The organism is Paenibacillus sp. G2S3 (genome assembly GCF_030123105.1).
Lineage (GTDB): Bacteria > Bacillota > Bacilli > Paenibacillales > Paenibacillaceae > Paenibacillus_AQ.
Map to the genome: position 1 here is coordinate 865,070 of NZ_CP126095.1, position 57,671 is coordinate 922,740.

At 45.4% G+C, this 57,671-nt stretch carries 43 protein-coding genes and 1 riboswitch (2 of these 44 running past the window's edge); of the genes, 37 read left to right on the plus strand and 6 right to left on the minus strand.

Translation table 11 applies throughout. From position 1 onward, the window contains the following. From QNH28_RS03825 to QNH28_RS03945, 25 genes are all read left to right on the plus strand, one after another. Positions 1-842: the 3' portion of a hydantoinase/oxoprolinase N-terminal domain-containing protein gene (locus QNH28_RS03825; protein ID WP_283910238.1), read on the plus strand. It extends 739 nt beyond the left edge of the window; the window shows 842 of its 1,581 coding nt (coding positions 740-1,581); the start codon falls outside the window, past its left edge; it ends in the stop codon at positions 840-842. Positions 843-1,082: 240 nt separating this feature from the next. Then, entirely contained in the window at positions 1,083-1,928 is an 846-nt protein-coding gene (locus tag QNH28_RS03830) for a TolB family protein (RefSeq protein ID WP_283910239.1), read from the plus strand. Between the two features lie 61 nt (positions 1,929-1,989). After that, positions 1,990-3,687 carry a hypothetical protein gene (locus QNH28_RS03835; protein WP_283910240.1) on the plus strand — a complete coding sequence of 566 codons (1,698 nt, stop codon included), beginning with the start codon at positions 1,990-1,992 and terminating at the stop codon, positions 3,685-3,687. A gap of 323 nt (positions 3,688-4,010) precedes the next feature. Next, positions 4,011-5,717, plus strand: a complete 1,707-nt coding sequence (locus tag QNH28_RS03840; RefSeq protein ID WP_283910241.1) for an amylo-alpha-1,6-glucosidase — start codon at positions 4,011-4,013, stop codon at positions 5,715-5,717. A gap of 139 nt (positions 5,718-5,856) precedes the next feature. Next, positions 5,857-7,605, plus strand: coding sequence for a cache domain-containing sensor histidine kinase (locus tag QNH28_RS03845; RefSeq protein WP_283910242.1), 1,749 nt, complete (start codon positions 5,857-5,859; stop codon positions 7,603-7,605). Then, positions 7,583-8,803 (plus strand): response regulator transcription factor, encoded by a 1,221-nt coding sequence (locus tag QNH28_RS03850; protein WP_283910243.1) that lies wholly within the window; start codon positions 7,583-7,585, stop codon positions 8,801-8,803. The genes QNH28_RS03845 and QNH28_RS03850 overlap by 23 nt, the downstream gene beginning before the upstream one ends. Positions 8,804-8,960: 157 nt before the next feature. After that, entirely contained in the window at positions 8,961-10,184 is a 1,224-nt protein-coding gene (locus tag QNH28_RS03855) for an ABC transporter substrate-binding protein (protein WP_481858374.1), read from the plus strand. 61 nt (positions 10,185-10,245) lie between these two features. Beyond that, positions 10,246-11,199: a carbohydrate ABC transporter permease gene (locus tag QNH28_RS03860; protein ID WP_283912044.1), complete on the plus strand. Its 954-nt coding sequence runs from the start codon at positions 10,246-10,248 to the stop codon at positions 11,197-11,199. Then, positions 11,196-12,008, plus strand: coding sequence for a carbohydrate ABC transporter permease (locus QNH28_RS03865; RefSeq protein ID WP_283910245.1), 813 nt, complete (start codon positions 11,196-11,198; stop codon positions 12,006-12,008). Before QNH28_RS03860 ends, QNH28_RS03865 begins: the two co-directional genes overlap by 4 nt. A gap of 73 nt (positions 12,009-12,081) precedes the next feature. After that, positions 12,082-15,234 (plus strand): beta-galactosidase, LacZ type, encoded by a 3,153-nt coding sequence (gene lacZ / locus QNH28_RS03870; RefSeq protein WP_283910246.1) that lies wholly within the window; start codon positions 12,082-12,084, stop codon positions 15,232-15,234. A gap of 17 nt (positions 15,235-15,251) precedes the next feature. Continuing rightward, positions 15,252-16,034, plus strand: coding sequence for an SDR family NAD(P)-dependent oxidoreductase (locus QNH28_RS03875; protein WP_283910247.1), 783 nt, complete (start codon positions 15,252-15,254; stop codon positions 16,032-16,034). 53 nt (positions 16,035-16,087) lie between these two features. After that, the gene (gene gcvPA / locus QNH28_RS03880; RefSeq protein WP_283910248.1) at positions 16,088-17,491 is read left to right on the plus strand and encodes an aminomethyl-transferring glycine dehydrogenase subunit GcvPA; all 1,404 of its coding nucleotides are present in this window, start codon (positions 16,088-16,090) and stop codon (positions 17,489-17,491) included. Positions 17,492-17,514: 23 nt separating this feature from the next. Beyond that, complete coding sequence (gene gcvPB / locus QNH28_RS03885; protein ID WP_283910249.1) at positions 17,515-19,074, plus strand: aminomethyl-transferring glycine dehydrogenase subunit GcvPB; 1,560 nt, start codon at positions 17,515-17,517, stop codon at positions 19,072-19,074. Positions 19,075-19,173: 99 nt separating this feature from the next. Next, positions 19,174-20,409: an MFS transporter gene (locus tag QNH28_RS03890; RefSeq protein ID WP_283910250.1), complete on the plus strand. Its 1,236-nt coding sequence runs from the start codon at positions 19,174-19,176 to the stop codon at positions 20,407-20,409. 223 nt (positions 20,410-20,632) lie between these two features. Further along, entirely contained in the window at positions 20,633-20,977 is a 345-nt protein-coding gene (locus QNH28_RS03895) for a YojF family protein (protein ID WP_042184926.1), read from the plus strand. A 23-nt stretch (positions 20,978-21,000) separates the two neighbouring features. After that, positions 21,001-21,654 carry a bacillithiol biosynthesis deacetylase BshB2 gene (bshB2, locus tag QNH28_RS03900; protein WP_283910251.1) on the plus strand — a complete coding sequence of 218 codons (654 nt, stop codon included), beginning with the start codon at positions 21,001-21,003 and terminating at the stop codon, positions 21,652-21,654. Between the two features lie 169 nt (positions 21,655-21,823). Next, positions 21,824-22,420, plus strand: coding sequence for a hypothetical protein (locus QNH28_RS03905; protein WP_283910252.1), 597 nt, complete (start codon positions 21,824-21,826; stop codon positions 22,418-22,420). A gap of 118 nt (positions 22,421-22,538) precedes the next feature. Next, positions 22,539-23,912, plus strand: coding sequence for a hypothetical protein (locus QNH28_RS03910; RefSeq protein ID WP_283910253.1), 1,374 nt, complete (start codon positions 22,539-22,541; stop codon positions 23,910-23,912). Between the two features lie 83 nt (positions 23,913-23,995). Further along, positions 23,996-24,988, plus strand: coding sequence for a LacI family DNA-binding transcriptional regulator (locus tag QNH28_RS03915; protein WP_283910254.1), 993 nt, complete (start codon positions 23,996-23,998; stop codon positions 24,986-24,988). A gap of 319 nt (positions 24,989-25,307) precedes the next feature. Further along, positions 25,308-26,603 carry an ABC transporter substrate-binding protein gene (locus QNH28_RS03920; RefSeq protein WP_283910255.1) on the plus strand — a complete coding sequence of 432 codons (1,296 nt, stop codon included), beginning with the start codon at positions 25,308-25,310 and terminating at the stop codon, positions 26,601-26,603. Positions 26,604-26,688: 85 nt separating this feature from the next. After that, positions 26,689-27,573 carry a carbohydrate ABC transporter permease gene (locus QNH28_RS03925; protein WP_042184938.1) on the plus strand — a complete coding sequence of 295 codons (885 nt, stop codon included), beginning with the start codon at positions 26,689-26,691 and terminating at the stop codon, positions 27,571-27,573. Further along, positions 27,573-28,409, plus strand: coding sequence for a carbohydrate ABC transporter permease (locus QNH28_RS03930; protein ID WP_283912045.1), 837 nt, complete (start codon positions 27,573-27,575; stop codon positions 28,407-28,409). The genes QNH28_RS03925 and QNH28_RS03930 overlap by 1 nt, the downstream gene beginning before the upstream one ends. Before the next feature lie 45 nt (positions 28,410-28,454). Then, entirely contained in the window at positions 28,455-30,137 is a 1,683-nt protein-coding gene (locus QNH28_RS03935; protein WP_283910256.1) for a glycoside hydrolase family 13 protein, read from the plus strand. A 15-nt stretch (positions 30,138-30,152) separates the two neighbouring features. Continuing rightward, positions 30,153-31,598, plus strand: coding sequence for a sucrose phosphorylase (gene gtfA / locus QNH28_RS03940; protein ID WP_283910257.1), 1,446 nt, complete (start codon positions 30,153-30,155; stop codon positions 31,596-31,598). A 99-nt stretch (positions 31,599-31,697) separates the two neighbouring features. Further along, positions 31,698-32,351, plus strand: a complete 654-nt coding sequence (locus QNH28_RS03945; RefSeq protein WP_283910258.1) for a M48 family metallopeptidase — start codon at positions 31,698-31,700, stop codon at positions 32,349-32,351. A gap of 91 nt (positions 32,352-32,442) precedes the next feature. Here the strand turns inward: QNH28_RS03945 and QNH28_RS03950 are convergent, their stop codons facing one another. Then, positions 32,443-33,453: a LacI family DNA-binding transcriptional regulator gene (locus QNH28_RS03950; RefSeq protein ID WP_283910259.1), complete on the minus strand. Its 1,011-nt coding sequence runs from the start codon at positions 33,451-33,453 to the stop codon at positions 32,443-32,445. Positions 33,454-33,685: 232 nt separating this feature from the next. Between QNH28_RS03950 and QNH28_RS03955 the strand changes: the two genes are divergently transcribed. From QNH28_RS03955 to QNH28_RS03980, 6 genes are all read left to right on the plus strand, one after another. Next, positions 33,686-35,779: an amylo-alpha-1,6-glucosidase gene (locus QNH28_RS03955; RefSeq protein ID WP_283910260.1), complete on the plus strand. Its 2,094-nt coding sequence runs from the start codon at positions 33,686-33,688 to the stop codon at positions 35,777-35,779. Between the two features lie 58 nt (positions 35,780-35,837). Then, positions 35,838-37,154, plus strand: coding sequence for an ABC transporter substrate-binding protein (locus QNH28_RS03960; protein WP_283910261.1), 1,317 nt, complete (start codon positions 35,838-35,840; stop codon positions 37,152-37,154). 73 nt (positions 37,155-37,227) lie between these two features. Then, on the plus strand, positions 37,228-38,127 hold the full coding sequence (locus QNH28_RS03965) for a carbohydrate ABC transporter permease (RefSeq protein ID WP_283910262.1): 900 nt from the start codon (positions 37,228-37,230) through the stop codon (positions 38,125-38,127). 18 nt (positions 38,128-38,145) lie between these two features. After that, positions 38,146-38,970: a carbohydrate ABC transporter permease gene (locus QNH28_RS03970; protein WP_481858375.1), complete on the plus strand. Its 825-nt coding sequence runs from the start codon at positions 38,146-38,148 to the stop codon at positions 38,968-38,970. A gap of 171 nt (positions 38,971-39,141) precedes the next feature. Further along, positions 39,142-39,699, plus strand: coding sequence for a hypothetical protein (locus QNH28_RS03975; RefSeq protein ID WP_283910264.1), 558 nt, complete (start codon positions 39,142-39,144; stop codon positions 39,697-39,699). 25 nt (positions 39,700-39,724) lie between these two features. Continuing rightward, positions 39,725-40,018 (plus strand): transposase, encoded by a 294-nt coding sequence (locus QNH28_RS03980; RefSeq protein ID WP_283910265.1) that lies wholly within the window; start codon positions 39,725-39,727, stop codon positions 40,016-40,018. Positions 40,019-40,080: 62 nt separating this feature from the next. Here the strand turns inward: QNH28_RS03980 and QNH28_RS03985 are convergent, their stop codons facing one another. Further along, the gene (locus QNH28_RS03985; RefSeq protein ID WP_283910266.1) at positions 40,081-41,802 is read right to left on the minus strand and encodes a cellulase family glycosylhydrolase; all 1,722 of its coding nucleotides are present in this window, start codon (positions 41,800-41,802) and stop codon (positions 40,081-40,083) included. Between the two features lie 219 nt (positions 41,803-42,021). Here QNH28_RS03985 and QNH28_RS03990 point away from each other — a divergent pair, with 219 nt between their 5' ends. From QNH28_RS03990 to QNH28_RS04015, 6 genes are all read left to right on the plus strand, one after another. Further along, positions 42,022-42,600 carry a hypothetical protein gene (locus tag QNH28_RS03990; protein ID WP_283910267.1) on the plus strand — a complete coding sequence of 193 codons (579 nt, stop codon included), beginning with the start codon at positions 42,022-42,024 and terminating at the stop codon, positions 42,598-42,600. 91 nt (positions 42,601-42,691) lie between these two features. After that, a riboswitch (cobalamin riboswitch) is annotated at positions 42,692-42,892 on the plus strand. Between the two features lie 264 nt (positions 42,893-43,156). Further along, positions 43,157-48,133, plus strand: coding sequence for an S-layer homology domain-containing protein (locus QNH28_RS03995; protein WP_283910268.1), 4,977 nt, complete (start codon positions 43,157-43,159; stop codon positions 48,131-48,133). A 73-nt stretch (positions 48,134-48,206) separates the two neighbouring features. Continuing rightward, a complete protein-coding gene (locus tag QNH28_RS04000; protein ID WP_283910269.1) occupies positions 48,207-49,175 on the plus strand; it encodes a DUF4430 domain-containing protein in 969 nt (322 codons plus the stop codon). Continuing rightward, positions 49,175-50,065, plus strand: a complete 891-nt coding sequence (locus QNH28_RS04005; RefSeq protein ID WP_283910270.1) for an energy-coupling factor transporter transmembrane component T — start codon at positions 49,175-49,177, stop codon at positions 50,063-50,065. The genes QNH28_RS04000 and QNH28_RS04005 overlap by 1 nt, the downstream gene beginning before the upstream one ends. Next, on the plus strand, positions 50,038-51,708 hold the full coding sequence (locus tag QNH28_RS04010) for an ABC transporter ATP-binding protein (RefSeq protein WP_283910271.1): 1,671 nt from the start codon (positions 50,038-50,040) through the stop codon (positions 51,706-51,708). The genes QNH28_RS04005 and QNH28_RS04010 overlap by 28 nt, the downstream gene beginning before the upstream one ends. Then, on the plus strand, positions 51,690-52,418 hold the full coding sequence (locus tag QNH28_RS04015; protein ID WP_283910272.1) for an ECF transporter S component: 729 nt from the start codon (positions 51,690-51,692) through the stop codon (positions 52,416-52,418). The genes QNH28_RS04010 and QNH28_RS04015 overlap by 19 nt, the downstream gene beginning before the upstream one ends. Positions 52,419-52,796: 378 nt before the next feature. On the opposite strand, the gene QNH28_RS04020 is transcribed toward QNH28_RS04015, so the two are convergent. From QNH28_RS04020 to QNH28_RS04035, 4 genes are all read right to left on the minus strand, one after another. Further along, positions 52,797-54,221 (minus strand): HAMP domain-containing sensor histidine kinase, encoded by a 1,425-nt coding sequence (locus QNH28_RS04020; protein ID WP_283910273.1) that lies wholly within the window; start codon positions 54,219-54,221, stop codon positions 52,797-52,799. Next, positions 54,218-54,895: a response regulator transcription factor gene (locus QNH28_RS04025; RefSeq protein ID WP_283910274.1), complete on the minus strand. Its 678-nt coding sequence runs from the start codon at positions 54,893-54,895 to the stop codon at positions 54,218-54,220. Before QNH28_RS04025 ends, QNH28_RS04020 begins: the two co-directional genes overlap by 4 nt. 59 nt (positions 54,896-54,954) lie before the next feature. Continuing rightward, positions 54,955-56,928, minus strand: coding sequence for a serine hydrolase domain-containing protein (locus QNH28_RS04030; protein ID WP_283910275.1), 1,974 nt, complete (start codon positions 56,926-56,928; stop codon positions 54,955-54,957). Positions 56,929-57,086: 158 nt separating this feature from the next. After that, positions 57,087-57,671, minus strand: partial view of an MFS transporter gene (locus tag QNH28_RS04035; RefSeq protein ID WP_283910276.1) — the 3' portion only. It continues 690 nt past the right edge of the window; the window shows 585 of its 1,275 coding nt (coding positions 691-1,275); its start codon lies beyond the right edge, outside the window; it ends in the stop codon at positions 57,087-57,089.

A 57,671-nucleotide genomic window follows, 5' to 3' on the forward strand; every position in this document is an offset into this window, starting at 1 on the left:
TGATGTACAGTGAATATGCGCTTCGTTACCCGATTCTGACGATTGCTTGCGGTCCGACGAATTCCATTCGGGGCGCGGCACACTTGTCAGGTCTGAATGATGCACTTGTTGTTGATATCGGTGGCACCACGACAGATATCGGCGTCCTGATGCAAGGCTTCCCGCGTCAATCCTCCGCTGCGGTTGAGATTGGCGGGATTCGCACGAACTTCCGCATGCCGGATATCTTATCGATCGGGATCGGCGGCGGTACAATCGTTCGCTTGGATGAAACGCAGGATCAGGTAACAGTGGGTCCGGATAGCGTGGGGTACGAGCTATTGAAGCGCGGCCTCATCTTTGGTGGTGATACGCTCACAGCAACGGATGTGGCGGTGAAGCTTAATCGATACGAGTGGAAAGATGCGCAGACTGAGGCACTTGATGAATTGATCTGCAAGAGAGCAGATGAGATCATTACGCGGGATATCGAGGAAGCGATTGATCGGATGAAGACAAGCTCAGACTCTGTTGACGTCATCTTGGTCGGCGGCGGAAGCATTCTTGTGGCAGACAAGCTTGAAGGTGTAGCACGGATTGTAAGACCGGATCACTATGATGCTGCGAATGCGATTGGCGCTGCGTTAGGTGAGGTGAGTGGGGAGACAGAGCGGATTTATTCCCTGGACGAAATGTCTTATGATGAGGCTAAGGAAGATGCCCGCAGCCATGCAATAGAGCAAGCTGTTCTAGCCGGTGCAGATCGCGATACCGTTCAGATCGTATTGTCTGAGGATATTCCGATTGCATACTTGCCGGGCAATGCCTTGCTGGTAAAAGTAAAAGCGGCTGGACGTTTATAAGATGATTATGGATCTGCCTTGAGGAGTGAACTCTTCGAGGCGGATCTTTTTTAAAATATAAGAAAGTATAAGTTTCACGCTATACATTATCCTTATATTTCTCGCATAAACGCATACCGTCCTTTAGGGACGCCGAAGGCGTTTTTGCTTGCTTACACAATGGTATGACCAGAAGAAAGGGTATTTAGAATAGCTGTCGAAGTGGGTTATGTACATATTTTAACGATGGGAGAGAGGACAATGAAAGTGATTAGCACATTAGAAATCGTAGATGTACAGACAGGGGAACGTACTGCGCTCCGCTCATTTGATTACTTAATCGAGGCACCCAATTGGACGAGCAATGGTAAGCGTCTTATTTATAATAGTCGAGGTTGTCTCTATTCGTTCGACATAGCAATCGGTGAGAGCATTCGTATTGATTCGGGATTTGCTACGGAATGTAATAACGATCATGTTCTGTCTTTTGACAACACCAAGATCGCAATTAGTCATCATACAAAAGAAGATGGTAAATCTCGTATATATACTCTTCCCATGGAGGGTGGCGAACCGGTTCTAGTTACACCGAATGCTCCAAGCTATTTACATGGTTGGTCTCCAAATGGTGCTGAATTGGCCTATTGTGCAGAGCGCAACGGTCAGTATGATATTTATACCATTCCAGTAGACGGGGGAGTAGAGGTACAACTGACGGATTCGCCTGGGCTGGATGATGGGCCTGAATATTCACCAGATGGACGGCATATTTGGTTCAATTCGGTGCGTACAGGGCTAATGCAGGTGTGGCGAATGAATGCCGACGGCAGTGAGCAAACGCAGATGACTTTTGATGAGAGTAATAACTGGTTCCCGCATGTATCGCCAGATGGTCAGACGATTGCCTACCTTAGTTACCGCAAAGGAGATGTAGATCCTGGCGATCACCCTGCGAATAAGGATGTTGAGATTCGATTGATGGCAAGCACGGGAGGCGAGTATCGCACACTAGTACAGCTGTTCGGAGGTCAGGGTACGATTAACGTGAATTCGTGGTCCCCGGATAGTAAGAGATTGGCGTTTGTAAGTTATGTGGTGGAGGAATAGGCATAAAATACCGATAAAAATTATAGTGTTTTTATTTATACATAGATGGGGGAAAAGTTGGATGAAGAGGATTTTTAGTGTTTTGCTAATGGTATTACTAGTTATACCAGCGCTCGGCACTACAACCTTTGCGAGCAGTACGGTGAAGGCTAAGGTGACCGAGAGCAGTACATATTTTGACGGAGAACAAAGGGATCTGAAAGGGTTCAATATCTCGAACAACAATTATTTCCGGCTGCGCGATGTAGCGGAGTATTTCTCGGGAACAGCCAGTCAATTTGATATCACTTGGAATAAAGCAAACAATGCGATAGAGATCATAACCGGGCAAGCCTATACTCCTGAAAAGAAAGCTAGCAGCAACTATTATAGTCGCAATAGAAATTATTCAGCTACGCTGTCGACCTCTAAAGTGCTAGTGGATGGGCAGCTGCAGTCTATTACGGCATACAATATTGATGAGAATAACTATGTTCAGTTGCGAGATTTGGCGGGAAAGATTCCATTCGATATCGATTATGATGTTCAGTCTGATCGTATATCACTGTTCTCTAAAGTTCCAGATCATGCTTACCGGGTGAAGTCGGCGGTGGAAACCGAAAGTAACGCTGTATCTTCTTATTTTCCCAGATGGAAAAGTACGGCCACTTCCTATCTCGTGAATAATAATGACGGGACTGTAAGTGTCCTTGAGGCGAATAAGGAAGTTACGATTGAATCATATAATGAGAAGTTTGAACTAACTGGAAATAAGAGTATCCCTTTTGAGCTTCCGATATTTGGTGGTTTCTATAGTGGGGAGAAGTATAACTACATTGCTTTTGGACAAGAGAATCGCGAAGAGAATGATAGCAAAGAAGTGATTCGTATTGTCCGTTATGATAAAAGCTTTAATAGAGTAGATAGTGTCTCCATTAAGGGTGGCGAGAGTTATACGGTTAGCCCTTTTGATTCTGGCTCTGGTAATATGGCCGAGACTGGTGATACGCTTGTATTCCACACCTCACGTACAAGATACACGACAGAAGATAAACTAAATCATCAATCCCAGCTGACCATTATCGTGAATACCCAAACTATGATCGTGACGAATGATCTGGGAAGATTCCAGAAGAATCATGTTAGCCACTCTTTTGATCAATATGTATTGTTTGATGGTGCTACGCATGTTCTAGTGGATCATGGTGATGCCTATCCTCGTTCGATTGTGCTGAATAAAGGAAATGGAACCAGCTATAACGAGGTAGACCTGTTTAATATCCCCGGCAAAATCGGAGCGAACACCACAGGCGTTTCTATAGGCGGATTTGAGATATCTTCGGCGAACTATATTGTCGCTATGAATACGATTGACCATTCGCTTGTCAAGGAATATACGTCTTATGAGATGGTGGGACTGGAGAAGGACCAGAGAGATATCGTTCTTAGTGTACTGCCAAAAGCTAACCTGTCTAGCACAGCAGTGAACCACATCACCTTGGCTAAATATGTAGGTACGAACCAGATCGCTTCCATTCCTAAACTAGTGAAAATAACAGACGATAGGCTGATGGTGCTGTGGCAGGAATTTGATAAGGAGAATCATCCGGGTGACTTGAAATATGTTCTTATAAATGGAGAGGGTGCAACCACTGGCGGTATCCAAACGATTAAGAACTTTGCACTATCAGAAAGCAACCCTATTGTTAGTGGGGACAAAATTGTATGGTATACCAATAACAAAGGATCCAGACTGTTTTATTCGATCTCATTAAATTAATTCACAATCTTTTTTGAATTGTAAGTAGCATACACGAGCGATTTAAATCGAATTCCCAGCAAAAGGTTATCCTGTTAATGCCAATATGAGGTATACAGGATAGCCTCTTTTCATTAAGCAGCATTCTAGACGTCGTCTTTGTTGGAAATCATGACATGCTAACATTTGTACCCCTGATCATCTAACAAAAAGACACCCGTGTACGCGTCAGACTTCTCACTCCAACAATATGACTCCCCATCGCTAACACCTGTCTGTTCCGCATACCTGACTCCTTAGATAAAATGAAAGCGCATACTTCTTTTGAAAAGGAGTCCAACGATATGAACTTTAATCTTAACGAGGTACCCTTCAGCCGAAGAGGCACCTTTCTGGCTATTTCTGAACTACCTGAATCGGATGTTAGGGCGGAGGGACTTTATTTACGAACTGTGCGTGGTGGTGATGATAAATTTGGTGAAGCTTTTCAAATTGAACTGCTGGACGAGAATAATCAGTATATCCCGTATGAGGCCAAGGCCGAGCCTACGCTGCTTCGTTTGAATACGGATACCGAAAACATCTATGCGGAAATCTGTATTACAGATGGCCGTACGGTCCGGTTCAAGAGCAGAGGATGTGGCATTCGCCTCGCCTTCCGTACCTCAGCCTACGATTATGCTTATGAACACACCGCAGGCAGTTGGGAAGTAAACAGCTTCACCCATGAATGCCGGTTCATGCTCACCCGGCTAACCGGGGCGCTTCGGATGGAGGTACCTTGGGACAAAATCAAAAGTTCCCGCATTGTGGCGGAGTTCGTCCCTGAAGCGGGTACGGAAATTGCCGAGTTCGCGGTGGAAGAATTCCGTACGGTATGGGAACAGCGTGAGGCCTGGAGGTCATGGGAGGAAGCGGTACTAGAGGTGCAACAGGAATATGACCAGTGGCTGGGTGCCAGCTTGACAGTTCCCGAACGCTGGCAGGACGGCCGTGAACTGGCGGCTTATATTACCTGGTCCTGTCTGGTTCCCGCGGAAGGATGCTTGACCCGACCTGCTATGTATATGTCGAAGAACTGGATGACGAATATTTGGAGCTGGGATCACTGCTTCAATGCGATGGCTCTTGTAAGACATCATCCAGAGCTGGCCTGGGACCAGTTTATGATCTTCTTCGACCGCCAGGATGAGAGCGGCCTGATTCCGGACTTTATCAACGACAAGTACGAGCTTTGGAACTGCAACAAGCCGCCTATTCATGGCTGGACGCTGGCCTGGATGATGCAGCGGACGGATTATATTAAGGAATCCCATCTTCGAGAAGTGTATGGACCCTTGAGCAAGTGGACGAACTGGTGGTTCCATTACCGGGATAACGACAAGGACGGTATACCACAGTACAATCATGGAAACGATTCGGGTTGGGACAACAGTACTGCCTTTAATAACGGGATTCCGGTGGAGAGTCCGGATCTGGCAGCATTTTTGATCCTGCAGATCGAACTGCTTGCCGAAATTGCTGGGCTTCTGGGGCTTACCGACGAAAGCACCGCATGGAGACGATTAGGCGAGGAGACCCTGGAGAAAATGCTGCGTCATTTCTGGAAGGATGGAAGGTTCACCGCTTGCCGTTCTGGAACTCACGAAGCATCCGACGGCGACAGCCTGCTGCTCTTCGTGCCCATTCTGCTTGGCAAGCGGCTGCCGGAGCCAATCCTGCGCGCACTGCTGGATGGCCTGCGGGATGAGAGCCGCTTCTTGACGCCGAACGGCTGGGCTACAGAGAGTGTGAAGAGCCCTTACTACACGCCGGATGGCTATTGGCGAGGCCCAATCTGGGCGCCATCAACCATGCTGCTCGTGGAAGGTGTGGCCGCGGCGGGGGATGTTGAGCTGGCAAGTGAGGTAGCCCGGCGATTCTGCAATATGCTGAACAAGAGTGGCATGGCCGAGAACTTCGATGCCCTGACGGGTCAAGGGCTTCGCGACAGGGCGTTTACTTGGACCTCAAGTGTCTTCTTAATCCTAGGGCACGAGTATACAACCTAAAAACATACGGGCACTTCCTCCTGGTCAAGACCGGCGTGAGGGGAAGTGCTTTCCCATTTTCCGAGATATTCCCGAGTGTGCCAGTCCGTGCTACACTTCAACTATAAAAATGAAATATATAAGGCGGGGATGAGAAGTCATGTGGAGTCATTTCTTTAAGAAGTTATATCATCGCTTCTCTATTCGCTCTTATTTCAGCATCCGGACTAAGCTGCTCTTTTGCTTTCTTATTGTCGCGATTATTCCGCTACTGTCACTGGGAGCCTTGAACTATTATCAATCCGCTATAGTCATTAACTCCCAATTCGGGAAATACGGGGAGAACACCGTGGCACAACTTGATCAGCAGATCAGCTCCGCTTTGAACCGGATGAATCAGACGACAGGAACGATCTATTCATATCTCCTTGATCCTGCGCGGGTGGGACTAGGTGATCACGTTCCGACTACGTATCAGGAGATTATGGATAAAGATGACTTCGAGGCGCTGCTTAAATCACTTAAGACGGATCTGACGAGAGGGATTTATCTGATTACCCGCTCTGGTTATTACTATGGAGAGAATAATCTGGATGTCAGTAAGCTTAATGATATTCCTGCCTGGCGGGCCCTTACTTATTCATCCAAAGGTCCCTATTGGCTGGGCTTCTATCCTATGAATCATGGCATGGAAGCTTCGGATACCGGAGATCCTATCCTGGGGCTCGCTGTACGGATTAATAATCCGGCTGGAACCCAGCATGGAAGCACGATCTTAATAGAAGAGAATGCGCAGGTTCTTCTAGATATGTTCCATATGTTTGAGGAAGATACCAAAGCGCATTTGACGATAACTGGTTCTGAAGGGCAACCCATTTACCAGTCAGATTCTCCATTCACTCCAGACGATAGTGATGTGGTGTGGAATAGGACACTGGCAGCCAACGGATGGAAGATTGAAGCAAGGCTGCCAGCCAAAGCATTTTATTTTTCCTCGAGCCTGATCCGCTCCAACACAGTACTTGTAGCCATTGTTTCTTGTCTGCTTGCCTTTGGGCTAGCTTATATATTCTCATCGAAATTCACAGCTCGAATTCGCAGGCTGAAAGACTCGATGCAGAAGGTCAGCTTTGGCAAGCTACACACGAGGACCCTGGTGGAAGGCAAGGATGAACTCGGCAGCCTGGACACCAGCTTCAACCGTATGGTAGGGGGAATTCAATCCCTTGTGCAGGAAGTGGAGCAGAGTGAGCGGCTGAAGAAGGAGGCCGAGCTTAAGGCATTCCACTACCAAATTAATCCACACCTGCTCTTTAATACGCTGAATTCTATCCAGTGGAAGGCAAGGCTCCAAGGGGCAGAGGATATCCGCCAGATGCTCTATCATCTGACGATGGTGCTCGAAGGTAATCTGGATATCTCTCAGGAGTTGATCACGTTAGGCCGTGAACTCCGAATGATTGAGCATTTTTTGAAAATACAAGAGATCCGTTACGGGTCCGCATTCAGTTATGAACAGACCTGTGACGAAGAGTTTAAGCCGTATCTGATTCCCCGTATGACCCTTCAGCCGCTCTTCGAGAACATCTTTTTTCATGGATTTGAAGATGGGGCGGGTAACATCTCGTTAAGTGTACGGGAGGAAGGCGATCATCTGTTGTTAACATTGTCTGATGACGGTGCAGGGATCACTGCAGAGAAGCTGAAGGCGCTTATGCGTGCAAAGCCGGAAAGCAAACCGCAGGGACGCGGAGGACTCGGCGTTCAGAACGCGAATCAGAAGTTCAAGCTTCATTTCGGACAGCAGTATGGCTTGACGGTGCATTCTACGAAAGGTGAAGGCACTACTATCGTAATTAGGTGGCCCAAGAAGGAGGAGAGTCCGCATGGAGACAACCAAGACCATTAAAGTGTTAATTGCAGATGATGAGAGTATCGTGCGCAAAGGACTTCGCTCTACAATTCCTTGGCATAAGTATGGGATGGAAGTGGTGGCGGATGCGCCGAACGGCCTTAAAGCCTGGGAGGCCTATCAGATTCACCTGCCTCAAATAGTGATCACCGATATCGTCATGCCGGAGATGAATGGGATTGAACTGTTACGCAAAGTTAAAGAGGTCGATAAGGACACCCGGATTATTCTGCTGAGCTGTCACCGTGACTTTGAGTTTGCTCAGCAGGGAATTAAGCTTGGGGCTTCAGGATATCTGCTTAAGACGGCCTTTGAAGATGAAGAGCTGGAAGGAATGCTGGAGAAGTTCCAGAGGGAGCTGACATCGTCTGCTCCCATAGCAGATGCTGAAACAAGCGAAATCTATGGAGAACGTCTGGGCTCTCTCTTGTTTGCCTGGCAGAGTGGACACAGCAGCAAATTTGTTGACGAAATAGATAAGCTCATTAGGGAGAAGCTGCCGCTGAATAGGGAACCCTTGTACATTTATCTGATCAAGACCTGTGGATGCGATTGTACTTACCTGGATCTCGTCAAGCTTAATGAGGATGAGAATAGCCGGATGCCCCACAGCGCATCTGTTATCATCCCATACGGTGAGGACCTTTGCTACTGGATTGTACCTGGTGACGAGCTGGAGATTGCGGACAGTCTGCTCGTTCAGATGAAAAGCCAAATCGAGAAGCTGAAATGGGCTAAGAGAGGACCGCTGGGCAACGCTGAAGATTTAAGCAAGGCCATCATGGCGCTTCACAAGGAAGCGGAAGTGGAGAAGCTGCATGGTATTTCGTCTCAGGACTGGCCTGAACCGATATGGAAGGCCGTGAAGCTTCTGCATGAGAACCCTGGAGCGGATTGGTCGGTTAGCGATTTGGCGAGCCAGGTGGGACTTAGCCGAAGCCATTTCTCGATCTTATTTAAGAAGACGGTTGGCGACAGCTTTGTGGCTTTTCAATATAAAAGGAAGCTTAAGCTGGCCAAGGCATTGCTACGGGATACGCAGTTGACGATGCAGGATATTGCGGAGCGGACAGGGCTGGGCGACAGTAAATATTTCAGCAAATGGTTCAAGCGCTGCACGGGTCAGACGCCTAGTTATTACCGCATACAACAAAAAGACGCCGTGATTCGAACAGATGGACACCCCGGCCTGTAAATCGAACAAAAGTACGCAAACATTCGAATAGATATCGGTTTTGAACCGCTTTCATAAAAGTTAAGATGAAAGCGGTTCAATTATTATTACCTCATTCAAAGGGGAGGCTGCCACAGTGAAAAAGAAAATTTCTCTTATTGTACTTGCCACTACGTTAATGGCAACTATGGTCACAGCTTGCGGGGGGAACAGTGAGCCTTCATCATCCACAGGTGCCGCAGGCTCAGGGGAGACGAAGACGCTTCGTTTTGCGACATGGGATACCGGAGACGCGCTCAAGATTGAGCAAGACATCGCCAAGAAATTCGAAGCAGCCCATCCGGGCACGAAGGTTCAGGTAGAGGCTTATGCAGACGGTTTTGACCAGAAGCTTGCCGCTGGATTCGGGGCGACCAATCCGCCTGATGTGATGTATATGTGGGATTTCCCAACCTATCATCAATCTCTAGAACCGCTGGACAGCTATTCGAGCAATGATAAAGAATTGAACATCGAAGATTTCTATCCGGGATTGTTCAACTATGGCAAAATTGACGGCAAGCTATATGGCATTCCGGCAGGGTTCACCACACGCGTGGTCTATTACAACAAGAAGCTGTTCGAGGATGCCAAGATCCCTTATCCGAAGGATGGATGGACATGGACGGAGTTCCAGGACATCGCGGCCAAGCTCAGCGATAAGTCGAAGAAGCAGTACGGATTCGGGGTTCGCGCAGAGAACGATACGTATGACCTTCAGAGCTTCGTATGGAGCAACGGAAGCTCGTTCATCTCCGATGACGGGAAAACGATTGAAGGATTTATGAACAGCAAAGAGACAGCTGAGTCCATCCAGATGCTCGGCGACATGGTTAAGAACGGCTCGGCTGTGCTGACCGGAGGCAAAGGCCAGCAGAGCGGAGATGACATTTTTAAAGCGGGTAAAATCGCTATGTGGGAGAGCGGTATCTGGCCGCTGGAATCGTTCAAGACGGCAGGCATAAATGTAGGTACGGTCGAAATTCCTGCGTTCCCGGGCAAACCGGTCAAAGGCGTGCTCGCGGAGTCCGCTTTGTCCATCGCCAAGGATTCGAAGCAGAAAGATCTGGCCTGGGAATTCGTGAAATTCTATGTGTCTAATGATTCGATCAAGATGCGTGTGGCAGATCTGCCTGTAAGGGTCAGTGTCGTAAACGAGCTGAAGAAAGATCAGGACCCGCTCTATAAACCGTATTACACAATGCTGGAACGTTCCAGCAATACACCTGCGTTCCTGCTAAATCCGAAATGGAATGAAGTGAACCGCCAGCTCTCTGCTGCGGTGGAAGCGGTTATGCACGGCAGCAATGCCCAGGAAGTGCTGAATCAGGCTGTTAAAGATAGTCAACGTTATTTGAAATAACACTTTACAGAAAGAAGGTTAAGAGATGGCTCAGACCTTTCTGCATCAAGCAGGGGAGCCTATGGCCCAGCTCAAGCCTACACGAAGACGTAGTTGGGGTAGGGCTGTTCCCTACCTCTTCATTTTTCCTTGGATCTTCGGATTCCTCGTGTTCACCTTGGGGCCATTGTTATTTTCCCTTATCATCTCTTTTTTTGATTGGCCGATTGTCGGCGAAGTGCACTTTATCGGGTTTGGCAATTATGCGGAAATGTTTACGGATGACCCGTTATTCTGGACCTCACTCGGGGTCACCCTCAAATTTGCGGCTCTGTTCGTTCCATTGAACATCATTGTGGCGCTTGGCCTTGCGATTCTCTTGAATCAGAAGACACGGGGCAGTGCTATATTCCGAACCGCCTTTTATATTCCCTCCGTTATATCCGGTGTCGCTCTGGCAATGATCTGGTCTTGGGTATACAGCGGTGATTATGGGATTCTGAATTACTTCCTGTCTCTAATCGGTATTCAGGGCCCTGATTGGCTCAACGATAAGCAATGGTCATTAGTAGCAATGGTGATTGCAAGTCTTTGGGGACAAGGCTCGATGATGCTGATCTTTCTGGCTGGTCTTAAAGGGATTCCAAAAGATCTTTATGAATCCGCTTCCATTGATGGGGCAGGTAAGCTCAGACAATTCTTCAGTGTGACGATTCCGATGATCACTCCGACGATTTTATTCAACTTAATTACTTCCATTATTGCAGCCTTCCAGCAGCTGACTCTGGCTTTATTGCTGACCGGAGGCGGTCCAATGAAAGCAACCTATTTCTATGCCATGTACATGTATGAGAATGCGTTTAAGTATTTCAAAATGGGATATTCGGCAGCTAACGCCTGGTTCATGTTCCTGATCGTGCTCGGCTTGACCTTTCTTGTGTTCAAATCCTCGGAAGCCTGGGTGTTCTACGAAGGTGAAATGAAGAAGAATCCTCAGGAGAAGCTGAAGGCTCAAGGAAGGAGACGTTCTTTGTGAAGAAAATACTCGTATACGTTCTGCTGCTCTTTTTTTCACTGTTGTTCATAGCCCCGCTGTTCTGGGCGGTTACGACTGCGCTCAAGTCACAGTCCGAGCTGTATCTTTTTCCACCTAAATGGATTCCTTCTGTATGGAAGTTCAGCAATTTTGCAGAGGCGTGGAACATTCAGCCCTTCAATATGTTTCTGAAAAACACACTGATTATTACCATCCTGTCAACGTTCGGCCAACTGATTTCATGCACGCTCGTAGCCTATGGATTCGCCAGATTTCAGTTCAAGGGCAGGGACTTTCTGTTCCTGGTTGTGTTGGCAACAATGATGATTCCTTGGGAAGTCACTATGATTCCGCAGTATATGCTATTCAACGTTCTGGGATGGATTAATACGCTCAAATCCCTTATTGTTCCGTCTTTCTTCGGATCCGCCTATTTCATTTTCCTGCTGCGGCAGTTCATTCTCACCATCCCGCGTGAGTTAGACGAAGCAGCTACAATCGACGGTGCCAATAAGCTAACCGTATTGACGCGGATTATTGTCCCGCTGATGGGGCCTTCGCTGATCCTGGTCGCTGTGTTCCAGATAATGGGCTGTTGGAATGATTATCTTGGGCCGCTCATTTTCCTTAACGACCAAACAAAATACACATTGACCCTAGGACTCTCACAATTCAAAGGGATGTACGGTGTGGATATGCAGTCCATTATGGCGATTACAGTTCTGATCTCGATCCCGCCGCTGGCAATCTTCTTTTTCGCCCAGCGCTACATCGTTGGCGGCATTGCGACTACAGGCATTAAAGGTTAGTTCGCCGCAGCGGGTTCGGAAATCTAATAACAGCACACAGCGCAGAGTAGAGAAAAGAGAGGAGAAATGAACCATGTCACAGCAAACTATCAGGAGGGATTGGGATGATCTTGGCATCCTTCAGCGAGGGCGGGCCAAAAGCCGGGCCTACTTCATCCCCTATTCTGACTGGTCAGAGGCACTAACTTACAATAGGGGAAGCTCACCCTGGTTCAAATCCTTGAATGGTATGTGGAAGTTCAACTATGCAAAGGGGCCAAAGTGGGCGCCGGAACACTTCTACGAGGAGGAATATGAGACTTCCGGCTGGGATGAGATTCAGGTACCGGGACACTGGCAGCTACAAGGGTACGGAACTCCGCATTATACGGATTTATATTATCCGTTTCCGGCAGACCCCCCGCATGTGCCTGATGAGAATCCGACGGGCAGTTATGTGAGAGCGTTCATGCTGCCCGAATCCTGGAACGGGCGGAATGTCGCCATTAAGTTCGACGGGGTGGATAGTGCGTTTCATATCTGGGTGAACGGTAAATTGGCCGGATACAGTCAGGGCAGCCGCCTGACCTCAGAATTCGATCTCACTCCTTATGTGAAACCGGGCCACAATACCTTAGCAGTTAGAGTGTATCAATGGTCGGACGGCAGTTATCTGGAAGATCAGGATATGTGGTGGATGAGTGGGATTTTTAGAGATGTGTATTTGCTCTCCGAGCCTACTTCGCTCCGCATTGCCGATTATCGGATTATAACGGAACTGGATGAATCAAGTCGTGATGGGATCTTATCCGTTCATGTGAACATACAAGGGGAACCTGCTGAACAGGGCAGTCTGCGGCTTGAACTGCTTAAGCGAAGTGGTGAATCTGTTGCATGGGCTGAGGATCGGGTTACTGCAGGAAAGAATGTGCAGCTTATAATGCCTGTAGGACAGCCGGAACTGTGGAGTGCGGAATCGCCCAATTTGTACCATCTGAAGATCACTTTGTTGGATGAAAATGGAGAGACAGTAGAGATGACGGCCCAGCGAGTTGGATTCCGCACAGTTGAGGTGCGCGGCGGACAATTCCTGGTGAATGGAAAGGCGATTCAACTCAAGGGAGTCAATCGTCACGATCATCACCCGGATACAGGTCGCACTGTCACCGTCTCCACCATGCTGCAGGACATCAAGATGATGAAGCAGCACAATATCAACGCCGTAAGAACCGCGCACTATCCGAATGATCCCCGGTTCTATGATCTGTGTGATGAGTACGGCTTATATGTTATGGAAGAGACCGATCTGGAGACACACGGATTCGAACTGCTAGGCAACATTTCCAGACTCAGCGATGATCCTGCCTGGCAGGAAGCCTACGTGGAGCGCGTTCAGCGAATGGTTGAGCGCGACAAGAATCATCCTTCCGTGATCTTCTGGTCGCTTGGGAATGAGTCCGGCTTCGGCTGCAATTTCCGGGCGATGGCGCAGTGGTGCAGAGAAGCTGACCCAACACGGCTTATTCATTACGAAGAAGATCGCGAAGCTGAGGTCTGTGATGTGGTAAGCACGATGTACTCCTCCGTTGAGAAGATGGAAGGCTTCGGTCAGTTGACTGATCATCCGAAGCCGCATATTCTGTGTGAATTCGCGCATGCCATGGGCAACGGCCCCGGTGGATTAAGTCCTTATTTTGATACTTTTGACAAGTACGATAGACTGCAGGGCGGCTTTGTGTGGGAATGGATTGACCACGGGCTGAGCTGGAAGACGGCGGATGGGAAGGCTGATTATGCTTATGGCGGGGACTTCGGGGATGTGCCCAATAACAGCAACTTCGTCATAGATGGTCTAGTCCGGCCGGACCGAACGCCATCACCGGGCCTGCTTGAATATAAGAAAATTATCGAGCCGGTTCGGGTCGAGTATATAAGCAGGAACAAGGTTAATGTGATTAACCGCTATGATTTCCTGACACTGGATCACCTATATGCTGATTGGAGCATTACCATGGATGGACGTACCGTTCAAAGCGGGGTTCTTGCACTCCCAGAGATTGAAGCGGGCGGACAGGCAGAAGTGGAGATTCCTTATGACCACAGTCTTTATGCTCTCCTTCGCAGTGAGGATGCGGAACAGTGGCTGAACATCAGCTTCTCGATCGCCGCTGACTGTCTTTGGGCGGATCAGGGTCATGAAGTGGCTTGGGCTCAGTTTCTAATGCAGGATGAGTTAGGCAATCGTGTTGGTGATAGTCATACAGAGCATTCAGATGACCCCTCCCATGCTGCTACCCGGATGGGAAGTCAACTGATCAGGCAGAATCTTCACTGCACAGAGGCTGCTGGGCAGATCATTCTCGCAAATGATGATTTCCGTATGACCTTTGACACGCGGAGCGGTCGAATCGGTTCGCTTCGTCTGAATGGCAAGGAACTAATGAAAGCCGGACCGCGCCTGAATTTCTGGCGTCCGCCGATCGACAATGACATGTATGTGCTACCGGACTGGCGTAAAGCACACCTGGACCGGCTAACAGAACGTGTTGGTGAGGTTAGCTGGACCCGGCTTGACGAAGGAACTATCTGTATTACTGTCAGCTCAAGGATTGCTCCACCAGTCTTTGATTGGGGTTTCCGATGTGTAACTACCTATACCGTAACCAGCATAGGGCAAATCACTATGGATGTGCAGGGCACACCGGAGGGCAAACCGCCAGAAATGCTGCCTAAGATTGGACTCCAGATGGAGATTCCAGACGACATGGATCGGGTGAAATGGTATGGCCGGGGTCCCGGTGAGAATTATTCGGACAGCAAAGAGGCATGCCGTGTTGGAGTGTATACAGCTTCAATTGATGGATTATTCACTCCATATATATATCCGCAGGAGAATGGAAACCGGATGGATGTTAGATGGATATCCGTCACAGACGCATCCGGACTTGGTCTACTTGCTGCGGGTATTCCGACTCTTGAATTCAGCGCGCGTCGTTATACGGACAAGGATCTTGAAGAAGCACAACATGAAAGCGAGCTTGTTCCGCGAGACTTCATCACGCTGAATCTGGATTACCGGCAGAATGGGCTGGGCAGCAACAGTTGTGGACCTGCCCAGATGCCGGATCATAAGGTAACATCGGAAGCTTTTAAATTCCGCATTTTGCTCATTCCGTTTTTATCAGAAGATACCACGCCGGAGTGGCTTGCTAGACAAATGCTGTACGGGTTACCACAGCCACATTAATGAGAGGAGGGCACAGCATGCTCCACACACAGGATGTACTCAATTTAAGCGGAAAGATAGCTGTTGTTACCGGAGGTGCTTCAGGTATTGGCCTTGCTACGGCCGGACTGCTTGCAGATTTCGGAGCACACGTGGTTGTGCTGGACATCAATGTAAGGCAGGGGGAGCAGGCTGTTCATGAGATTAAAGGGCGGGGAGGGGAAGGAAGCTTCCACCGCTGCGATGTCTCCTCTTCGGAGGACTGCAAGCGTGCCGCCTCAGAGATTGAGAACGCGCACGGCAAAGTCGATATTCTGTTCAACAATGCAGGGATAATCCGCCGCAAGACCGTTGTCGAGCTTGAGGAAGCCGACTGGGATCTGGTGATGGATGTATCACTTAAGGGCGTCTATCTGCTCTCCAAATATATGATCCCGGTGATGGAGCACGGAGGCGGTGGCAGCATCATTAATACCGGCTCCGGCTGGGGCCTTAAAGGCGGGGACCGCGCCGCTTCCTACTGTGCAGCCAAGGCTGGAGTGGTCAATCTCACCCGAGCCATGGCCATTGACCACGGTCCCGCGAACATTCGCGTGAACTGCGTGTCCCCAGGCGACACGGATACGCCGCTTTTACGCGATGAAGCCAAGCAGCTTCAACAGGACGAAGCTACCTTCCTCGTAGCCTCTGCTGGGGGACGTCCATTGGAGCGATTGGGTACACCACGTGATATCGCAAATGCGGTATTGTTCCTAGCCAGCGATCTGTCTTCCTGGGTCACCGGAAGCGTACTTGTTGTGGATGGCGGGGGCATTGCCTAACGACTAAGAAATGAACACTTAACATCAACCTTTTAAGGACGGAGGCGTTAACCTTGTCTGAACACAGAACTTATGCCCATCCCTATATTCCGAACACAGTACCAGAAGTCCGGGAGGCCATGCTGAAGGAAATCGGCCTGAGCTCCATCGACCAGCTGCATGATGCGATTCCGGATAGTCTGAAGCTCAAGCGGGAGATGAATCTTCCTTCAGCTATGAATGAATATGAGCTTCGTCGACATATCGAGGCTCTGCTTGCGAAGAACAAGCATGGCGCCGATTATATCAACTTCCTCGGGGCTGGCTGTTGGCAGCATTTCGTTCCGGCGGTATGCGACGAAATTAATCAGCGCTCGGAGTTCGTGACGGCTTATGCAGGAGAGCCTTACGAAGACCACGGCCGATTTCAGTCCTTGTTCGAGTATCAAAGCCTGATGGCCGAACTGGTTGATATGGACGTAGTTAACGTTCCAACCTTCGACTGGGCACAGGCGGCCTCCACAGCCATTCGAATGGCTGGTCGGATTACAGGCCGTAGGATTGCGCTGCTCTCCAGCTCCGTCGATCCGGATAAAGCCAAGATTATAAGCAATTACTGTACACCTGTAATGGAAATTAGGTACGTGGAAATTGATCCGGTGACTGGAAAGATAGATCTGGAGGATCTGCAGGGTAAGCTTGAGGAAGGAACAGCGGCGTTCTACTTCGAGAATCCGGGGTATCTGGGAGTTATAGAGGATCAGGGCGCTGAAATATCTGAGCTTGTGCACGCGGTGAATGCTATTACTATTGTGGGCGTTGATCCGATATCCCTTGGCGTACTGGAACCTCCAAGCCGCTACGGTGCTGATATTGTCTGTGGGGATTTGCAGCCGCTAGGCATGCATATGAACTATGGCGGGGGTCAAGCCGGATTCATCGCTACCCGGGATGAAGAGACATATGTGATGGAATATCCGTCCCGCCTGTTCGGTATTGTTCCAACAGAAGTGGAAGGCGAGTATGGCTTCGGAGATGTGGCCTATGAGCGTACATCCTTTGCCCTTCGGGAGAAGGGGAAGGAATCGGTTGGAACACAGACAGCGCTGTGGGGAATTACCGCTGGAGTCTACCTATCCCTGCTTGGACCAGCGGGTATGCAGGAAGTAGGGGAGACCATTATGCAGAAATCCCAGTATGCTGCGGATAAGCTGTGTGCCATTCCCGGGGTCTCTTTGCGATTCAAAGATACAGCCTTTTTCAAAGAATTTATCTTAGATTTCAACGAGACCGGAATGTCTGTCGCTGAGATTAACAAGTGTCTTTTGGAAAAAGGGATTTTTGGAGGAAAAGATCTGTCGTCTGCTTATCCCCAGTGGGGACAATGTGCTCTTTATTGCGTAACTGAAATTCATATGCAGTCAGATCTGGACCGGCTTGCGTCAGCTATCGAGAGCATTGTCTGCAAGCCTCAATAATACAGAAGAGTAGGAGGAAAGCCATGAAACGGATTCGTAGAGATCATAAGGTGCGCCGCTTTCACCAAGCCAAATGGGATGAACCGGTGATCTTCGAGCTTCACCGACCGGGTGAGCGCGGAGTGATCCCGCCAGGCACTGAGGCTGGAATTGCCGAGGTTGTCGGTCAAGGCTCAGCCCGAATTCCATCAGCCATGCGGAGAAAAGAAGCGCCGGCACTTCCCGAAATTGGTCAGGCTAAAGTTCTTAGACATTATTTAAGACTCTCTCAAGAGACTTTAGGTTCCGATCTTAACGTAGAGATCGGACAGGGGACATGTACGATGAAGTATATTCCCCGTATCAATGAAATGCTTATACGTACCCCAAATCTGATGGAGCTGCATCCACTGCAGGATGCCGGATCCGTTCAGGGGATCCTGGAAATCTACTATAAGCTGGACCTGATGATGCGTGAAATATCAGGGATGGACGCCTTCTCGTTCCAGCCGAGCAGTGGCACCCAGGCCTTGCTGGCCATGGCTTCCATTGTCCGCGCATATCACGATTCACGGGGCGAGGGAGACCAACGGGATGAGATCATTACGACCATCTTCTCACATCCGTCCCAAGCGGCAACCGCAGCGGTTAAGGGGTATAAGATCATTACACTGCATCCTGATGAAGACGGATTCCCTGATCTGGAGAAGCTGAAGAATGCCATTTCCGAACGCACGGCGGGTTTCGTCGTGGCCAATCCGGAAGACACAGGTATATACAACCATCGCATCCGCGAGTTCACGGACGTGGTTCATGAAGCAGGAGGAATCTGCTTCTACGATCAGGCGAACGCGAATGGGCTACTGGGTATCACTCGAGCCAAAGAAGCCGGGTTTGATATGTGTTTCTTCAACCTGCATAAGACCTTTGCCGCACCTCACATGTGCGGAGGGCCAGCTACTGGGGCTCTTGGGGTAACTGATTCCCTTAAGCGTTTCCTGCCGGGGCCGCTTGTTGACTGGGACGGAAGTCGTTATGTCCTTGCAGAGCAAAGCGATGACAGCATTGGCAAAGTACGCAGCTTCCACGGCGTGGCCCAGACTGTGCTTCGTTCCTACGCTTGGATTATGAGCCTGGGGCCGGACGGTCTTAAGAATGTAGCCCAGATCGCTGTACTGAATAATAACTATCTGTATCACAAAATTCTGCAAATCCGTGGAGCCAGTGCTCCTTACATCAAAGGTCGGCGTCTTGAACAGGTAAGGTACAGTTGGAAGCAGCTTACGGATGAGACTGGGGTAACAACGGAAGACATCACCCGCCGGATGTGTGATTTCGGCCTGCATTATTGGACATCCCATCATCCGTACATCGTTGCGCAGCCGTTCACGCTGGAGCCAACTGAATCTTATTCGAAGGAAGATCTTGATGAATATATCGAGGCGCTGACCCATATTTCGAATGAAGCTTACACGCAGCCGCATATCGTCAAATTAGCTCCGCACAACAGCACCGTTCACCGGAATGTGGAATCTTCTCTTGATGATCCTGCAAAGTGGTGTATTACGTGGCGGGCTTATCTAAAGAAGACAGAGCCGGAATAGGGCTTGGTCCTTACAATTAAAATATACATTTGAAAGTAGAGGGGCTCCGAATGGAGCCCTTCCTATTTGACTGTATCACCAAGGAAAGGGGTTATGGGTATGTCTGGGTATATGAGGAACTTGCTGCGCCTGTCTGTCGGCGTCCGCCGGTTTCTTATGACCGAAGCCATGTATGGCATCGGCATCGGTATGTATTCGCTAGTTCTTAATTTGCACTTGCTGTCCAAAGGGATGAAGGAGGATGAAATCGGGCTGCTCATGTCCATAGGTATACTGATCATGGGTGCATTGGCTATTCCTGTATCCATATCGGCAAACCGTATAGGTCGTAAAAAGCTGCTAGTATCCGGCATCCTGTTTATAGCGGCAGGAAGTGCACTTTATGCGATTGGCAATCATTCCGGCATATTCTATTTGGCTCAAACTTTGGTCTCAATTGGCCTTACTCTTGTGGAGACGACTGAGGTGCAGTTGCTATTCCACTATTGTGGCTCGCGAAAGGAAGAAGCAAGTGCCTTCTCCCTGATGTTTGCCGTGTTTACTGCATTTACAGGGGCAGGAACCCTGGCTGCCGGATACTTGCCGAATTCGGCTGATAGTGGGGATGGGTATGGGCTTACGCTACTGCTTGCTGCACTAGTTTTCGTTGTTCACAGTATGATTAGAGGACTCTGGCTTCCCTCTGAGGGGAGGGAAAGCGAAACGGTTAGAACCTCTGAAGTTCTGGAAGTGAACCGTGAAGTCTCTAGCTTGAGGAAAAAGCTGCCTTCCGGCACACTCTGGCTGTTCTCGGTATTCATGGCCCTGCTCGGAGGCGCGATAGCCATCACTGGGTCATTCCTTAATGTAATTGTGAAGTATAGACTGAACTGGATGGATGATAAAGTGTCCATTCTGCTGGCGGTAAGCGGAGTTGTTTTGTTTGCAGCTTCTTTAATGACGCCTTATGTATTAGAGCGTTTTGGCCACAATGTGGCCATCGTATCTGTCTTTTTGGCTAACATACTCGTGTTCGCCTCATTATCCTGGGCTATGCCAGTCTGGATGTTCACAATTGTGTTCCTGGTTCGCGGGGGAGGGCTTACGATGCTGTCTAATCTGCTGGATAGTCAGTTGATGTCTGCCTTTAAGGAGCGGGAGAGGAATCTCTACGCAGGGATGAGATCCGTATTTCGGAGCCTCGGATCATCCGGCGCCGCTCTGCTTACGGGATGGATTTTGATTGGACAGGATTATGAAATCCCCTTTTTTCTGACATCTGTAGTACTGCTTCTCTGTCTGGTTTATTATATCTGGTTCATCCGCCCAATTCTGGATAAAAGGCTGAAAGAATGAATCGCTGTCATCGTCGGCGCAGCGTTCGGTATGGCTTACATAGGGGATTCATCGTTTGAAATTTAAGCTTGGAACGTATCGCATTCATTTGAATTAATATGTATAGCAAGTTATACTTTGATGAGAAATACGGACCCGCTTATCCTTTAACAGATCCGTCCTTAATAAGGTAGGGATCTTATTTTTCGTAGGTATAATTTCATTCAGATATGGAGGCGTAACCTTGCAGCTAATTAATCAATCCGAAATACAAGAGAGGATCGACCTGCTTAAAGATCAGGATCTATATATCCATCTTGAGATGACGACGGGAGCATACGCTGCCCATTTCGATAGTTCTAAGCACCCAGCGGCTACTTTCATTACTAATGCTGTGATCCGATATTCTCATGGTTCGATTTCCGGTCATGGACCTTATCGCGTCGGCCTAAAAATGTCACAGGGCTGGGTGTACTCGGAAGGACTAACTCACTATGAAGAGAGTGAGACCGAAAGATTAATTCTGGCCGGGCATGACAGCCAAGGCAAACTGGTCGTATCCTTACAATTAAGCCGGGAGCCGTTCTAATGGTAGAGGAGATGAGGAGTTCAGTGGAAAGACATATTCTAGTTATATTACCGCATCCGGATGACGAGGCCTTCGGTATATCTGGAACACTAGCTAAACATGTGCAAAACGGCACCCAAGTTACCTATGCTTGTCTGACACTTGGAGAGATGGGCCGGAATATGGGCGTGCCGCCTTTTGCGAATCGGGTAACCCTCCCAGAGATCCGTAAAAAAGAGCTGGAAGAATCCTGCCGGGCGATTGGAATACAGGATTTGAGAATGCTTGGTTTCCACGATAAGACCATTGAATTTGAGGATCAAGCTCTGCTTGAGGGCCATATTGATGCGCTTCTGAAGGAGCTTAACCCCTCACTGGTCATTACGTTCTATCCGGGGTACAGCGTTCATCCTGATCATGATGCTACCGGAGCTGCAGTGGTTCGAACGGTTGGTAGAATGCCCAAGGCAGAGAGACCTCCTGTTCACTGTATAGCTTTCGCCAATAATATTGAAGAGATTGGAAAGCCTCAGGTTATCATTGATGTGAAAGATTTCTTGAAGCAAAAGATGGCGTCCATTCAGGCGCATAAATCCCAATTCCAAGCCGCTGAACTGTTAGGCAGCAAAACGCTAGAGGATAAAGAAATCCAAGATCGTTTTGGAACAGAGCGTTTCTGGATCTATCCATTTGAATGATATTAAGTCCGAGCATAAACGCTCGGGCTTTTTCTTTGTGGCCCACCAGTGGGCATGCTTTGTTTTTCTAATATAAGGCATGAATAGCTGTGCCTTTTTTCAAATATATGGTAAGGGCTAGGAGGTTGATCAACCAAACCGGTTTCGTCAGGCAAGGAGGCGTATTCGTTTGAAAAAATCATATATCAATCTCATTTGTGGAATAGTCATTCTTTTGCTGGTATTCACTGCATGCAGTAAGGCGAGACCCAAGTATGCTGAGCTTTTCACACATGTGGAAGAGCATCGGGCTGTCTTCATGCAGCCGCGTGAAGAAGGGCTTGCTGCTTTGCAAATTGCGGATGCTGTGGGTGAATACGATACAACCTTGGGTACAATTATGCAGGATGATATCTTATCCGTGAATCAAAAGGAGTTTATACAGCAGATTGTGGTAGATGTTAAGACCAATAAAATCATTGGTTACCGGGTAGGAACGGTTTTCCCCAGATCGGAAAGCGGTTATCAAGATGCGAGAGAGCTGGTACGTGCTTTTATGAACCAATACAAACCTGCGGATGAGGAGGCGGCTGAAAAAGTCGAAAAATCTATCCTAACGATTGACAGGATGACTCTTCCGCTAAAGCCATTAACAGGCTCTATCAAAGAATCATGGTCATACGGCAAGGGCGAGGATAAATTGTATATCACCTACAGGATGTCGAACAGTTTACAAAGTGATGATGAATTGCCTTTGAACTTTTATTTCAGCTATGAGGGGAAGTAAGGAACGAAGAAACAAGATGTGATTTACAAAAAAATACATAAAGACTATTATATTTCTATAGGTAATTATATCCTTTTTTTCCTAAACTATTGTTTGAACAAAGTAACTGGAGGATCAAATGAAAAAGCACGACAAAATCATTTCCTTCATCTTCATACTTGTTATGATGGTGACGGCTATTTACTGGGCAATTACGACCGATACTTGGACCGTGATGGGCACCCTTGCTTCGGTGATCTGTTTTGTAATTTTTGTATTATTAGGGCTTCGCACTATCCCTGTTTTGACAGAATTTGTGCTAACGAATCCAGCCCTTGAAGTGACTCGAGAAAGTAAAGAGCGGGATAGAAGGCAGGCTTGGCTACGTATTATTGGCTGGATATTGGCGAGTCGTATCCTGCTTATGCTCATCGGTTATGCATTTTTGATTATCCAGAATGGTTATTCCGGGGGGCTGTTTAGCAAAATCACCGACACCTGGCATATATTCGGGATCGACGCTTCACATTATTTGGGGATTGCTGAGAACTGGTACCAGACGGAGGGAGATCCGAGGTACCATATTGTGTTTTTTCCTTTTTTTCCAAATTTAATTAAAGTAGTTAAGGTATTTGTAGGGAACTATCTTGTTGCTGGCTTTATCGTTTCAAATATCTCTTCCATTGTCGCCGCTTTGGTCGCTTATGAGCTTGCTGCACTAGATATGCATCGGAAGAATGCCATGCGAGTCGTTAAGTATATTTTTATATTCCCGGCTGCGTTCTTTTTCTTCATTCCAATGACTGAAGCTCTATTTCTGGCTTTATCTTTGTTGTGTTTATATTTTGTGAGAAAAAAAGAATGGTTCATCGGATGCTTATGCGGTGCACTTGCAGCGTATACTCGTTCTCCTGGGGTGCTGCTTATTGTGCCGGTTGCGATTGAATTTGGACGGGATCTGATAGGCAACTATAAATTGTTAAATAAAAAAGCGTTTATACATAGGATTACCACCGCCGTTAGCTGTCTCGCTATCATATCATTAGGTTTGCTGGCTTATCTGTATATCAATTACTACGTGACGGGAAATGCGTTTCAGTTCAGTATTTACCAGAGGGAGCATTGGTCTCAGCGATTTTATCTCTTTTTTGATACCGTAAGATATCAGATGGAATACGCTGTGGGTACCTTTAAGAGTGGAGATCATCGTTCTTTCCTTGGGATGTGGCTGCCCAATTTAATCGCTATATTCTCAGCACTAATTATCATGTTCATGGGTGCGAAAAAGATACGTCCTTCATACACCGCCTATTTCATCGTGTACTTTGCATTCGTAGTGGGAGCTACCTGGCTGCTGTCAGCCCCGCGGTATTTGCTGGTTGCGTTTCCACTAGCTTTTGCTGCTGTCGCGCTTACTGAAGAGAAATCAAAGGATGTTATCCTTACTGTAGTTTCTGTTGCGGGGAGTCTTTTGTATTTAGCGATGTTTGTGGCAGGATATCCAGTGTATTGAGGACCCTTTCATTTTTTTATAATTTAATATAAAATGATTGAAACTGGTTTCAAAAACTGTCCCTATCTGGAGTGAGTGTAGAAATGGCAAATATTTTAGATGTGGCGCGTTTAGCAGGAGTGTCTAAGACGACCGTATCCCGAGTAATCAATAACTATCCTCATATTTCAGCAGATAAAAGAGAATTGGTATTACAAGCAATGGAAGAGCTTGAATATACCCCGAATCTCTCGGCAAGAAGATTAAGAGGACAAGTGACAACGACGATAGCTGTCGTAGTTCCTAGAATTGTGAATCCTTTTTTCTCCTATTTAGTTGATTCCATAGAGAAGGTTGGTTACAGAAACGGCTACCAAACCTTGATATGTCAGACTAATGAGGATAAAGAGAGAGAATTAACCTATTTGAATTTGTTGAAGACCAAACAAGCGGACGGCATCATTATGGCATCCATTGAGAATGATTGGGAAGTCATTGAACCGTATACTGAATTCGGGCCTATTGTGTTATGTAATGAATATGTGAGTAATGCAAAAATCCCAATGATTCGGCTGGATCAATTTAAAGGTACATACTTAGGAATCAAGCACCTAATAGAAAGAGGACACCGTAAAATTGCTTACTGTACGGGAGGTCTGTTTACCGAGTTCGGAAAAGATAAAGACCGTAACCTAGGTTATCAAAAAGCATTAGAGGAAGCCGGTATTCAAGTGAACCCTAACTGGATTTTGGTCAACCAGCATACCATTGAAGATGGGAAAAGAGTAATGAAGCTCTTGCTTGAAATGAAGGATCGTCCAACCGCTGTGTTTACGGGTAGTGATGAAATTGCTGGTGGTTTGATGATGGCTGCGAAAAAGGAAGGGCTAAGTATCCCACGAGATCTAGCGATCATTGGATTCGATGACCAACCCCTCGCAGAAATGTTGAATCCCGCATTAACCACTATACGGCAGCCTATAGAGCAGATGGGGCGTAAGGCAGGGGAAGTTCTTATGGAGATGCTGGATAATTCCGATGTAGAGCCAGCTACTTATGAGCTCCCGGTTGAACTGGTAGTTCGAGAATCTACGTAACACCGATAAGCGAATTTGCAATGCAGACTCGCTTTTTTTATTTATCTTTATTGGTACCGATACCACACGATATAAATAAGAATAAAACTAAAATAACCTTATATACCAGTTGAAGTTCCGGTTATTTTATAAACTTAGTTTTAAATTGTATTGAAACCGATACCAAGTGATGTTACAATACAGGCAAGAAAGCTTTCTAGTATATAAACCAACTGAATTTATGAAGAGTTTTTTGAATTGATGAAAACGGTATCAATCTGATGTTCAGACTTTTATAGGGGTCTAGCATATAAAAAAGCACAAAATGGAGGGGTTTTGTTTGAAAAAGATATCTGTTTTATTATTTGTTCTTTTGCTTGCTGTTTCATTGACAGCTTGTGGAGGATCCAACGGAGCGGGCTCCAGTCCGGCAGCGAACTCGAAGGATGAGCAAGTCAGCATAATTATTACGAACGGTAAAGGTGAAATCGCTTCCCAATGGGAACAGGCGGCTAAAGATTTCATGGCAGCGAATCCGAATATCAAGGTTGAGGCTGTCTCTGGAGCTGTTGGAGATACCGTTAATTTGCTGGATAAACTTACGGCATCCGGTAAAACGGTAACTATGGCGATGATGTCCCCCGATTCCATTGTGAACAAATATAAAGATTTCGGTATAGAACTTTCAGGTGAGAAGTGGAATGAAGAGACGGTTTACGGCGTTAAAGACGCAGAGGGGAAAATTGCAGGTTTTCCATTTTCAATAGAAGGCTTCGGTCTCGTGTACAACAAGAGCGTACTTGATAAGGCTGTTGGCGGTACTTTCGATCCGCACTCTATCAATACTCGTGACAAGCTAAAACAATTACTGGATCAAATTAAAGCTTCCGGCGTGAAATATCCGGTTGCATATCAAACCGAAAACTGGTCCGTAGCGAACCATTACAGTACACAGTTTGTGAATCAGGAAGAAGATCCAAATACGATTGTAGAGCAACTAAAAGCCGGAACATTTGATTTGGCAAGTAATGATGTTTGGAATGGTTACTACGATACGATGGATCTGCTGGTATCCAAAGAATACAACAAATACGGTGAACGTCCACTCGGCAAGTACTATGACGATGCGCATGTAAGTGTAGGAAAAGGGGAGTCAGCTATCCTGTTTAACGGGAACTGGGCTTATGATTCATTGCAGGCGGTTAGTGGAGAATCCTTCGGATTTATACCTGTCCCAGTAGATAACAATCCAGACAATCCGCTGAACAATAAGATTGCTGCAGGTCCAACTAATATTCTGGTGATTAATAAAGCGGCAACCCCGGCTGAGCAAGAAGCAGCTAAGAAGTTCCTGAACTGGCTCGTTTATGATGAAAAAGGTCAAGATTTTCTGGTGAACCAGTCGCAAGTCGTCTCAGCCTTTAAGAACAACTCTTTGAAAGTTAACAATCCACTCGGATCAGCGATTGCGGATGCTGTGGTGGCCGGCAATACGATGCCGTTCAGCTCAAACTATGTAAAGGTCGAAGATTGGGGTAACATTCTTGCACCGGATATTCAGAAATATATCGCCCAAAAAGAATCCCGTGCTGATCTTGCCAAAGCTATTGAAACCTATTACAAAAGCCAAAAGTAATTAATCATTTGCTGAATTGCGGGAAACGGGTTGGGGTGACTCTCGCCTGTTTCCTCCTTAAAGCAATTAGGGGTGTGCTAAACGTATGATATCAGAAAAACGTCTGATCAAACGAATGGGCAACCAGTTATTTTTCACCGGTCCCACGATCATTTTCTTTACGATTGCCGTGCTGATTCCTTTTGCATATGGATTATATCTGACCTTTACCAATATGACCTCTCCATTAAATCCAATAGAGTTCTCAGGTTTAGCTAACTATAAGACAGCATTTACGGACTCCAAGTTTTGGGATTCTCTTTTATTGACCGTTAAGTTTGTCGTGACAACCGTTATTATCATCAATATTCTCGGTTTTATATTGGCTTATTTAGTGACTTCCGGCGTGAAGATGCAAAATTTCTTTCGAACTTCCCTGTTTACACCGAATTTAATTGGTGGCTTGATTCTGGGTTACATCTGGCAGTTTATATTCGTACAAACCATGCCTTCTATTGGTGAAAAGTTTGGGATAGAATGGCTGCGTTTAGGGTGGCTAGGGGATGAACATTTAGCTTTCTGGGCCATTGTTATTGTGTCGATCTGGCAATCAGCGGGTTATATGATGATCATTTTTGTCGCTGGCTTAGTCAATGTGCCAAAAGATGTAGTGGAAGCAGCCACAATTGATGGCGCCAATGGATGGCAACGGTTGAGAAAGGTTACTTTGCCGCTGATGGTTCCTTCCTTTGTAGTGACTATCTTTTTAACTCTGAAGAATGCCTTTATGGTTTACGACGTTAACTATTCTCTAACAGCAGGCGGACCATATGATAGTACAACTATGGTATCGATGCATGTGGTAAAAAAGGCCTTTGTTGAAAATAATTATGGCGTAGGCCAAGCGGAAGCCTTTGTGTTGTTTGCTATCGTTGCGGTTGTTACCGGTCTGCAGGTTTATTTCAGTAAGAAATTGGAGGTTGCTGCATGATGAGTGCTAGACGAAAAACTTCCGTGATTCTGACTTATTTATTTTTAGTTGTGTTTTTCATCATTTTTGTTTTTCCATTCTTTCTTATGATCGTCAATTCCTTCAAGAGCAATGGTCAAATTCTCGAAAGCCCTTTTTCACTGCCGACCAGCTTAAACTTTGGACATTTTGCTGAAGTCATTGATAAAATGAATTTCTTTGTCTCGTTTAGAAACACAGTCGTAGTCACCTTTTTCAGTGTCCTATTCATTGGTGTCTTTGCAGCAATGACCGCCTATTACATGGTGAGACATTCGACTAAATTTAATAATGGTTTCTTTGCTCTAATGGTGGCTTCCATGATTATTCCGTTTCAGTCCATTATGATTCCCCTGATTTATATCTACGGGGCAAAGCTTCACTGGATCGATGCGGCGCCTATTCCATTATTGATTATTTTGTACATTGGCTTCGGAAGTGCGTTATCGGTATTTATGTACCATGGTTTTGTGAAGTCGATTCCTTATGAATTGGAAGAGGCGTCACTGCTCGATGGATGTAATCGTAGACAGACTTTCTTTAAGATTGTACTGCCTATGTTGGCTCCAACATCAGTGACAATTGCGATTCTGAATGTGTTATGGATTTGGAATGATTATCTGCTACCTTCATTGGTGCTGACTAAGGATAACCATTTTACTATGCCTATTAAGATGAAAGTGTTTAACGGAACGTATATGAATAACTGGGAGCTGTTGATACCAGCACTTCTGTTAACGATCCTGCCGATTCTTATTGCTTATTTGTTTGGTCAACGTTACATCATCAGAGGCGTCAGCCAAGGCGCTATTAAATAAGATAAAGAAAGCCCTAGACTCGGGTGCTGGAGGAAGTGTGGAGTTATGGAGACTAGAGACAGCAACTGGTGGAAAGAAAGTGTGGTTTATCAAATTTACCCGCGGAGTTTTCAGGATTCAAATGGAGATGGAGTAGGGGATTTGCGTGGAATCATTAACCGACTCGGGTATTTAAAGGATTTGGGCATCAATGTTATTTGGTTGTGTCCGGTCTACGATTCACCTAATGATGACAATGGGTATGACATTCGGGATTTCTATAAAATTCAGGATGAGTTTGGAAGTATGGAAGATATGCTGGAATTGATCACACAAGCAGAAGCTTACGGAATTCGTATGATTATGGATCTGGTAGCGAATCACACCTCGGATGAACATGCTTGGTTTATGGAGTCCAGAAGTTCTAAGGAGAGTCCAAAGCGTGACTGGTATATATGGAAGCCGGGGAATGAAGGTCAGGAACCGACCAACTGGGAATCGAACTTTGGAGGTTCAGCTTGGGAATATGACGAGATCTCACAGGAATATTATTTACATTGTTTCTCTAAGAAACAACCGGATCTCAATTGGGAGAATCCCGAAGTTCGCCAAAGCATCTTTTCCATGATGGATTGGTGGATTGACCGGGGAATAGCCGGATTTCGCATTGATGCGATCACATTTATTAAAAAGAATCAGCAATTTCCACACCTTAAGTCTGAAGACGATCGCCGCTATGTGCCTCTGGCAGAAGCTTGTTTGAATCAATCCGGAATTTTGGATTTTCTTCACGAGATGAAACAGGAGGTTCTGGAACCTCGCAATGTGATGACGGTTGCGGAAGCTCCAGGGGTTCCGATAGAGCAAATTCATGAATATGTAGATGAGCAGAACGGCGTCTTTAATATGATATTTCAATTTGATCATGTAGATCTGGATGCCAAGCCCATGGCTAAAGGAATCTATCATCCTTGGAAGCTGACTGAATTTAAGCACGCGTTATCTAAATGGCAGATTGAGACAGCCAATAAGGGCTGGATGGCACTTTTTATGGAGAATCATGACCATGTGCGTTCGGTTTCGAAATTTGGCAACGACGGGATTTACCATAAAGAATCAGCCAAAATGCTGGCCGCCTATTATTTCTTAATGCGCGGAACACCGTTTATATATCAAGGACAAGAGATTGGGATGACCAATTATTTCATGGCTTCAATTGAAGAGTATAGAGATATTGAGAGCTTAAATTATCACCGTAATGAAACTGCACTGGGTAGGCCGGAGGCAGATATCCTGAACTATTTAGCGATCAGAAGCCGAGATCAGGGCCGCACACCGATGCAATGGAGTTCAGAACCTATGGCCGGATTTACGGATGGGGAGCCATGGATTCATGTGAATCCGAATTACTCGTCGATTAATGTGGAGGAAGAGCTACAAGACGGTAATTCTATCCTTCACTTTTATCGGGAATTAATCAAGCTGAGACGGGACAATAAAGCGTTAATTTATGGAGATTATCATGAGATTTATGTGGACTCGAATGAGCTTGGTGGATATGTTCGAACTTACGGGAAGGAGTGTTGGACGGTAATTTGTAATTTTACGGATCAAACGATTCCATTAACCGACCCTCTTGAAGGTTATGTTGTGCTGTCTAACATTAATAATCATGATGACGGTCTGTTGAAGCCTTATGAGGCTTTAATATGCAAAGGGGAAAAGAACGCAGATGCAGCTGCTATCTAATGAGGGGGATTTGTGATGCAAATTAAGAATGAAGCTATGTTGATTACCTATGCGGATAGCCTCGGGCGTGACTTAAAAGAATTACACGAAGTATTAGATAAGCATCTGCGAGGCGTCGTTGGAGGTGTTCATTTACTACCCTTTTATCCTTCTTCGGGAGACAGAGGTTTTGCACCAATGGATTATACCAAGGTAGATCCTGCATTCGGAGATTGGTCGGACGTCGAGATGATGAGTAAAGATTATTATATGATGTTTGATTTTATGATTAATCATATCTCCAGACAATCACCTTATTTTCAGGACTTTCTTGAGAAAAAGGATGAATCAGAATATGCGGATTTGTTTATCCGTTACAAGGATTTTTGGCCGAACGGGGAGCCCTCTCAGGAAGATGTAGATTTAATCTATAAGCGTAAACCACGTGCTCCATACGTAGAGGTTGCCTTTAAGGATGGTAGCTTGGAGAAAGTATGGTGTACCTTTGATGAAGAGCAGATTGATCTGGATGTGACAACAGAAACGACGCGGAAATTCATAACGGACAATCTTACTTTTTTGGCGGAAAAAGGAGCCTCAATTATTCGACTAGATGCTTTCGCATATGCAAACAAAAAAATCGGCACGAATTGTTTCTTTGTTGAGCCGGATATTTGGGAGATGCTGAATCACTCTGAGCAGACCGTTGCCCCTTATGGCGTGACCGTTTTGCCTGAAATTCATGAGCATTATAGCATCCAGTTAAAAATCGCAGATCAAGATTACTATGTATATGATTTTGCGTTACCGATGCTAGTGCTACATGCTTTATTTAGTGGGAAAGTAAACCGGCTGGTTCATTGGCTGGAGATCTGCCCGAGAAAGCAGTTTACAACACTAGACACGCATGATGGTATTGGTGTGGTGGATGTAAAGGATCTTTTGAGCGATGAAGAAGCAGAAATGACAAGAGAAAGTCTCTATAGCCAAGGAGCTAATGTCAAAAAAATATATAGCACTGAAGCATATAACAACCTTGATATTTACCAAATCAACTGTACCTATTATTCAGCACTTGGGAATGATGATCAGGCTTATTTGCTGGCGAGAGCCATCCAATGCTTTGCCCCAGGTATACCGCAGATTTATTATGTGGGGTTATTAGCTGGAGTGAATGATATAGAGCTTCTGGAAAAGACGAAAGAAGGACGGAATATTAATCGGCATTATTATACCCAGGATGAGATTGATGTTGAAGTAGGGCGTCCGGTTGTGCAAAAGCTCTTTAGCATTTTGAAGTTCCGAAATAGTAATCCGGCCTTTGACGGTGATATTCAGATTGAACAGTTGGATGAGAATAATGTGGTGATCACCTGGAAAAACTCGATGAATGAAGCAAAATTGGAAGCAAATCTGTTGACAAAGGCTTTTACAATTTCGCAAAAAGGACAGACAGCGGATTGGGAAATGGTTGCATTGTAAAGGAATATCCAGTGTGTTGAGGAATCATGTTAAAATAGGGGGACGCTAAAACGCGTTCTTCTTTTTTTTGCGAATAACCTTATAGAAACGATGGTGGGTATGAAGATTGATTACGACAATCAGGTGATCGAGTTTAATGTTCAATATGGAAATGGCAAGAAAATCTCCATTCATATAGATTCTTCAGGGCGTATAACGCTCAAAGCTCCCAAGAAAACAAGTGAAGAGACGATTAAAAGCGTGGTAGAGCGTAATGGGAAATTAATAGTGGAGAAGCTGCAAAGCATTGAAGCGAACCGAGAAACGCCAAAGGTTAAAGAGTATGAAGACGAGGGTAAGTTCCTGTATCTAGGCAAATATTATTCGCTGCAAGAGCTAATAGAGACAGGGGATTTAAATGAGGAAGAGCTTAAACTTAAGCTGAAGAAATTCTATTTCGCTAGCTGTAAGAAGATTGTAGGCGAACGGATCAATAAATATCAGACACAGCTTAGGGTAAAGCCTAAGACGATTGATATTGTAGAGTCTAGAACCAAGTGGGGAAGCTGTAGCTCGGATAAAAAGCTAACCTTTAACTATCGCTTAGCGATGGCTCCAGTGGAGGTTATCGACTATGTGATCATCCATGAACTGTGTCATTTGCTTCATATGAATCATGATCGTTCCTTTTGGCGGCGTGTTGGCAGTCTAATGCCGGATTATAAGGAGAAGGAAGAGTATTTAGCTAGATATGGGCGTGCTATGACGCTGTGATAAATTAGTATTGATTCACGATTTGAAACAACACAAGGATGTCCCTAATGAAGGGATATCCTTGTTTATTGTTAATGCGTTCCTCATGATGTTAAAGGGTACGAACGCTATCTCTTTTTATTAGCTCGCTAGGAAGCATGACATGATGAATAGCTTGTTGTTTCTCTAGTAGATCTATGAGAATCTGAGCAGCGTTGGTACCTAGCTCGTATTTATGTTGGTTCACTGTAGTCAAAGCTGGTGTGCAATACGCTGTCAGATCAATATTATCATAACCAATAATTGAAATATCCTCGGGCACCGATTTTCCGGCTTCCTTCACACCCTGCATAGCTCCGAACGCCATCAAATCACTTGCACAAAAAATAGCAGTGACTTCAGGATGGCTGGACATCATTTGCTGAGCCGCTTCTTTTCCTCCTTGTTCGGAGAATAATCCGTTAAACACGAGGGATTCGTCAAAAGGAATACCGTAATTCTCAAGAGCGAGTCTATAACCTTCTAATCGAAGAAGCGTTACATCTGCTTGCGTATGTCCGTTAATCATAGCGATATGGCGATGTCCTGATTCCAGCAGATGAGTTACTGCGTGAAGCGCCCCTTTTGTATTATCAGAGGTGACATAACCGACATTTGGCCCTTCAAGTGTAATATCAATGAGCACGCAAGGAATATCAGAGGATACGATTTCCTTGAGATAGGGATCATCTAGTCGAATCCCCATAATAATGACACCATCTACACCTCTTTCCTGGCATAATGTCTTATAAGATTTCACTCTTTGCTTCTGAGGGGTTGTGCTGAAGAGTACAAGGTCATAATCCAGCTCTCCTGAACGATCATTGATCCCGCATAACACTTCAAAGGCTATATTGTCTTTGGAACTATCTCTTGTAACGTTGGAGAGTAGGAGACCTAGCGTTTTTGTTTTTTTAGATATAAGAGATCTCGCAGCCATGTTAGGGCTATAGCCTAATTGGTCTGCAATAGTTTTGATCTTGAGCCTAGTACCTTCGTTAACATCGTCATAACCATTTAAAGCTCGGGAGACGGTAGTTACGGATACGCTGGCGGCTTTGGCAATATCTTTTATAGTAACCATAGGATACCTCCTTCATATTTAGGGACAATAAGGCAATATGTAGTATTTAAATATTAAAAAAATAAAATATAAAAAGCATCTTGTAAATGCTTTCATCATGATTTATAATTCGATTATACCTTATCCGAAACGTTTTGGTAAGTCTGTGAGCATTAGATTATTTGAAGTCATATATTTTTTTATGCTTTTTCCGAAACGTTTCGGATACACAGCGAAGAAATGAGGGGAAGTTTTGAATTATCGAGTTATTAAAGAAAATGATCTGTTTTTAATGACGGACAAAGGTGGGGACATTCCGGACAATGATCAATCGGGTCTAGGTCTCTATACCAGAGATACCCGGTTCTTAAGCCGAATGGAAATCCGAATTAATAATCAGCGACCGATATTGTTATCCTCAGCTGCCGATGAGAATTATATCTCTACCATTCGTCTTACCAATCCTCATATGGAGGAAGACGGTAAATTGATTTTATGGCGTGAGTCTGTAGAGATTGAACGTACGCGCTTTATTTATGAGGGTGCATTATACGAGACCTTCAAGCTAACAAGTTATTATCCAAAAGCAATCCAATTCGATTTCTCTGTGCTGTTAGATGCGGATTTTACAGATATGTTCGTGATTCGTGGGTTTCAGCATGGCAAGCTAGGAAGTAAGACAGGTGAACGAAGAGCTTCAGGTGAAAGAGTGATCAGTTATCTCGGAGCAGATGAGCTGCTGAGAGAAACCAAGGTGAAATGGGATACTCAGGAAAGCCGAATAAGCGAGACAGGCGAGGTGCATTTCGATGTCGAGCTGAAGCATCAGGAAAGTGTTGAAATCGCTTTCTTCATTGCTCCGATGATAGATGGCAACGAGCCGCTGCAGTATGAAACTAAGGAAGCAATGAATAAGCTCAGAGCATCCTACGCTACTTGGAATGCTTCATCAACTTCCATCAGCAGCGATATGCCATTATTTAACAAGCTGTACCATCGAGGGGTTCAAGATTTACGGGTACTGCTTACAGACCTCGGTTATGGACAGTTTCCGGTTGCGGGCTTGCCTTGGTACTCCGTTCCCTTTGGACGCGACAGCCTGATTGCAGCGCTGCAGATGTTATCTCTGAATCCTCAAATTGCTAAGGGAACCTTACTTACAATGGCTGCTTACCAAGGACAGAAGGAAGATGAGTGGCGCGACGAGCAGCCAGGCAAAGTGATGCACGAAATCCGATATGGTGAATTAGCCGCTACTAACCAGGTTCCGTTCACACCTTATTACGGCACAATCGATGCAACACCTCTGTTCCTACTGCTTACCGCCGAGTATTACCACTGGACAGGAGATCTTGAATTTGTTAGCTCATTAATGCCGCATCTTAACGCTGCGTTGAATTGGATTAAAGAATATGGCGATTATGATAATGATTCCTTTGTGGAGTATTATCAGAAGTCGTCCAAGGGAATTGCCAATCAGGGATGGAAGGATTCTGCGGATTCCGTTATTCATAGTAATGGTGATTATGCGGAGGCCCCGATCGCACTAGTTGAGGTTCAAGGTTATGTGTATCAGGCGCTGACTCGACTTGCTCCTATCTTCAAGAGCCTAGGTCACGAAGAACAGGCCGAGGTTATGGAAAAAGATGCAGCTCAGCTGCAAACCCGTTTCGAGGAAGACTTCTGGATGGACGATGAGCAATTCTATGCAATCGCCTTGGATAAGGATAAGAAACGGGTAGACTCTGTTACTTCGAATGCAGGACATATTCTGATGTCAGGAATTGCTTCGCCAGAGCGGGCAAAAGCAGTTGCTGCAAGACTAGTAGCCCCTGATCTCTTCGGAGGATACGGTATTCGAACCATGAGTACTGCAGCTACGGGTTATAATCCGATGAGCTATCATGACGGAAGTGTATGGCCACATGATAACTCACTCTGTTTGCTCGGCCTTAGTCAGTCCGGGTTCACAGAGGAAGCAATCACCGTTATGCAAGGATTGCTGAACGCAGCTGACCAATTTGAATATTACAGATTGCCTGAATTGTACTGTGGTTACAGTGATCAACTCGGCGCTCCTGTTCCTTACCCGGTAGCCTGTTCTCCACAGGCATGGGCGGCTGGAACACCATTGACGTTCGTGCAAGCGCTGCTTGGTCTTCAACCGAATGCTCTAACCCGACAAATTACGATCAAGCCTGCACTGCTAAACGGTATGAATGACTTAAAGGTGGAGCAATTACAGATTGGCAATGGCACACTCAGCCTACGCATTAGTCGTGTGGATAACGAGCTAAAGCTGGAGGTTTTATCTAACCAGACGGGTTATGAACTAGTGATTCTATAGGCATTACGTAATTTTTTTATATAAAAAGCCTGACAATACTAAGGAGGTTGTATTGAAAATGAGAAAATCGGGGTTAATAATTCTATCTTTGATGCTGGTTACTGGGCTAATGTTGACTGCATGTGGTGGCAACAAAACAAACAGTAACACAGGAGCAGCAGCAACAAATAATGGCACAAATAAAGAAACAGCAGCACCGACAACGGATGAGCCGGTTACGATTACACTAGCAGGCTGGGGAGCGAGTCCAGAAGAGCAGGATCTGCTAAATCAGACGCTGAAGGAGTTCGAAACTAAATATCCGAATGTGAAGGTTAACTACGAGGTTATTGCCGATCAATACATGGATGTTATCAAGACTAGACTTATCGGTGGAGAAGGTCCTGACGTCTTCTATCTGGACGCATTCGAGGCGCCTGGTCTCATTGAAGCTAATGTACTGGAGCCATTGGACAGCTATGTAACACCTGAGTTTGATGTTGCAGACTTTGAACAGCCCATGGTTGATGCTTTTAAGAAAGATAATGTATCCTACGGATTCCCTAAGGATTTCTCTACGCTCGCTATGTTCTACAATAAAAAGGATTTTTCCGAAGCGGGAATTACAACTCCTCCAACAACTTGGGATGAACTGAAAGCAGACGCGATTAAGCTGACCAAAAAAGAGGGTGATAAAGTCACTCGTTATGGTTTCGGCGTCGCTCCTGAGCTTGCGCGTCAAATGTTCATGATCCAAGCTTTTGGTGGAAAAGTTTCGGACGAAGAAGGTAAAGCAACCTTCGCATCTGCGGAAGCTCTCCCAGGCTTACAGCTTGTTGTAGATATGCACAACGTTGACAAATCCTCCGGTGAGCCTAAGGAAGTAGGCGCTGGCTGGGGTGGAGAAATGTTCGGGCAAGGCAAGGCTTCTATCGTATTCGAAGGCAACTGGGCGATTCCATTCCTGGAATCCAACTATAAGGAACTGGATTATGCTACCGCTGAGCTTCCGACGGTGAACGGCACTAAAGGCACAATGGCCTTTACGGTAGCCTATGTAATGAACAAGCAATCGAAGAAGAAAGAAGCGGCTTGGCAGCTAATCTCTTTCTTGACAGGCAAGGACGGAATGAAAACATGGACCAGCAAAGGGTTCGCACTTCCTACACGGAAATCGGTCGCACAGGAGCTGGGCTACGACAAGGATGAACTGCGTGGAGCAATTGTAGCGGGTGCCTCCTATGCAACGCCATGGCAAGCCGCATCTACGCTGCCTACCATCACTAATAACTTCAATAACCAATTTGTAGATACATTTATGGGCAACTCCAAGCTTGAGGATGCTATGAAGAAAGCTGAAGATGTAGCGAATAAGGAAATTGAAGCAGCAAAATAAACGGATTGAAGAGGGGAGGGTCTTCGGACCACCCCTTCATTCTTTCATTCTGATACGAAAGGAAAAGTGAAGCATGACTCAAGTCTCAACATTTAAAAAGAAGCTAAGAAATAATGTGACGGCCTATCTGTTCCTGCTTCCTACTATTCTTGTACTGGGCACTTTTTTGTTCCTGCCTGTTTTTTATTCGCTTTATCTATCAGGACATAAGGTAAATTTACTTGGTGATGTCAGTTACAAGTGGGTTGGATTCAATAACTTTACACGTATGGCCGGTGACGAGAGAGCTTGGATTGCACTGAAAAACACAGCATCCTTCGCGCTGTTCGTTGTACCGTTGCAGACTGCATTTGCTATTTTATTAGCCGTTATTTTGAATGCTAAGCTTAGATTTAAAAATTTCTTCCGAATCGTCTTTTTTATGCCGACGGTTACTTCCTCGGCGGTATTGTCACTTATTTTTATGTGGATTTACAATTCAAACGGTCTGCTGAACCGTGTGCTTGAGTTCGTAGGTTTACATGGTTTCAACTGGCTTGGAGATCCGGCGGTCGCTCTTAAGGCGATCATGCTTATGAATATATGGTCTACTGCTCCGTTTTTTATGGTAGTCTTCTTAGCTGCACTGCAAGATATCCCTGATGCATTGTACGAGTCGGCCATGCTGGATGGGGCAGGAGGATTTAGACGTTTCATTTCTATTACGCTTCCTATGATTAAGCCAGCGACCTTCTTCACGGTAGTCATGGGAATCATCGGTACCTTTCAGCTCTTCGATCAATCGTATATTTTTTCGGCTGGCTCCGGCGGTCCGAATAACTCCACCTTAACGGTGGCTCTGCTTATCTATCAGTATGCGTTTAAAAATCTCGACTTCGGTTACGCTTCTGCGCTCGCTGTTATGTTGGCTGCGGTCATTATGATCGTAACGCTGATCCAGCGGAAGCTATTCTCCGAAGAGAAGCTGAACTAGGAGGACGATCAGGTGGTAATTAACTATTCCAAAGGGGTTAAGGTGGTACTGTATTTCCTGTTATTCGCATACGGGTGCGTAACGGTCATACCTTTCCTATGGGCACTATCCTCGTCGTTTAAACCGTTAAGCGAGATTGTGTCAGGAAGTATCAACTTTATACCGAAACAGTTCACATTCCAGAACTATTACGACATCTTCGTGAAGGAACCACTGTTCCTCAGATGGATGTTCAACAGTGCACTTATCGCTGTAGTTTCAACGCTGTGCAATATCTTGTTCAACTCTATGGCAGGCTATGCCCTTGCGCGTATTGATTTTACAGGCAGCAAGGTTGTGTTTTTTCTTATCTTGGCAGTACAGATGATTCCCGGTCAATTGACTATCGTGCCTGCTTATCTGATCATGAAACAGCTTGATTTGTTGAACACTTATGCCGCGCTGACGCTGCCGATGATGGTAAATGCGACGTTCATCTTTATGATGCGGCAATTCTTCCTGAGCTTTCCGAAAGAGCTGGAAGAGGCTGCCGAGATGGACGGTCTAAATAAGTTCGGAACATTTTTCCGCATTGCTCTGCCACTGGCTATCCCCGCATTGGCAGCTCAGACGATCTTTGTATTCATGGGAGCATGGAATGAATTTCTGAAGCCACTGATGTTCATGTCAGACAAGTCGATGTTCACACTGACACTCGGTCTCAATACATTTAAGGGCCAGTATATTAGCCATTGGAATTATATTATGGCCGCATCGATGGTGTTTACCCTACCCGCACTACTTATTTATGCATTCTTCAACCGCTTCTTTATAAAAGGAATTACGTTTACCGGAAGCAAATAATTCGATTTACTAGGACCGCCACTGATCTTAAATCAGGGCGGTTTTTTGATATGTTCATGAATTGTTACCATTCTATCGATCTTATATGGGGAAGTTGGGGTATAAAAGGAAGGGAAGAGGTAAAACTATGTTCACTAAATAGAACTGGAAGAAATTTAAATGCGGAGGTAAATGATGACACAGAATAAAGGAAATTCACAACGTCAGATTCGAACTTCAATTCTTTGTTTGATCTGTGCCTGCACCGTCCTATTAAGTGGCTGCTCTAAAGCTGCCAATGAAACCACACAAGTAACTCCAACGCCTACAACAGAAGCCACTGCACCTGCAGCTACGAACAGTGCCACTGAACAACCCAATACCTCGTCCGGTACAAATACAGAGGGACTTCCGGCGGGTGTTAGTGTTAAGAGGGTGATTAAGGAAGTTGCTTTAAAGGATGGCTATCATAAAAAGATTGAGCTGCTGACAGACGGCGGCAAGCGGGTTACCATAACGGATGCGACTCAAAAGATTGTTTTGCAGCAGATTGAATATGATGGGAGGATTACTACGTCTAAAGGTAAACAGGTTACCATTAAAGTCGAAGGTGGGGGAGAGCAAAGCATAACCATTCCCGATCATTTAGTGATCGAAGATGAGGACAAGCTTGGATTGATGCCAGGTGTTGATATCGAGTGGACAGTGAATGCCGAGGGGCAAATCGAAAGTGTTGAACTGGAGGATTAAAAGAGATACTGAGGTGGCTGGCTAGATGAAATTTCTAATCGTATTTGGCAGTATAGTGGTTCCCATCGTGATGCTAATGATACAACATAAATGGATAAAGTGGCGTATTGTTTTTAATGTCGCTTCTGTGTTATCTACGCTTATTTTAGGTAATATTTCTGCCCTAGCCATATATGAAATATTAAGAGATAACACGGTATTTATGACCTCGATCCATGCGATTTTTCTGAATCCGATGTTCCTTTTGACAGGAGCCTATCTTGGAGTATATCTGGTCTATCGCTTGATGTTGATGACTTATGAAGAAGTATACGTATGATGTACTTAAAAGTAGGAGTGTCCCCGTGAAGGGACACTCCTATTCATGTTATGCAGCGAAAGCTAAGAAGACTTTCCTACAACGTTTGTTCCACTCTTCGTGATCTTGTACGTAAGGATATCACCATTCCAGAAGTGGAATTTCAGGATAACCTCTCCGTCTTTAACATCTTTAAAGAACGCTGGTAGCAGCTTGATTTCTTTCGTGTTATAAGAGGGAGAGAAGGTATTGCCGAACTCCTTGAATGGAGTCCAGTCCTGCGGGCCTGCATTGCCACCAGCGGTATAGACAGCCTCCATCGTGGCAAGCTGGTTACCGTTAAAGGTAGTTGGAATCGCAAACGATTCAGTCGTCCCTTTGGCATCGCTTAATTTGGCAGTGTCATTCACGATGATCTTTAGTCTCCACGCAACACCTTTGTTGAATTTCAGCGTTAGCACGGCATTTTCACCGTATTTTTGCGAAGCTGTGAGTTTTTTGAGTTGGCTGGCCTTGAGTGTGAGCTCCTCGCCATTCAAGGTGTAATCTTTGCCCTTGGTTAAATATTTCCCATTTACACTAATCGTTGTTAGCTTATTGCCGTTTAGGTTCAGCTTCACCTTGGTGTCTTTGATCGTTGCACCTTTTTTTAGATAGACCAGATCGCTCTCGGTGCTGGAGGAACGTTCCTTCAGACCAGACATTAATACGTTGTGGAGCTCGGAATCGGACCACTTATACGTTTTGCGGTTGAAATGTTGCCCGTTATCCCAGAGCATGGAAGTCATTTTCTTTTCTTTTAAATAATAGGTAAGATACTCGAAGAATTTCAGTTTCTCGCCTTGTTCAATCACACCTGTGTCTTTATCGAAGCCCAGTAGTCCGAACTCACCGACGATGACAGGAATACCTTTAGCTACAAATGTGTTGTAAACGTTATCAAAAGTTTGGATGATATCGTTTTTTGTATCTTTTTCAAACGTGGTGTAACCAGCGATATTCACACTGAACGGCCAGAAGCCATAGTAGTGAACGGTCGCGATTATGTTCGGATCTTTAAGAGCTGTAATCGTCTTGTAAAGCTGATCCATTCTAGGTTGCGTAGGAGAAGTCTCTAATGAAGGTAGAACTAGCGGACGGACATCATTCTTTCCACCGGAGTTCCGAACGATCTGATGGAAGGAAGTGTTGAGCTCTGTAAGCATTTGCTCCATCTTCGCTTCATCGGTGCTTCCGCCATCTGTGAAGCGGGGTTCATTGATGCTTTCGAACATCAGCTTATCGGATTTATCCTTGAAGCGGTCCGCAATTTGAGTCCATGCTGCATTATAACGCGCCAGTGTCTCATCATGCTTCTCTTCTATATGACTTACCCATAACCAGGAGTCGTGATGGACGTTAATCATTACATATAACTTGGCGTCCAGCGCCCAGCCTACAACTTCTTCGACACGGTCGAGGTAAGCTTTTTCAATAGTGTAGTTCGGTGCTTCGCCTATGTGTGAATCCCAAGTGATAGGAATACGGATACTTTTGTAGCCTTGTGCGGCGATTTTCTTAATCAGTTCTTGGGTCACACGCGGATTGCCCCAGGAGGTTTCATCCTCACCTGTAGCATCTAGAGTATTGCCAAGGTTCCATCCGGGCTGCATATCGTCTACATAGGATTGGATCTTACTCTTTGGTGCTGCCTTAGCTTGTTGCTCGTCCTTAGTAGCAGCGGCGGCAATGGATGAGAACAAAGAGAGCAGAAGAGCGGTGACAAGGGTCAATGATAAGAAGGATTTCTGGATTCGAGTAGTCATTGAATTCTCCTTTGTAAGATCATTTTTGAGGATGCTTAAACCTGACCTTCCTTAGTACTTTGGTGCTTAGATGAACACGTACACCTCCAATATTTTGTTGTAAACGCTTACCAAATACCCTAACATAGAACATTTGCTGTGAGTACCTTACTAATTTGTGGTAAATTCATATATGAATTAGTGATTTGAAGTGATTCCAAAGTTATGGAGGGCAATCCAGTGAGCAGATTTCATTACATAGGCTCGGCTACAGAGCTTCCGTTAGGAGAAAGAGGCAGTGTGCTGTCAGCAAAGACATATAATGAAGTGAAAAATTCCCCGGAGTATAAGAAACAAAGAGAGGCTCTGCGCCTGCAAGGCATAATTCCTTTGGATGACATCGCAGATCTATCTCATTTAAGAGATGAGGACTGTCTTGTATATGACTCGGAAGAAGATGCAGCGGGAGTTTTTATAGAGGAACTTGGGTATTGGAACGATGAGATTCGCAAGCATTTTCGGAGTCCGTATGTGTACCGGATTTCACCGAATTGGGGTGGCTTCTCTGTATCGCCTAAGCTAAAAGATACTCTACCGGGATCGTATAACGCCTCACTCAAGTGTTGTAAGGAGTTATTTAAGCTTATGACAGATTATGGGGTATCTGGTGCCGAGTTTGAGCTTTATACATGCTGGGCTGAGGAAGAAGGGCTCCCACGTAATAAAAAGTATGATCGAATCCTTGATTTGGCCTCTTTGTCACTGGAGGAGGGCTTTGAGCTGAGGGAAAAAGAGTATATTGTGGTTAAAATGATTTGATATTCAATAGGATTATCGCTAGCTACTCGTTATACAAAAAACAAATATTGCATGACAAAAGCAACTATATTAGATATGATGAAGCATGAAAAAATTAATATTAGCAATAGGTGCCAATTATGAATGTTTCGGAGATACAATCATAGATTGGTTAAATGGAAAGCGGGTGTGAATCCCGCGCGGTCCCGCCGCTGTGAAAGAGGAATCCTTGCAAGGTACCACTGGGAAACTGGGAAGGTAGCAAGGGTGATGATACTTGAGCCAGAATATCTGCCTGTTTCTGATACACCATTAAACTCTACGAGCGATAGAGAGGTGTTTGATATAGTATATGCCTGCTATTGTTGCGGTTCACTATCTTAAACCTCTTGACGTTATGTTGAGTGGTTTTTTTGTAGTGTTAAAAATATAAGAAAGTATAAGTTTAGCATCTATACTCTATGTCTTATATTTCTCGCTAAACGCATACCGTCCTTATAAGGACGCCGAGGGCGTTATGCTTGGAAAGTTTATTCTGTTTTTTAACATAGGAAGAGAAGGGAAGGGTTATGGAAACATGAAGAAAAATAAGTTTTTAGCTTGGTTACTTATTGTAGCAGTATTTATCACGACGTTCTCTACAAGTATAATCCCGGCTCATGCGAATGAAGCAATTGCTGATAGTGCAGTTGTAAGAACAGAGGTTGATCAAGCTCTACTAGAGCAGATTAATGCGCTAGTACAAGAGCCAGATACAGAGAAGCCTACTATTTCAATAGAAGGTATACAAGATAAACAGGAAGTATCCAGTAAAGATGTAAGCTTCAAAGTAGTGGTTACAGACAATGTTTATAAAGACATTATACCAGTAGTAAAGCTGAACCAAGTCGTTCTGACAGCTACTAATGGTGAGTACAAAGCATCTCTAAACCCAGGTAGTAACGTAATCGCAGTAACAGCTATAGATGGCGCAGGAAACAAAGCAGATAATGTAACCTATCAGGTTACTTATAAAATCACTGCTAAAGAACAGTTAGATAAAAGCTTGGCCTACATCGTTAACACCGTAAAGAATCCGTCATTTGGAACAGGTAGCGGAGAATGGTCGATTCTTTCTCTAGCACGTGCGAACTACAAGGTTCCTAACGGTTATTACAATCTCTATTACAACAATGTAGCAACGCGAATAGCAACGATAATTAAGGATGGAAAACTCGACGCTAATAAAAGCACAGAGAATTCCAGAGCAATTCTAGGACTGACCTCTATCGGAAAAGATATCACGAATGTTGCAGGTCATGATCTAAGAAATGCACTCGCTGATTATCAATATATTCAGAAGCAAGGGAACAACGGTCCCATATTTGCTCTGATTGCACTAGATAGTCATAACTATGACATTCCAGTATTATTCCCTGATCCTGATGAGAAGGGAGTAATATATCAAAGCACAAGAGAAAACCTGGTTCAGTACATCTTAGATAGAGAAGTTAAAAAAGGTGCAGCAGATGCCGGGGGCTGGGCTTTAGGTGTAACCAAAGCCGACGTCGATATGACCGGGATGGCGATGCAAGCACTTGCGCCTTATTACGCAAAGGATTCTAATGTAAAAGCTGCCGTGGATCGGGCGATTACATGGTTATCGAGTGTACAAAATGCTCAAGGTGGATTTACAAGCTGGGGAAGCACAAGCAGTGAGAGCATCGCACAGGTTGTTGTTGCCTTAACTGGCGTAGGTGTAGACCCGCACAGTGACCCTAGGTTTATTAAAGAAGGAAATTCACTTATAGATGCTTTACTTAGCTTCTCTGGGCCGGATGGTGGATTCAAGCATATTCTCACCGGAAAAGTAGACGCTATGGCTACGGATCAAGGTACATATGCACTCGTATCCTATGATCGTCTGATCAATAATAGCAACCGTCTCTATGACATGAATGATGTTCAATTAGAGCAGCCGGAAGTGCCGACTTCAGATGTAGCCAAGCTACATTTGGATAAGAGCCTTGCCTATCTTGTTAAAACCGTAACGAATCCGACCTATTTCGGAGAGTGGTCCATTCTTTCTTTAGCACGTGCAAACTACGATGTGCCTAATGGTTATTATGATCTCTATTACAACAATATAGCTACGAAAGTAGCAGCCTTAATAAAGGATGGAAAACTCGATACTACTGTAAGTACAGAGTATTCCAGATTGATTTTAGGACTTACCTCTATTGGAAAAGATATCACTAATGTCGCGGGGTATGATCTGAGAAAAACGCTTGCTGATTATCAATACATTCAGAAGCAAGGAAATAATGGTCCTATATTTGCTCTGATTGCGCTAGATAGTCATAACTATGATATTCCCGTAGCGCCAGCAGGTAAAGTTCAAACCACAAGAGAAAACCTGATTCAGTATATTTTAGATAATGAGATTAAAAAGGGTACAGTAGAAGCCGGTGGTTGGGCATTAGGTACGGCGAAAGCCGATGTCGATATGACTGCTATGGCAATACAAGCACTTGCACCTTATTACGCAAAGGATTCTAATGTAAAAGCTGCCGTAGATCGGGCCATTCTATGGTTATCAATTAATCAAAATAATGATGGTAGTTATACAAGCTGGGGAAGCACAAGTAGTGAAAGCATCTCGCAAGTTATTGTTGCTTTAACTAGCGTAGGTGTAAACCCAGACAATGATGTTAGGTTTATCAAGAATGGCAAGTCCCTTATTGATGCATTACTTGCCTTTGCTGCACCTGATGGTGGATTTAAGCACACCTTAACAGGATCAGTAAATGGAATGGCTACGGATCAAGGTACGTATGCACTCGTATCTTATGATCGTCTGCTTAAGGATAGTAACCGTCTCTTTGATATGAATGATGTGAAATTGGAACAACCAGAAGGACCGGGACCTGGGCAACCAGAGGGTCCAAAAGAACTTCCTTTACCGTCTGGTGATAACCCAAAAGTTGATATCCCAAATGACTCTCAAGATTATATCGTTCCGATCAGCACAGGAGATAGCAACAAGGAAATAACGGTAGTTATTCCTAAAGACCAACAATCGAAAGTTAGTGTTAGTTTACCTAGTAACAGCGACCTTCCTCAGATAGAGGCTACCAAAGGTGACGTATCTGTAGTCATTCCTAAGGGTGCAAAAGTTACCAGTGGAGATGCCTCAGCGATTGAACTGATGTCACCTTTAACAGGCACAGAAGCTGCACTAAAAGATAGTCTGAATCAGATTATTTCCCAGGATAAGAAGCTGGAGAGCATTATTCAAGCGTTTTCCATGGGTGGCAGCGCAAGAGTAGAATTTAGTCAATTTATAACATTAACCTTTAAGGACCTTAAAGGAAAAGATGCAGCTTATATTCAAGAGGGTACACCTCATGCGATTCAAAAATTTGCAAGTGATGACTTAGGCATTGCGAGCGGCAAGTCTGAGTATGCCTTTGATAGTGGAAATGACTTAATCGTAAAAACCAATCACTTCACTGATTACATTGCGTACACATCCAGTGTAGTTCAGACACCTGGTGGCGACGGTGGTAGTGGCAATGGTGAAGGAAATGGCGGTGGCAATGGTGGAGGAACTACTCCATCGAAGCAATATGTAACCCTATCCGTGGATAAGCTTACGATTAAGAAGGGATACGTTGTTCCATCTGTACAGGTAGAGCTACAATCTGGTGACACAGTGTGGTCTTTATTCGAAAGAGTACTAGATAGCCGCGGTATCGACTATAGATATTCTTGGAACAGTACATTTGGAAGTGTGTATGTTGAATCCATAGCTGGTGATGGAGAATTTGACCATGGTAGCGGTAGTGGCTGGATGTATAATGTGAACGGAGTTTATCCTAATTATGGTGCATCTTCATATAACCTAAGTGCCGGGGATAGAATTCAGTGGCGTTATACTACGAATTTGGGTGTGGATCTAAATGCACCGATACCAACAGCGAGTCCGACTCCAAAACCAACACCTAAACCTAGCGGTACTCCTGCTCCGGGTGATGTAACTATTCCGGAAGGTAACGGTAATCCGACAGCGAGTCCATCTCCAACAGCGACTCCTAATGATATCAAGCAAGTGTATAAAGACGCCGATAAGATCTCATCATGGGCGTTCTCAGCGATTGAAACAGCTACAGTAAAAGGGTACATCCAAGGTAACAATGGTCAGGTGAATCCGAAGGATTACATTACAAAAGCAGAATTTACTAAGATCCTAGTATCAGCATTGGAACTGGATACCAAGAGTGACAAAGGCATTACCTATAAGGATGTAGCTCTGGGAGATTGGTTCTATCCATATGTGAATGCTGCTCATAAAGCAGGGTTAATTACAGGCTTTAATAATGAATTTAAGCCAAATGACAAGATTACTCGCGAGCAAATGGCAGCCATAATCGTCAGAGCATTATCAATCCCGGCTACGAAGCCAGGGACAGCCATTAAAGATATCAATACCGCGTCCGCGTGGGCAAAAGCAGATGTGGAAACCATTGTTGCCACCGGACTTATGTTAGGCGATAATAATCAGTTTAAGCCTAAAGAGCTTGTAACTAGAGAAATGGCAGCTGTGGTAGCTACTAGAACCCATGATTATAAGAGTGGCGACAAAGCAGTTAGTCCATATATTCAAAACACAGCAGCCTTTTTGCAAAAAACAGTAACAAACCCGGTCATCGCCTCGGTTGGCGGGGATTGGACAGTGTTTGGGCTGGCACGTTCTGGTGTGAAGGTTCCAGATAGTTATTACGCTAAGTACTATGCGAATGTAGAAGCAACCCTTAAAGAAAAAGCTGGGAAGCTGCATAGCGTAAAATATACGGAATATGATAGAGTTATTTTGGCATTAACTTCAATCGGTAAAAATATTGATAAAGTGGCGGGTTATAACCTACTGGAACCGCTCGCGGATTTTGATACTGTAATCAAGCAAGGTATTAATGGACCTGTGTTTGCCTTGATTGCACTGGATAGTAATCATTACGACATTCCAGTGGTTAAGGATGTTAAGACGCAGACAACAAGAGAGATGCTCATTGATTACATTTTGGGCAGAGAGATCAACGGTGGCGGATGGGCACTAGGCAGTAATGCTACTGCGGCCGATCCGGATATCACTGGGATGGTTATTCAAAGCTTGACCCCTTATTACAAAACGAATGCCAAAGTAACGGCTGCTGTGGATCGTGGAATTGCTTGGTTATCCAAAACGCAAACAGCAGACGGAGGTTATGCAAGCTGGGAGTCTACGAACTCCGAAAGCATTGCTCAGGTGATCGTAGCTTTAGCTGGCCTTGGTATAGATCCGCATAAGGATTCCAGATTCATTAAAAATGGCCGATCAGCGGTAGATGCGTTGCTTGGCTTTGCTGCACCTGAAGGTGGCTTCTATCACGTGAAGCAGGGTGGAGTAGGTAACGGGGGCGCGAAACCCGGAGAAGTAGATCTTATGGCTACGGATCAAGCGATGTATGCAACGGTCGCTTATGATCGGCTGGTTAAGGGTCAGACGAGTCTTTATGACATGAAAGACGTTAAATAGAACTTTATTTAAAGAGATAAGCAAGGGTAGCATGTATACCCTTGCTTATTATTTAAGGTGGGGAACTTAAGAAATGAATAAGAAAAAATGGCTAACAGCGATACTAATTATTGGTGTGTTGGCGATTGCCTTCTTTTGGGGCGGGAATTATCAGAAGAGCCCGAACAAGGTTGCAAGTAACAATGTTGAATCTCAAGTTGTAGAATCAGCCAATACGGCTTCCAATCAGAATGTTGATGTAGAGCCTACAACCTCAAGTGATGCAGAGACAACGGAGATAGCTCCTACAGCTACACCTGATGAAACAGCTAAGCCTGTTGAAACGGTAAAACCAACAGAAGAGGTAACGCCAACCGAAACTGCGGTAACAGAGGTTGAAAAGCCGACCGCAACACCTAAATCGGATACACAGGCACAACCGACCGCAACACCGAAAGCGGCTAAAACATCCGTGCCGGAAACGAAAGCGACGGCAAAACCAGTAACCAAACCGGATTCAAAAGTAGCGACAACAGAAACCAAGCAGGAACCGAAAAAGGATAAATTCCTTACCGATCCAGTGCCGAGCGGGAAACCTAAGCCCGTGGAATGGCAAGATGCAACGGTAGATAAGAAGAAGCAATTAACGGCTACTTTGTCTGTGTCGGCAGCAACGATTTTAGATAATATGGATATTTTCAATAAGGATAAGGTTGAAGTATTGCCTGCAGATGGTATCATTTATAAAGCGCAGAAGGTAACCTTTTATGAAGGGGAGTCTGTGTTTGATGTTTTGCTAAGAGAGATGAAGAAGAATAAAATCCATATGGAATTCAGCATGACCCCGATCTATAACAGTAATTATATTGAAGGCATAAATAATCTGTATGAATTTGATGCTGGAGAGCTCAGTGGATGGATGTACAAAGTAAATGGCTGGTTCCCTAACTATGGCAGCAGTCGTTATGTGCTTAAGGACGGCGATGTCGTTGAATGGGTATACACCTGTGATTTAGGTCGAGATGTAGGTGGTTATGTAGCCACAGGAGGAGCACAGAAATAATGAAGGATAGCTTTTCTACCTTTCATCCGTTTGTGAATTTTCTTTATTTTGTTGTTGTGTTGTTATTTAGCATGGTGTTCATGCATCCCATATTTCAGGTGATTGCCCTTATCAGTGCAGTGGTCTACTCCTTTATGTTAAAAGGCAAGAAAGCCGTTCGATTTAATCTGCTGTACATGGTTCCGTTTCTACTATTTATGGCGATTATGAACCCTGTTTTTAATCATCAAGGGGTAACGATCTTGTTCTATTTGCACAATGGAAATCCCATTACGAAGGAATCCATTCTTTATGGCATAGCAGCGGCGTGCATGTTTGTGACGGTAATCATATGGTTCTCCTGTTATAACGTTGTGATGACCTCGGATAAGTTTATTTATATATTCGGAAAAATACTGCCGGCACTGTCGTTGATTTTTTCGATGGTGCTTCGTTTTGTTCCTAGATATTTAGCGCAAATCAAGGTAATTTCGAATGCTCAAAAATGTATTGGCCGGGATGTCACGCAGGGAAATCTCCTCGCGCGAGCGCGGAATGGGATTACGATCCTATCGATAATGACCACCTGGGCCCTGGAAAATGCGATTGAGACGGCGGATTCCATGAAGTCAAGAGGATATGGATTGCCTGGACGTACAAGCTTTTCGATCTTCCGTCTAGATGCCCGGGACAAAGTAGCCCTTTTGATCATGACAGGCTTAATTACGATGGTAGCCGTCGGCGCAGCGATGGGTGAGAACACGATGAGATATTATCCGTCGATTAAAGCGAGCGCAATTACACCTTTTAGTATCCTTGTATATATCGCTTATTTTGCGCTATGTATGATCCCTGTGCTCATCAATATGGTGGAGGCAATGAAATGGAAATCTATCGAATCGAAGAACTAAGCTTTGCTTTTCCTGAACAAGAGCAGATGGCTCTTTCGAATATTAATCTTACGATTGCAAGCGGAGACTTTGTTACTGTTTGTGGAAAGTCAGGCTGCGGCAAAAGTACCTTACTAAGACAACTGAAAACAATCCTAACCCCACATGGCAAACGCCAAGGGGCGATTTATTATAAGGGTCAACCTGTAGAGGAGATCGATCAACGGACACAAGCAGCGGAAATCGGTTATGTACTCCAAAGTCCGGACAATCAAATTGTGACAGACAAGGTGTGGCATGAGCTGGCTTTTGGTCTTGAAAGCTTAGGTTATGACAATTCTACGATTCGTTTGCGCGTGGCTGAGATGGCGAGCTTTTTCGGAATTCAGACCTGGTTCCATAAAAGTGTGACTGAGCTATCGGGTGGCCAGAAGCAGCTACTCAATTTAGCGGCGATTATGGCTATGCATCCCTCGGTTCTAATCCTTGATGAGCCTACCTCTCAGTTAGATCCTATCGCGGCTTCCGATTTTTTGGAGACGGTTAAAAAGATTAATCGCGAGCTTGGAACAACCGTTATCATGACCGAGCATCGTCTAGAGGATGTTCTTCCGCTTACAGATCGGCTGATTGTGCTGAATGAGGGCATCGTGATTGCTGATGATACCCCGCAAAGGGTTGGAGAAGCTCTAAGCAAGCTGAACCATCCGATGTTTCTGTCCATGCCCTCACCGATGCAAATTTACGCAGGCGTAGAGAATGACTTAGCATGGCCTGTTACAGTAAAGGAAGGACGCCAATGGTTGGATGCTTTTCTAGAGGATAAGACACCTGCAACGATCGCGGAATCTCCGCCAAGCACGAAAGAGGACGGCCCAGTAGTCATAAAGTTCAAGGATGTATGGTTTAAATATGATAAGCACGGACCGGATATTATTAAAGATTTGTCCTTTGAAGTGAAGCAGGGACAGTTCTATTGCATTGTTGGTGGAAACGGAACGGGCAAGACATCGACGCTGTCGCTAATGAGCGGCATTCTTCAGCCCTATAGAGGCAAAGTTCAAATTGGCGGGAACAACCCTGCGAAGATGAATGCCAAAGAACTGTTTACTAACAATCTGGGCATCCTCCCGCAAAATCCGCAAACCTTATTTGTGAAGAAAACAGTCGAGTTAGATTTATACGAAATGTTATCCCAGCTCCCTTTAACGAAGGAAGAAAAGACGGCTAAAGTTGAGGCCGTGGTTAAGTTCGCAGAACTGGAACATCTTCTCTCCATGCATCCGTATGATCTTAGCGGGGGAGAACAGCAGCGGGCGGCGCTGGCTAAGGTGCTTTTGTTAGAACCAAAGATTCTGCTGCTGGATGAACCGACTAAAGGATTGGATGGACCTTTTAAGGAGAAACTCGCTTTATTCCTACAGAAGCTTATTGCCGATGGTGTTACCATCGTAATGGTCTCGCATGATGTTGAATTCTGTGCCAAATACGCGGAAGTTTGCGCGATGTTCTTTGATGGAAGTATCATCACTACGAATGAAGCCCAGAAGTTTTTTGCGGGAAACAGCTTCTATACGACTGCCGCCAACCGTATGGCGCGTCATGTATGGAGCGAGGGAGTAACGATAGAGGGTGTGATTGCTTTATGTCAACGAAGCAGGTAACAGGTCGTCGTTTGAGTCGTCGAACTTTATTAGCGGGACTACTAATCTTTATAGTTATTCCAGCTACAATTTTGTTAGGTATCTTTGTCCTAGACGATCGCAAATATTACTTTATTAGTCTCTTGATCGTCCTCTATACGATGATTCCGTTTGCGATGGTGTTCGAGAATCGGAAGCCGCAGGCGAGGGAACTGATTGTCATAGCGGTGCTAGCAGCGATTGCCGTTGCTGGACGTGCAGCCTTTTTCATGTTGCCGCAGTTTAAGCCGGTGGTTGCTATAGTAATCATCGCAGGTGTGAGTTTGGGTGCTGAGGCAGGATTTCTGGTGGGTGCTGTTGCGGGCTTCGTCTCCAATTTCTTCTTTGGGCAGGGACCTTGGACGCCTTGGCAAATGTTTTGTTTTGGCATCATTGGCTTCCTGGCGGGTATTTTCTTCAAGAAAGGTCTGCTTAAAAAGACTAAGCTATCGCTGTGTATATTCGGAGGGCTAGCGACATTCTTGGTATATGGTGGCATTATCAATATAGGCTCGCTGATGATGTTCACTTCAGAGTTCTCATGGTCGGCTTTGATGACGACTTATGTTTCCGCCTTTTGGTTTGATATGGTGCATGCGATTTCGACGGTGGTGTTTTTGTTTTTTATTGCTCATCCTATGATTGAGAAGTTGGATCGGATAAAAACGAAGTATGGGTTGATTGAGCCTTAGGGTGTTTGTGCGGGGTGTTGTGCGCTTTGCGCTGGCGGATGCTCCGAGAACGGACTGTTGTTACAATCGCTGTTGTGTCCAGATTTTTTTGAATTTTTCCCCTAGGGTAAAATCCGTACACAAAGGCGAACGCTCCGCTTTTCCACAATCAGTCCGTTCTCTCCGCTGCTATCAGCGCGAAACCCAAACCCACATCGACGAAAGGCTCAAAGAACCCCCCATCGGTTTTTAGCCGAAGGGGGGCGGTAGTACCTAGTGGCTGGAGGTTTGGCCATTATAAGATATTACAATCGGTATGGAATTCTAGTAGCGATGCTCCTAGATCTAACCTTAAAAAACAGGCGATGCTCCGGTCTACCGGTATCGCCTGTTTTTTGATTATTCTCTTACGATATCCATAGGTGCTGAGGTATCTTCAAAGGGCTTAAGGCTCTTTCGGCTGGGAGCAGAAAGGGAGACTGGCAACCTAACGATAATTGTCGTTCCCTCTCCAACCGCACCATCTACCTCTATGCTTCCCTGATGCAGAGAGACAATTTTTTTTACGATCGCAAGTCCCAGACCGTTGCCATTGTTGTTTCCGTTCCGCGATTTGTCTATTTTATAAAATCTTTGGAATACGGCGTTGAACTCTTCCGGGGACATCCCGATTCCATTATCGCTGATGGTGACGGATACTTCTGCCGCACTACTATCTATACTGATGCGGATATTCCCGCCTACCGGTGTAAATTTGATGCTGTTGCTGAGCAAATTCATCCATACTTGCTTCAGCTGATCTTCATCACCCTTAATTTTGACCGCTTCCGGCAGCTCTAGATCGATAACGATACCTTTGGCTGACCATTGGGGCTCACAGGTCACAACGATGGTTCTAATCTGCTCGTCAAGATTGAAGGGACTTGCGTTGAAGGGATGATGTTCAGAATCTAGTGAAGCGAGCTTCAGTAAATTATCACTTAACCTCGACAGACGTTCACTCTCCGCAATGATGATATCAAGATATTCGCTGCGTTCCTCTTCCACAATCAAATCATGGTTCTGCAACGCCTTGGCAAAGCCGGAAATAGATGTGAGCGGTGTCTGGATTTCATGAGAAACGTTGGATACGAAATCCTGTCTCATCTGTTCCAACTGCTTCAGCTCTCCTGCCATCTCCACATAGCTCTGTGTCAATTCCCCGATTTCATCTATTCGGTTCACTTTAAGCTCCACCTCGAAATCACCCTTGGCCAGCCTTTTTGTCGCATTCGTCAGTGCTTTGATCGGCTCCACCAAATATCTGGCGGCAATAAGAATGCATACACTCCCCAGCAAAAGCACGAGTAAAAGCACAAAGAGCATCATCCGATTGACGACATTTTCGTTCTCAGCAGAATACTGCAAGAACATCGCACGCCACTCCCCGTCCAACATAAAGGGCATCCCGATAAAAATGTCCTTATCTTCCTCGGAGGAACGGTAGAGCTTTCCTTGCAGCACTTGTTTGACAGCTTCGAGAGGTACAGTGACAGCCGGACTACCTTTGAGCCCATAAAAAGTATGTTCACCGGCATGATTGTACAGGTGGATAGGGTATGCGGATACCTTAACCATACTATTCAGGAACTCGTCCGTATCCTTTGGTGTGGCATCATCATAGCGGTGAATGATCTCTTTTCCCACTAGGATCATTTCATTCTGTCCCTCGTAACTTATCTGTTTCTGAAAGACATACAAGCCAATGAAAAAGGAACAGATTAGACTAAAGATAATGATGCCTAGAAACGTGAGAATGACGCGTACGTATAACGTCTTGATCATGGCGTAGGGATCAGCCGATATCCCAGACCGCGGGCCGTTTCGATTTGGAATTGCTCGCCTTTGCCGCTGAATTTCTCCCTCAACCGACTTATATGCACATCTACAGTTCGGCCGTCTCCTTCATAATTTAATCCCCAGATTTGAAGGATCAATTGTTCTCTTGTGAAGATTTGCCCAGGATGACTGGCCAGCAGAAACAGCAGCTCAAATTCCTTCAAAGGAATTGTGACCGGTTCTTCTCCACGCGTGACCTGAAAAGTGCGGCGGTTAAGCGCCACATTGCCCAACTGCACAGACTGGGAAGAAACGACCAGCGAGCGTTTAAGCAAAGCTTTTACTCGCATCACTAGTTCAAGCGGATCAAACGGTTTGGTCAGATAGTCATCCGTACCAAGTTGAAAGCCTTTTACTTTGTGTGCGGATTCCGCTTTAGCCGTCACCATGAGGAGGGGGATGTTGGCATCCCAGCGCCTGATTTCTCTGCATAGATCCCAACCATCCAATCCTGGCATCATAATATCTAGAATGACGAGATCGACTCGCGAGTTCTGTATAATGGACAGGGCTTTGGTACCATCCCTGGCTTCTTTGAGGTCAAAGCCTTCTTTTCGCAAAAATAAAGACATTAGCTTTCGGATGTTATCATCATCATCAGCGATAAGTATAGTAGCCACGATTTTCCTCCTCTATTAAGCTTTCATTATATCTGATTTGTTCTTGGCAAGTAATGGCGTTATCCGAACTGCCAACCCAACAGATTCCAATAGTAGAAGAACAGAGTCATCGCCACAGCCGAAAGCGCCACTAACGTATAATGCACACGCTTGAAAGCTGTCCAGTACTTATTCTTCCAAACCAGTATAGCCGAGATTAACAGAGCTAAAGTCAAACCAACCAAAATGATTGGCATAACTAAACTGAGAGAAAGCGAAAGACTGATCCCGCTGAACTTCTGCATCATGTCCATGGACATAACCACCATGAATATCGTGACGAAAGATAGCAGCGCCCAACCAGCAGTTCCCGCAGATAGGCGGATGGCCCATTTTTCCGGAGGCGTCATCGCTTTGATCTTGCGTCTGGAGAAGATTAGTCCAAGTAATGAAGTGATGAAGATCAACCCCAAGAACCCTAGGACGATAAGCCAAAATTTATTCTGATCCAAGAGAGGCGTACGCTCCAGCGGCATATCCGGTACCATTCCTAAGATCATATGTGTAACTTTACCGGAATCATTTGTGCGGAAGGCAATCTGTTCGGTACCTCCCTCGAGTTGGAACAGATTTGGACCGACTTCTCTATACAATTGTTGTTCACTACCACTTCCCAAGGATAGCTTATTATCCTCAACCGAGACATTCAGCTGAGCGAAAAAGTTAAAAAACTTATCAATATCACTGATGTTTCGGCGTGTAAATTGATAGGCTCCTGCATATTTTTGAATAGATTCATCAGAAGCGATAAATTCAGGCTGACTCACATCAGGAGCAGGGTAGTAGCGGTTGAAAAAGGCTTGGATGAGGTCTTCTGCGGAATCACCGCCCTCACCGCCGTTGTAGGATACAAAGATGCCTACATGCTTGGCAGGCACAAGATATAATCCCGTATTAAACATGGGGTCAGAACCACCATGAGTGATCAGCGTGAGCCCATTGATTTGTTTCTCTGCGAACCCAAGATCCACTCCCGGCAGACGTTTATCAAATTGAAACGCCGTTGAATGCATTAGTTCTGCCGTCTCGGGTCTCAGAATCTGCTGATCACCATATTTCCCGTTCTGAAGATGGGCGATCATGAAATGCGCCATATCTACTGCAGATACGGTACCCGAGCCGGCAGGACGAAAGCCGCCCTCGAATGTAGGTGTGCCCGGAATAAAACTGCCATTCTCGCTCTTGTACCCCACAACTTTGTTGGGCATAAATGACTCTGGTAAAGGTTCTACCACAGTCGAATATTTCATGTCGAGCGGATCAAATATATATTTCTTTATATAATCATTGTAAGGAACACCGCTAACTTCTTCTACAATTAGACCCGCGAGTGTAGCTCCGTAGTTCGAATAAGAACTTATCTGTCCGGGTGGTCTTACCCGTGCCAACCTATGCTTATTGAGTGTTTCCGAGATTGACCCCGGCAATTTGGCAGGGTCTGTAGTGATTTGATAACCAACTCCACCTTCCTCGAACCCTGCTGTATGTGTCATCAAATGGCGCATAGTGATAGGCTCAGGATAAGTAGCAGGGATCTTCACTGATTTCAGGTAGATGTTAATATCCGTGTCTAGATCAATTTTGCCTTGCTCGACCAGTTGCATCACCGCTGTCCAGGTGAACAGCTTTGTCGTTGAAGCGATTCGAAACATGCTGGTTGTCGGGTCAACGGGGGCTGCTGCCTCTAGATTGGAACTACCATAACCTTTAGCCAAAATAATCTTGTCATCTTTTACGATGGAGATCACGGCTCCCGGAATTTGTAGCCGATTCATATCTTTTTCCATGATGCCATCAACGAAGGTAGTCAGACTCTCGGTATCATCGAGATTGGCAGGGGCTTCAGTCTGAGTTAAAGTTAGCGCGGTTTGATCCGTCTTAGTCTCGGCCGATGCCTGTTTCCCGGGCAACACCAGGCTTGCGCCTAATCCGGCACTAATCACAGCCAATAGGGTTAGACCAGCGATCAGTCTTTTTTTTATAGATGTTAACATTATTATCCTCCGCATCATCATTTATTGGGCTTGGATGATCATCCACCTAACGCTTATGAGATTATCAGAGTAGTGTGAATGGAACGTTAACAAGACTATAAAAAAATAGACTGCCATCCACCGCATTTAACGACAGATGGTAGTCTATTTTCATTCTTTCATCGTTCAGCTACAACACCTTGTGACGGAACTTCCACAACGGGGCGCCTATGGGTGGCCTCAAGGATGGAAAGGTCACCATCCAGCGCTTTGAGTCCGGGGAGTAGCAAGGCTGCGCTAGCACAGAGCATTGGAAGCAGTCCGGCGATTATAAAAAGTACGGGCACCCCATAATGCTGGGCAATCGCACCACCGGCAAAAGCACCAAAAGGCTGCAAGCTGCCACCGATCAGAAAGCGAATAGAATTGACTCTTCCTTGCAGATTGCTCGGAACTAGACGTCCATGGAGTGAAGAGCTTAACGAACCGAAGAAGGGAGCTAACGTTCCAGTAGCAAATACGGCAGCGAGAGCAAAAGAAAAACTAGGAAATAACCCCCATAATGTAGTCACTAAACCTATGGTCCCCAGACTGCCAAGCATAACAAGCCGCCTTTTTTTAATTTCCCCTATCATGGAAATCACACTTAGCCCGACTAATGTTCCCAGCGCGAAAACTGTACTTAGTGTGCCCATCGTCGCCGCATCACGGTGGAGCACTTCGCGTACAAAAGGGACCATCATCGTCCAGACGGCAATTGAGCT

Excerpts from the sequence above, each read along its gene's own strand:
- QNH28_RS04030 (WP_283910275.1), bottom strand. The coding sequence starts at position 56,928 with ATGTTAACATCTATAAAAAAAAGACTGATCGCTGGTCTAACCCTATTG.
- QNH28_RS04005 (WP_283910270.1), top strand. The coding sequence starts at position 49,175 with ATGAAGGATAGCTTTTCTACCTTTCATCCGTTTGTGAATTTTCTTTAT.
- QNH28_RS03985 (WP_283910266.1), bottom strand. The coding sequence starts at position 41,802 with ATGACTACTCGAATCCAGAAATCCTTCTTATCATTGACCCTTGTCACC.
- QNH28_RS03875 (WP_283910247.1), top strand. The coding sequence starts at position 15,252 with ATGCTCCACACACAGGATGTACTCAATTTAAGCGGAAAGATAGCTGTT.
- QNH28_RS04020 (WP_283910273.1), bottom strand. The coding sequence starts at position 54,221 with ATGATCAAGACGTTATACGTACGCGTCATTCTCACGTTTCTAGGCATC.
- QNH28_RS04010 (WP_283910271.1), top strand. The coding sequence starts at position 50,038 with ATGGAAATCTATCGAATCGAAGAACTAAGCTTTGCTTTTCCTGAACAA.
- lacZ (WP_283910246.1), top strand. The coding sequence starts at position 12,082 with ATGTCACAGCAAACTATCAGGAGGGATTGGGATGATCTTGGCATCCTT.
- QNH28_RS03855 (WP_481858374.1), top strand. The coding sequence starts at position 8,961 with ATGGCAACTATGGTCACAGCTTGCGGGGGGAACAGTGAGCCTTCATCA.
- QNH28_RS03915 (WP_283910254.1), top strand. The coding sequence starts at position 23,996 with ATGGCAAATATTTTAGATGTGGCGCGTTTAGCAGGAGTGTCTAAGACG.
- QNH28_RS03930 (WP_283912045.1), top strand. The coding sequence starts at position 27,573 with ATGAGTGCTAGACGAAAAACTTCCGTGATTCTGACTTATTTATTTTTA.
- QNH28_RS04015 (WP_283910272.1), top strand. The coding sequence starts at position 51,690 with ATGTCAACGAAGCAGGTAACAGGTCGTCGTTTGAGTCGTCGAACTTTA.
- QNH28_RS03945 (WP_283910258.1), top strand. The coding sequence starts at position 31,698 with ATGAAGATTGATTACGACAATCAGGTGATCGAGTTTAATGTTCAATAT.
- gcvPB (WP_283910249.1), top strand. The coding sequence starts at position 17,515 with ATGAAACGGATTCGTAGAGATCATAAGGTGCGCCGCTTTCACCAAGCC.
- QNH28_RS03980 (WP_283910265.1), top strand. The coding sequence starts at position 39,725 with ATGAAATTTCTAATCGTATTTGGCAGTATAGTGGTTCCCATCGTGATG.
- QNH28_RS03890 (WP_283910250.1), top strand. The coding sequence starts at position 19,174 with ATGTCTGGGTATATGAGGAACTTGCTGCGCCTGTCTGTCGGCGTCCGC.
- QNH28_RS03950 (WP_283910259.1), bottom strand. The coding sequence starts at position 33,453 with ATGGTTACTATAAAAGATATTGCCAAAGCCGCCAGCGTATCCGTAACT.
- QNH28_RS03830 (WP_283910239.1), top strand. The coding sequence starts at position 1,083 with ATGAAAGTGATTAGCACATTAGAAATCGTAGATGTACAGACAGGGGAA.
- QNH28_RS03835 (WP_283910240.1), top strand. The coding sequence starts at position 1,990 with ATGAAGAGGATTTTTAGTGTTTTGCTAATGGTATTACTAGTTATACCA.
- QNH28_RS03850 (WP_283910243.1), top strand. The coding sequence starts at position 7,583 with ATGGAGACAACCAAGACCATTAAAGTGTTAATTGCAGATGATGAGAGT.
- QNH28_RS04000 (WP_283910269.1), top strand. The coding sequence starts at position 48,207 with ATGAATAAGAAAAAATGGCTAACAGCGATACTAATTATTGGTGTGTTG.
- QNH28_RS03960 (WP_283910261.1), top strand. The coding sequence starts at position 35,838 with ATGAGAAAATCGGGGTTAATAATTCTATCTTTGATGCTGGTTACTGGG.
- QNH28_RS03845 (WP_283910242.1), top strand. The coding sequence starts at position 5,857 with ATGTGGAGTCATTTCTTTAAGAAGTTATATCATCGCTTCTCTATTCGC.
- QNH28_RS03840 (WP_283910241.1), top strand. The coding sequence starts at position 4,011 with ATGAACTTTAATCTTAACGAGGTACCCTTCAGCCGAAGAGGCACCTTT.
- QNH28_RS03935 (WP_283910256.1), top strand. The coding sequence starts at position 28,455 with ATGGAGACTAGAGACAGCAACTGGTGGAAAGAAAGTGTGGTTTATCAA.
- QNH28_RS03925 (WP_042184938.1), top strand. The coding sequence starts at position 26,689 with ATGATATCAGAAAAACGTCTGATCAAACGAATGGGCAACCAGTTATTT.
- QNH28_RS03860 (WP_283912044.1), top strand. The coding sequence starts at position 10,246 with ATGGCCCAGCTCAAGCCTACACGAAGACGTAGTTGGGGTAGGGCTGTT.
- QNH28_RS03910 (WP_283910253.1), top strand. The coding sequence starts at position 22,539 with ATGAAAAAGCACGACAAAATCATTTCCTTCATCTTCATACTTGTTATG.
- QNH28_RS03975 (WP_283910264.1), top strand. The coding sequence starts at position 39,142 with ATGATGACACAGAATAAAGGAAATTCACAACGTCAGATTCGAACTTCA.
- QNH28_RS03995 (WP_283910268.1), top strand. The coding sequence starts at position 43,157 with ATGAAGAAAAATAAGTTTTTAGCTTGGTTACTTATTGTAGCAGTATTT.
- QNH28_RS03965 (WP_283910262.1), top strand. The coding sequence starts at position 37,228 with ATGACTCAAGTCTCAACATTTAAAAAGAAGCTAAGAAATAATGTGACG.
- gtfA (WP_283910257.1), top strand. The coding sequence starts at position 30,153 with ATGCAAATTAAGAATGAAGCTATGTTGATTACCTATGCGGATAGCCTC.